This is a genomic window from Cellulomonas sp. PhB143 (assembly GCF_003752595.1).
GTDB lineage: Bacteria > Actinomycetota > Actinomycetes > Actinomycetales > Cellulomonadaceae > Paraoerskovia.
This window is the reverse complement of the sequence record NZ_RKIJ01000001.1, coordinates 57,672-115,342: the sequence shown is the minus strand read 5'-3', so window position 1 is coordinate 115,342 and position 57,671 is coordinate 57,672. Positions and strand designations below refer to the sequence as shown.

The window sequence follows — 57,671 nt, the reverse complement described above, 5'->3', positions numbered from 1 at the left end:
GCGAAGGTGGCCCCGGCGAAGAAGGAGAGCCCGTTCGTGCCGTTCGCCAGGTCCGCCTGGTGGATGCCGTCGACCATCCCGCCGAAACCGCCGACCTTCGTCAGGCCGATCACCGGGACCGCGACCAGCGCGGCGAGCATCAGCAGCCCCTGGGCGACGTCGGTCCACGTGGCGCCGAGGAACCCGCCGAACAGCGTGTAGGCCAACGTCACGCCGATCACCAGGAGCATCCCGACCCAGTAGCTGGAGCCGAAGGAGCTCTCGAAGAACTTGCCGCCCGCGACCATGCCGGACGAGACGTAGAACGTGAAGAAGACCAGCACGATGACGCCCGCCGCGACGCGCAGGGCGCGCGAGCCGTCCCGGAGCCGGTTCTCGAAGAAGCTCGGGATCGTGATCGAGTTCTTCGCGACCTCCGTGTAGGCGCGCAGGCGCGGCGCGACGAGCTTCCAGTTGAACCAGGCCCCGACCGTCAGGCCGATGGCGAGCCACGCCGAGGCCAGGCCCGTCGCGTACACCGCGCCGGGCAGCCCCAGCAGCAGCCACCCCGACATGTCGGAGGCCCCGGCGCTGAGCGCCGCCTGGGCGGGGCTCAGCCTGCGGCCGCCCAGCATGTAGTCGTCCATGTCGCTGGTGCTGCGATAGGCCGTCCAGCCGATCGCGAGCATCGCGAGCATGTAGGCGACGATCGCGATCGTCTGCCAGGTCTGGTCACTCATGCCGTCACCACTCCGTCTGCGGGTAGAGCACGCGCCGGGCGGCACGGCCAGAGCCGACGACACTGCCAGCACTCCCCCCGCCGGCGTCAACCTGGGCGCGCGGTGCGCATCACCCGAAAGAGCGCTGGACGGCCACGCGCGCCGTCCCGCCACGAGCGGGGCGGCGGCAATGATCCGGCGGCGCCCTCGGGGCGCGTCAGCCGCGGGATGCTGCGGCTGCGAGCGCCGCCCGGGGCGAGGACCCGCACGCGTCCGACGCACGCGCCGAGCCCCGCCGGGCCCGCGCGCGGACGGCCCGAGCGACGTCGGTGCCGCATCCGCGACGTGGACGCCACCGTCTCGCCTGCTGAGCCGTCGGGCGCGCGCCGCGGCTACCGCCCGGTGACGGACCAGCGGCCCTCGGCCAGGGCGAGCAGGCGCGGGAGGACGGTGGCGCCGTCGGCCCGGAGCCCGTCGTGCAGGTACTCGTTCGTCACCCAGACCTGGCTCGCGCCCACCGACCCCGCGGTGCCGAGCGCCAGGTCGACGTCGACGTACGGGTCGTCGTAGTACTGCACCGCCGCCAGCGGGACCTCGTTCGCCGCGAGACGGTCCTCGTCGTAGAGGTCGTCCCACCGCGTGCGCTCCGCGAGCTCATGCGCCACCGCGGCGAACGGCCGCAGGGCGCGGACCTGCTCGAACATCCACGGGTAGGTCGCCTCGCCGGTGAGCAGCAGCGGGCGGGCCGTCGTCGCGAGCTCCGGACGGCGCGCGTGCTCGGCCGCGGCCGCCCACCCGCCGGCGCGCTCCCCCCGGTGGTAGATGCACTCCTGCAGCACCATGTACAGGGGGTTGGCGGCGAACCCGGTGCGCTGCGACACCGCCGCGAGGAAGCCGTCGGACGGGGCGCCGTCGGACCCGAGGGCCGTGTCGAGGAGCCAGTGCAGGCCGGGCGCGCCGTCGCTCATCCCGAGGGGCTGGCCGAGCGCCTGCAGGCGCTCGACGGTGAGGAGGTCGCCGTCGGGCAGGCGGACCGTGCCCGACGCCGCGGCGTCGGCCAGGCGGTCGAGCGTGCCCTGGTCGCCGGGGAACGCGCGGACGAAGGCCTCGCCCCGGGCGAGCTGGCGCGGGTAGGTGCGCGCGTAGACCTCCTCCGCGCTCGCGTGCAGCGGCGGCAGGCCACCCGTGGTCAGGCACATCGTCAGCGCCTCGGGATGCAGCGACAGGTAGGTCAGGGTGATGAACCCGCCGTAGGACTGCCCCAGCGTCGCCCACCGCCGGCCCCCGTACACGGTGCGCCGCAGGTGCTCGGCGTCGCGCACGATCGCGTCCGCCCGGAAGCACGCCAGGTAGTCCGCCGCCGGCGCCGCCTCCTCGAAGGAGCCGACGACGGCCGCGTCCACGGGCGCGGACCGTCCCGTGCCGCGCTGGTCGAGCAGGATCACGCGGTGCGTCGCGAGCGCCGTCGTCCACCATCCCCCGCCCGGCATCGGGCGGGGGCCCATCCCGCCCGGGCCGCCCTGGAGGAAGAGCAGCAGCGGCAGGTCCTCACTGTCGCGGGCCGGGTCGACGATCTCGCGCGCGAAGACCTCGATCTGCCCGAACCGCTGCGGGTCGGACCAGTCGACCGGCACCGTCACCGTGTGCTCGCGGACGCGGAAGCCGGTCATCGGATAGGTGCTGGTGGGGGTGCTCACCGACCCACGGTAGCGGCCGGGACGAGGCAGAGAAGGAGGCAGGGCCCCGACCGGCACCTCACCGGTCGGGGCCCTGCCTCTTGCTCCGCCTCCCGCGGACGGGAACCGTCAGCGGCAGGTCACCGCGTCGTACGCGACGTCGCTCGTCGTGGTCACCTCCTCGCCGCCCACGGTGCCGGTCGCCTTCACCGTCACCGTGCCCGGCTCGAGGGTGCCGACCCGCGCGTTGAACGACTGCGACGCGCTCTTGCCCGGCGCGACCGCGTCGAACGACTTCGCGCCGAAGGGCGTCGTCAGCGTGATCGCCAGCGGGACGCCCTCGCCGTTCGTGGCGCGCACCGCGACGTAGGCGTTGGCGCCCACGCAGCGCGCCACCGCCGTGGTGTCGACGAGCAGCACCGGAGCCGCGTCGCCGACCGTCACGGTCAGCCGCGCCACCGAGCTCTCCCACCCGTCGTCGACCACGACCGACACCACGTACGTGCCCTTCGCGGCGTAGGTGTGCGAACCCGTCACCGTCGCGTCTCCCGAGTCGGCCGCCGTGACGGTCGCGGGCTCCTTGTCGGACCCGTCGCCCCAGGTGACGCTCGCCCGCAGCGGCGCGCCGGCCGTGGCACGCCCGCCCGTCACCGTCGCGAGGACCGCGTCGTCGAGGGGCTCGCCCACGGCCACGTCGAGGTCCTTGCCGGCGGTGGCGGCCAGCGGCGCGCGGTCGGGGACCGTCCCGTCGCTGGCGATCGCGAACACGTGGATCCGGCCGCTGCCCGGCGTCCCGGTCTGGGTCGGCAGCGTGATGCTCACCGGGTCCTTCCCCGCGGGGATCGCGAAGGGCTTCGCGGCGAAGACGCCGGCCGGCGTGCCGACCGTGCCCGTACCGCTCATCCGGCGCTCGGTGCCCGCCACGAGGACGTTGCCGTAGACGGGGGCGCTCACGGTCCCCGACCAGTCGCCGAAGCTCGTGTCGATCGGGGCGGTCGAACCGTCCGCGAACGTCACGGTGCCCTGCGCCTGCTGGCTCTTCTCGTTGGCGGTGCCGATCACGGAGATCTGCGTCGCGTCGTCGGGCAGGTCGAGCTCGATCGTCTGCCCGGCGCCCGTCGCGTTGTCCGGCTCGCCCGGCGCACGCGCCGGGAGGTCGAAGCTCAGCGCCGTGCCCGGCACCGCGACCCGCTCGCCCTGCACGAAGCCCTTGGCCGCGAGCTGGGCGCGGTCGAAGCCGTTGCCCAGGTAGTCGCAGTTCGCGGCCAGCGAGCCGACGTCGCCGATGCACGTGCTGTCGAAGGCCGCGACGAGCGCGTTCTCCCGCACCAGCGAGACCGTGACCTGAAGCGTCGCGGTGAGGGTCTGGTCGCCCTGCGTCACGGTGACGGTCACGGGATAGACCCCCGGCTCGTCGAACGTGTGCGGGGCGCTGACCGTGAAGGCGCCGAACTTCCCGGCGCCGAGCGAGCCCTCGACCGGGTCGGACCCGTCACCGAACGTCACGGACGCCGTGACGTCGTCGGCCGACCCGTCCAGGCCGGTCAGCGTCGCCAGCGGAGCGTCGAGCTCCTCGCCCGTGCGCGCCGCCATGTCGCCGGCCGCGGTGAGGGTCAGGTCGCCCGTCGCCGTGGCGGCCGGGTCGGCGAGCAGCTCGAGCTCGGAGAGCGTGAGCGCCCCGTCGCCCGCCGTGGCACCGACGGTGACCCGGTACTGCGCGTACGACGCGGGCTCGGCGACGACGAACGGGCGGGTCTGGGAGGCCCAGCGGAACGTCTCCCCCGAGCGATCGTCGAGCGTCGTCCAGGACTCGCCGTCGTTCGACCCCTCGAGGGTCCACGCCGACGGCGCTGCCCCCGAGCTGCCCGACGTGAGCGTGTACTGCGTGACGGTCGGGCGCACGCCCGAGCCCTTCCAGGTGATCGCGGGCGTCCCGGTCGCGAGCACGCCCTGCGTCGCGGACGTGTCGTCCGTCAGCGCCGTGACCTGCTTCGCGGCCGTGCCGTCCGAGACGGTGACCTTGCCGACGTCGGCCCCGGTGACGTCCTCGACCGGCTCGGGTGCCTCGTCGCCCTTCGTCAGCGACACCGGTGCGTCGTCCGCCCCGGTCCCCCACGACGAGGGCTCCGAGCCCATGTCGAACGTCAGCGTGTGGCCGCCGACCAGGTCCTCCTGGCTGATCGACGTCGAGGAGTGCTCCACGCCGTCGACCTTGAGGTCCTGCACGTAGACGTTGTCCACGCTGTTGTCCGGGGCGTCGACGACGAGGTCGCCGCCCGGGATGTGCACGGTCGCCTTCGTGAACTGCGGCGAGCCGATCGCGTAGTTCTCCGAGCCGACCTGCAGCGGGTAGATGCCGAGCGACGACAGCAGCCACCAGGACGACATCTCGCCGTTGTCCTCGTCGCCCGGGTAGCCCTGGCCGATGCTGCTGCCCACGAAGAGGCGCCGCAGCGTCTCGCGGACCTTCTCCTGGGCCTTGGCCGGGGCACCCGCGTAGTCGTACATGTACGGGATGTGGTGCGAGACCTGGTTGCTCATGCCCCACTGGCCCATGCGCACGTCGCGCGCCTCGAGCCGCTCGTGGATGCCGCCGTTCGGCGCCGTCTCCGGGGTCGAGAAGAACTCGTCGAGCTTGTCCTCGAGCCCCTGCTTGCCGCCGTAGAGGTTCGCGAGCCCCTGGCCGTCCTGGGGCGCGTGGAACGCGAAGTTCCAGCCGCTGGTCTCCGTGTAGGGCCCGCCCCAGTCCTTCGGGTCGTAGTCCTCGGGCGACGTCTGGAAGGTCCCGTCCGCGTTGCGCGCCTGGAAGAACCCGCCGATCGACGGGTCGAACAGGTTGACGTAGTGCGTCGACCGCTCGAGGAAGTACGTCGACTCCTCGCGCAGCTGCGCGCGGCGCTCCTCCGGCGTGGCCGGGTCCTCGGCGAGCTTCGCCGCCATGGTCCCGATGCCGTAGTCGTTGACGAGGCCCTCCAGCCCCCAGGAGACCGACTCGCCCGTCGACGACGGCGTGTAGCCGAGGAAGATCGACGAGTCGAGTCCCTTGCGGCCGACGGCGATGTTCGGCGCCTTCACCGTGGCGTTCTTCAGCGCCGCGTCGTACGCCTCGAGGGCGACGTCCGTGGGCAGGGCGCCCTTGGCGTAGGCGTCCGCGAACGCGACGTCGGAGCTGGTGCCGGTCATCAGGTCGGCGTAGCCCGGCGAGGACCAGCGGGCCACCCAGCCGCTGTCGCGGTACTGCTGGACGAACCCGCCCACCAGCTCCTCGGCCACGTCCGGGTAGAGCAGCGAGTACGCGGGCCACGCCGTGCGGTAGGTGTCCCAGAACCCGTTGTTCACGTAGATCTTGCCGTCGACGATCTTCGCGTTCGTCGTCGTGTCGGTCGCGGTGCCGCTCTTGGCGGCCACGGGGCTCGCGTACCGGTACGTCGGGCTGCCGGCCGAGCCGGTGTTCTCGAACTGCGAGTTCGGGTAGAGGTTGAGCCGGTAGAGGTTCGAGTACAGCGTGACGAGCTTGTCCTCGTTCGCGCCCTCGACGTCGATCACGCCGAGCCGGTCGTTCCACTGCTGCTGCGCCGCGGCGCGCACGTCGTGGAAGCTGCGGCCGGTCACCTCGAGGTCGAGGTTCTTGGTCGCCTGCGCCTGGCTGATGAAGGACGTCGCCACCCGCAGCTCGACGCTCTTCGTCGACGAGGTGTCGAACGTCGCGTACCGCGCCGCCGTCCGGTCGCCGGCCGCCGTCCCGACGGCGCTCGGCGCGCGGTCGAAGGTGCCCGAGACGAACATGCGGCTGCGCCCGGCGGACAGGCCGCTGCCGCCGTCGACCCAGCCGGACACCGTGCCGGCCGCGTCGACGGACAGCTTCGCGTCGCCCGCGACCTTGTCCATGAGCACCTGGCCCTGGGCGGTGTCGTAGGTGAAGCGCAGGACGGCGGCGTGGTCGGTCGGTGCGACCTCCGCCGAGATCCCGTTCGCGAACGTCACGCCGTAGTAGTCCGGCTGCGCCGTCTCGTCGTCGTGGGAGAACGGGAGCCCGCGCTTGGCGAGCGTCGCGTCCGGCACGCCGCCGCCCTCGGCCGGCAGGAACGCCAGCTGGTTGCGGTCGCCCATCCACGGGCTCGGCTCGTGGGAGGCGCCGATGCCCTGCATGACCGGGACGTTCTGGGCGTTGTTCTGCTGCTGGTAGGCGTAGAGCCAGCTCTGCGAGCCGGCGTCCGTCATCGGCGTCCAGAAGTTGAAGCCGTTCGGGACCGCCGAGGCGGGGATGTTGTTGCCGCGCGAGAAGCCGCCCGTGGCGAAGGTGCCCCGCCGGGTGTCGACGTAGTGCGTGCGGCTCGAGCCGTCGATCGCCTCCGGGTGGGCGGTGACCGCGACGTCGTCGACCCAGCCCTGGAAGCGGGTGTCGCCCTCGCCCCCCGGGTTGTCGTAGCCGAGGAGGACCTGGTCGATCGTCTTGCCGGCCGCCTTCGTCAGGTCGACCTGGACGTCGTTCCACTGGTTGGCGTAGAGGATCTTCCCCGCGCCCTCGCCCCGCGGGGAGAACGGGGTCTCGTTCTGGTCGCGGGCGCCGAGACCGGACAGGTAGGTGCCGTCGGTGAAGCGCACGTCGATCGCCGCGTACGTCGAGGGGTACTGCAGGTCGGAGAGCAGGTCCGGGAAGATCTCGTAGCTCAGCCGCGAGTCCTCGCCGACGACGACGTCGAGGCCGTCGTACAGCACGTTCGTCGCGTTCGCGTCGCCGTCGTCGAGGTGGGAGCCGCCGTAGCGCAGCGCCGCGAGGCCGGTGAAGCCGACGTTCGACTTGATGGTCGGCCCGCTGGCCGGGCCCTTGCTGAGCTCGGTCACCATCGGCGACTCGGTCGGCGGGGCGTCGAGGTCGGTCGAGACGTCCCAGTCGGCGAGCTGGACGATGCTGCCGCTGTTGTTCGCGGTCACGTCGAGCCGGTAGTAGGTGTACTCGCCCGGCGTCGCGGCCTCGAAGGTCTTGGTCTGCAGGCGGTCGGGGAAGTCCTGGCCGGACCGCTGGTCGACCGTCGTCCACGTCGTGCCGTCGTTCGAGCCCTGGACCGTCCAGGCCTTGGGGTCGCGCTCCTCGGCGTCCCCGGCCGACGTCAGCGTGTAGGCCGTGATCCGCACCGGGTCCGCGAAGCGATAGGTCGCCCAGCCCGTGCTGTGGAACGTGAGCCACTTGGTCGAGGGGCTGCCGTCCGTGAGGTTCGCGACGCCCTCGTTCGGGAGGTTCTGGTCGCTCGCCGTGACCTCGGCGACCTGGCCGACGACGCTGCCCGGGAGCGTGCTGACCGTCCCCGTGACGTTGGACTGCCAGGGCTTGCCGTCGCGCTGCGCCACCGTGGTCACGAGCGGGGCGGGATCGCCCTTCTCGAACGAGGTGGACCAGTCGCCCGGCTCGGCCGCCGCGGCGGGCAGTGCGGCGGGGGCTGCCGGGGCCGCCGTGGCGGCAGCGGCGCCGAGCGGCACCAGCGGCAACGCCATGCCGACCGCGACGAGGCTCGCGACCCAGGGGCGGGGACGCCCGGAGGTACGACGACGGCCCGACGGCGCGTGCGCCGTCGGGCCGTCGTGTGCAGAGGTAGGTGGTCTCATGTCTCGCGATCCCCTTCGATCGTTCCGGGCAGCGACGTCGCTGCACGCCATGGTCGAGCATGCCCCGGGGCGCGTCGTCGAGCACCAGGAGCGGAGCCCCGGGATCGCCCGGGGCCGTCAGGCCGTGCATGCCCATCCAACGCCCGCTTGACAGCGCTGTCAAGAGGAAGGGCAGGAAACGACGAACGGCCCCACTCTCTCGAGTGGAGCCGCTGGTCGATCGCGTGCGCCCGAAGGGATTCGAACCCCCAACCTTCTGATCCGTAGTCAGATGCTCTATCCGTTGAGCTACGGGCGCCCGGCCCACCATCGGCGAGCCGTCGAGAAGCCTACCCCGAGCCCGGCGGGTTCCCAAACCGGTCCGGGCCCGTGCCGGGGTGATCCGCGTCATGCCCGGCGCCGTACGACCGTGGTCGTACGGCGGGGCGGCGGCGACCCGACCGTCGTCCGACGCGGTGCTGCCCCGGCGCACCAAAGGATGGTGGCATGACCACGCCACCCGTCCCCGCCCGTCCGCCCTCGCTCGCGGCGCCCGCCGCACCGAGCGCCGGCGGCGCCCTCGTCGCGACCGGCCTCGTGCAGACCTACGGTGCCGGTGCCACCGCAACCACCGCCCTCGCGGGCGTCGACCTCACGGTCGCGCCGGGCGAGTCGCTCGCGATCATGGGCCCGTCCGGCAGCGGCAAGACCACGCTGCTGCACGTCCTGGCGGGCATCCTGCGACCGAGCGCCGGCAGCGTGACGTGGCGGGGGCGGGACATCACGCGGCTCGGCGACCGCGAGCGCACGCTGCTGCGGCGCGACGAGCTCGGCTTCATCTTCCAGTCCGGTCGGCTGCTGCCCGAGCTGCCCGCCGTGGAGAACGCCGCGCTCCCGCTCATGCTCGCGGGCACGCCGCGCGACGTCGCCGAGCGCACCGCCGCCGGGTGGCTCGCGCACCTGGGCCTGGCCGGGATGGAGCGCCGGCGTCCCGGCGAGCTGTCCGGCGGGCAGGCGCAGCGCGTCGCCGTCGCCCGCGCCCTCGTCGGCTCCCCCGGCGTCGTCTTCGCTGACGAGCCGACCGGCGCGCTCGACCAGGCGACCGGGGCGGAGGTGCTCGACGTCCTGACGCGCGCCGCGCGCACCGCGGGGGCGGCCCTGGTCGTCGTCACCCACGATCCCGGCGTCGCGCGCCACCTCTCGAGGACCGTCGCGATGCGGGACGGACGCATCGTCGACGAGTTCCGCGCCCCGCAGGCCGCGCCCGACGGGCGGTCGGGACGATGAGCACCGCGCGCCTCTGGTGGCTCCTGCGCCGCCGCACCGCCCAGCACCACGACGCCCAGCGCGTGACGACCGCGCTCGCCGTCGTCGCCTTCGGCACGGCCACCGCGCTGCTGCTCGTCGTTCTCGGTGGCGTCGCGGCCTTCTTCGCCCGGGCGGGGGTCACGCCGTGGCCGGGCGCGGGCGCGAGGGGCGACGTCGGCCCCGTCCCAGCCGCCGGCAGCTATACGGCCGTGTATCCCGTCCTCGCCGGGGTCGCCGCCCTCCTGCTCCTCGTCCCCCTCGTCACCCTCGGCGGCGCCGCGGCGCGGCTCGCCGTCGCCCGTCGGGACGCCCGGCTCGCGACCGTCCGGCTCGTCGGCGGCACGACGGCGCAGGTCACCGCGATCACCGCCCTGGACGCGGGCGCGCAGGCGCTCGCCGGCGGCCTGTGCGGCGTCGTCGGCTACGGCCTGCTGGTCCCGCTGGTCGCCCGGGTGCGGTTCGAGGGACGGCCGTTCGCGGTGGCGGAGCTGTGGGTCGGGGTGCCGGTGCTGGCCCTTGCCGTCCTCGGGGTCGTGGCCGTCGCGCTCGTCTCCGCGCTCCTGGGCCTGCGCCGGGTCGTCGTCACCCCGCTCGGGGTCGCTGCCCGCACGACGCCGCCGCGGCTGCGCTGGGCGCGGCTCGCACCGTTCGCCCTGGCCTTCGTCGGCCTGCTCGTCGCGATGCGCACGCCGTGGGCGTCCACGGCGGTGGTCGTGGCGGTCCTGTCCGGTCTGCTGCTCGCCGGGTTCTCCGCGCTGAACCTGCTCGGGCCGTTCGTCGTCGGGATCGCCGGGCGCCTCGTCGCCCGCCGGGCGCGCGCGGTGCCGACGCTGCTCGCGGGACGGCGCATCGTCGACGACCCGCGCACGGCCTGGCGCTCCGTCGGCGGCGTCGCGCTCGCCACCTTCATCGCCTGCCTCACCAGCGCCTTCGCGCTGGCCGGGCCGGGCACCGGGACGGACCCGGCCGAGGCGCAGTACCTGGTGGACCTGCGCACCGGCGGCTTCCTGACCCTCGCGATCGCGGCCCTGCTCGCCGCCGTCTCGACCGGGGTCATGCAGGCCGGCCGGGTCATCGACCAGCGCGACCAGTACCGCGCGCTCGTGCTCGCGGGGGCGGACGTGCGGACGCTGGACCGCGCGAGGTTCCGGGAGACGGCCCTCCCGCTGGCCACCGCCGTCGGTGCCGCCGTCGTCGCGTCGCTGCTGTTCATGGTCCCGGTGATCGGTGCCGGCGCCGTCACGGACGCCGCCGTGCTCGTCCAGCTCGTCCTCGCGGTCGCGGGCGCCGTCGCCCTCGTGCTGGCCGGCGCGTCCGCGTCGCGGCCCGTCGCCCGCGTGGTGGTCCGCTCGGCGGCGACGGGGTGAGGGTGTCCGCCGCGAGGCGTCTCCGGGCAACAGAAAAGGCCCCGACTTCTGCAGCCGAGACCTTCCTGGCGGAGACGGAGGGATTTGAACCCTCGAACGGGTTGCCCCGTTACCACCTTAGCAGGGTGGCGCACTAGACCGGACTATGCGACGTCTCCTCGCGCGGGACCGCACACCTGCGGACCGCGCGGCCTCAGGCTACCGTCCGGCAGCCGTGCGAGGCAAAACCGCGGCGGTGCCGTCGGTCGGCGGAGGGCGAGGGATTCGAACCCCCGGTTGCTTGCGCAACAACGGTTTTCAAGACCGTCACATTAGGCCGCTCTGTCAGCCCTCCTGGCGCACTCCCGTGCGCGGCGCACCAGTCTAGCGAGGCACCGAGGTGCGCCGTCGGACGCACGCCGACGGCGTCAGCCGGCGGCACCCGCCCGCAGCCGCCGCATCGCGAGCTGCACGAGCGAGACCAGCGTCTGCTTCGTCGCGGCGCGCGAGCGGGCGTCCGTGTAGAGCATCGGCACGTGCGCCGGGATCTGCAGCGCCTCGCGGACGTCCTCGAGCTTGTGCTTGGCGACGCCGTCGAAGCAGTTCACGCCGACGACGAACGGGATGTTGCGCGACTCGAAGTAGTCGATCGCCGGGAAGCACTGCTCCAGGCGCTCGGTGTCCACGAGCACGACCGCGCCGATCGCACCGCGCACCAGGTCGTCCCACATGAACAGGAACCGGTCCTGGCCGGGCGTGCCGAACAGGTACAGCCACAGCGACCCCGGCAGCTCGATGCGCCCGAAGTCCATGGCGACCGTGGTCGAGGTCTTGCGCTCGGTCCGACCGCCCGCGTCGTCGACCCCCACCGAGTGCTCCGTCATCGCGGCCTCGGTGTTGAGGGGCTCGATGTCCGAGATCGAGCCGATGAAGGTCGTCTTGCCGACGGCGAACCCGCCCGCCACGACGATCTTCACGACGGTCGGCGCGCGCCGGGCCTCGGCCTGCGCGGGAGCCTGTCCCTGCACCGGCGGCTGCGGGGCCGTCGTCGGCCCGGAGACCGTCACGGCCGGCGCGAAGCCCGGCGACGCGGGGGCGGGCTGGGCAGCCTGCGCCACCGCGACGGGCTGCTGGGCCTGCACGGGCTGCAGCGCCCACGCGGGGCGACCGCCGCCGAGGACGCTCTGGCGCGCGACTCCCGCGCCGTCCGAGCCCGCCGGCGCCGGCTGCGACCGGCCGTCAGAGGGTGGAAATGCCATTGAGAACACTCTCCAAGACGCTCAGGGACATGCCCGAGCCGTTGCCACCGTGGCCGGTGTGCACGTTGACGGGGGTCGAGGTGTGGACGGTGACGTAGCCGTCGTCCGACAGGTCCGCGACGAGGATCCGCACGACGCCGAGCGGGAGCCGCAGCAGCGCGGAGAGCTCGGCGACGGAGACGTACGTGTGGGCCGCGTGCTGCAGGATGGCGCGCTTCTCCGGCGGCAGCCCCTGGCTGTTGACCGCACCCGGCATCATCTCCACGAGCGCCTCGACCGGCAGGTCCGAGGTCGCGGAACGTACCCGCCCGCCGGTCACGGCGTACGGCCGGACCGTCGAGGACTCGTAGGTGTCGGAGCGGTGCGAGCCACCGCTGAACGCGTTCGTCATCCGTCGCACCTCATCCGATCGGCATGCGGGTCGCGCCGTCCACCGGCAGGTTGCCACGCATCTCCGAGATGAGCTGCGGGGTGAGCGTCGCCTCGGTCCGGGAGACCAGGAGGGCCATCTCGTAGCCGATCAGCCCGATGTCGCAGGTCGCCTCCGCGACCACGCCCAGGACCGACCCGTTCGAGATGTTCATCAGAAAGAGGAAGCCGTTGTCCATCTCGACGATCGCCTGGCGGACGTTGCCGCCGTCGATCTGCCGCGACGCACCCCGCGTGAGGCTCGAGAGCCCCGAGACGATCGCAGCGAGCTGGTCGCCGCTCGTCCGGTCGAGCTGGTCCGACATGGCCATCAGCAGGCCGTCGGCCGACACCACGAGCGTGTGCCGGCTCCCCGGCACGTTCCGCACGAAGTTGTCGAGAAGCCACCCGAAACTGCTGGCCTCGTTGCTGAGCGCGTTCACTCTTCCTCCTCGTAGAGTCCCGGCGGGACGGTCGATCTCATCGAGACGTCGCCGCTGAGTCGGGGACATCATTCCTGGTCATGGCGGAGTCTGTCGACCCCCCGGCCTCGCCGTCGGCCCGCCGGGTGGCGTCCCGGCCGCGCGCGGTGCCGGCCTGGAAGGCCGACAGGCGCGTGCGCAGCTGGGCCGGGTCACGCGTGATGCGTGCTCCGGCGTCCGGCGCCGGGGGTGCCTCCTCCTGCTGACCGCGGCGGCGCAGCGCGCTGCCGGACACGGTCGTCGTCGGCTGGTACCCGGTGCCCTCGGACACCGCGAACGCCGGCTCCTGGAAGTCGTTGCTGGAGCGCAGCAGGGACGTCATCTCCTCGTACAGGACGGCCGAGGCCAGCCACTCGGAGCGTGCCTCCACGCTGTCGTGGACGGCACCGTCGTCGTAGGGGCGCGCCGCCGGGAGGGCGTCGCCGCCCTGCGGCGCGACCGGGGCTCGGTAGGTGGGCTCGGTCTGCGGGCGGTACGCCGGCTCAGGCTCCTGGGCGGGCGGCGTCGAGGACTCCCACTGCTGCTGGGGCACCCACGGCTCCGCGGAGGGGTACGCGCCCGAGTCGGCGGCAGGCTCCGGCATGCGGACCTCGCCGTGCAGCGTCAGCGGCTGCTCGCCCGTGGCCGGCGGCCCGGACGCGGCCTCGGCCGGGAAGACGTCGGGCGCGCGGTAGGCCTCGTCCGCGGGCGCCCCGGGGGCCGGCGCCGCCTCGGCGGGCGTCACCGGACCGAACGGCGCCGCGGGGACCGCGGCGCTCTCGGGCCGCGGACGTCGCCCGAACAGGCCGCGCTTGCGGGCGTTCGCCTCGCGCATCGAGCGACGCGTCGGAAGGTCCGCCATCAGCTCGTCGAAGGCGGGCAGCGCGTCGAAGGAGAGCTCCGGCGGGACGTCGTCAGCGGCGGGCTCGTCGTCCCGATCCGGGTCCTGCGCGCCACCGGCGGCGGGCACGGTCGCGATCGCGCCCGTCCCCCACGTCGTGCGCGGAGCCTCGGTCCCGGCGCCGACGACGTGGGCCGGGGGCAGCGGGATCGAGTCGGTCAGGGGCTTCGCGGCCTCGTCGAACCGGCTCGAGAGGTCCTCCTGCCGCAGGACGACGGTGTCGCGCAGCTCGTCGCCGAGCGGACCGGCGCCCGCCGCGAGGGCGTGGAACTCCGACTCGGGGTGCCCGGGCACGTCGTCGGTGCCCTCGGGCCCGAGGTCGACGGGGATCGAGACGGTCGTGTCGAGCTGGTCGCGCGAGCGGAAGCTGGAGAACATCGCGCTGCGGACGAGGGCGTCGGAGTCGTCGCCGTCGCCGTGGTCGACGGCGCTCTCGAGGAACGGGTGCGTGTCGTCGTCGGGAACGGCCGAGGGCGGGGCCCACGGGGCGTCCGCCGCGGCGGCCTGCTCGGGCTCCGCGGGCGCGGCGGCCTCGGCGGCACGCCGGGACCGGCTCGGCAGGGCCGGCCCGGAGGGCGCGGCGCTCTGCGGCGGCGTCCATGCCTCGTCGGGCGCGGCGAACGTGTCGGGCAGCTGCGGCACCGGGAGGTCGCCGGGCTGCGGGGCGTCCGCAGCCTCCGCGGCGCCCAGCGACTCGCTCGGCGCCGCGGAGCCCGGACCGGTCGCGCGGGCCCGGCGACGCGGCATCCCCGTGGACGTGGTCCCGTCCGTCAGCGCGTCCAGGTCGACCTCGGCCACCAGCGGCGCCTCGGGCTCGGCCGAGGCCGCGACCGGTGCCGTGGACGGGCGCGCGGCCCCGCCGCGGACGGGCAGGCCGGCGCCGGACGTGGACGACGGCACGCCGGACCGGTCCGCGGGACCCGCCGTGATCTGGCCGGCGGCCGCCTGCGTGCCGGCGGCGAGCGGGTCGGTGGGGCTCGGCAGCGGGACGTTCCCGGACGCGACGAACAGCGCCGCGGGCAGGCGCACCGTGACGGACGTGCCCTTGTCCTCCGCGGCGGAGAACGTCACGTGCGCGCCGAGCTTGCCCGCCAGGCGGCCGACCACGTAGAGCCCGAGCCGCTGCGCACCGACGACGTCCGACGCCGCGCTGTGCGCGACGCGGCGCTCGGCCTCGACCAGCTCCTGGTCGGTCATGCCCAGACCGTGGTCGCGGATGGTGATCGCGACGGCCTCGGCGTCCTGGGCGACCGTGACCTCGACGGGCGTGTGCGGCTCGGAGAACATCGTCGCGTTCTCGAGCAGCTCGGCGAGCAGGTGCGCCGCGTTCAGCGCGTTGTGCCCGAGCATGTGCGGGTCGACGGCGAGGTTCAGCCGGACCCGGTCGTACATCTCGATCTCGGACGACGCCGTGCGGATCACGTCGGAGGCCGGCATCGGCTGGCGCACGCGGCGGCCCGAGTCGATCCCGGCGAGGACGAGGAGCGACTCCGCGTTGCGGCGCATCCGGGTCGCGAGGTGGTCGAGCCGGAAGAGGTTCGACAGCGTGCCCGCGTCCTCCTCCGCGCGCTCGAGGTCGTCGAGGAACGCGAGCTGGCGGTTCAGCAGCACCTGGTCACGACGCGCGACGTTGACGAACATCTCGGCGATCGAGCCGCGCAGCGCGGCCTGCTCGCGCGCGACCTGGACGGTCGTGGCGTTCACGTCGTTGAACGCGTCGGCGAGCTGGCCGACCTCGTCGCCGGACTCCACCGCGATGGGCTCGATGGCGATGCTCGGCCCCTGACCGGGGACGGCCACCTGCTCGACGAGCGTCGGCAGCTGGGTCCGCACGTCCTGGGCGGCGGCCGTCAGGCGGCGCAGCGGGCGCACGATGCGCTGGGCGATGAAGCCCGCGACGAGCACCGAGAGGGCGAACGCGACGATCGCGAGGCCGATGGTCACCCACGCGGTGAGGGTCGCGGACGACGCGGCGTCGCCGGAGAGCTCGACGGTGTCCTGGCGGACGCCGTCGCGCACGGGGCGCAGGTTCTCGATGTTCTCGGCGGACCTGTCCTGCCACCCGGCGAGCTGGTGGTCGCTCACGCCCTCGGGCGCCGAGCGGGCGAGGGCGGACCGCACGGCGCGATAGTCGGAGTTCTCGTTCGGCAGGCGCCACAGGTCGCTCGGCAGGGCATCGAGCGACTCCTGCGCGTCGGCGCGGATGCTGTCGCCGAGCGCGACCAGCTGCGCGATGCGGATCGTCTCCACGGGGGTGGCGAGGCCGGCCTGCGCGGCGGTCGCCAGGCGCAGGTCGAGGGGGGCCTCGAGGGTGTCGTGCGCCATGAGCCGGTCCAGCTGCGTGTACGCCTCGATGTACTGGGCGAGGTCGCGGTCCGGGATCGTCTGCGCGAGCTGCTCCTGCACGCCGATCGCGCGGTCGATGAAGCCGGTGTACAGCGCGGTGGTCGCGACCTCGGAGGTCGTGCCGTGGTCGACGTTCTGCCGCGCCTCGGCGAGCTGGGCGCGGTCCGCCAGGGTGTCGTCGACGGCGTCGCCCACCCGCGAGGACAGCGCGGAGGTGTCGAGGTCGTCGAACTCCCCGTCGCGCGTGTCGAGGGCGGCGTCCGTCGCGGCCCGCGCGTCGTCCAGGCTCCCGGCGCCCTTCGCGCCCTTCGATCCCGGGGTCAGCGCGACGACCGTCAGCGCACGTTCCTGCGCGAGCGCCTGGCCCGCGTCGTCCTGAGCCTTCAGCGCGGCGACCAGGTCACGGGTCTGCGTGGCGACGCGGGCGTCACCGATCGCTCCCACGGAGATCAGGGCCGCGGCGAGGAAGAGCACGAAGACGGGCACCGCGATGGCCGCGAGGATCTTCCCGCGGACGCTCAACCGGCGGAGCATGTGGTACCTCTCTCGTCATACCGAATACGACGGCGGACGTCGGCGACGAGGACCGCGAGCCCTGCCCCGGACTCCCTCGTTCTGGCCGATTCCTCCGCACTGCGCACCAACTATCGGTGGTCAAGGCCGGGATTCCTAATCCCGGGCGCATCCCGCCCGCGACGGCCTGCGGCTGGCGAGCGGCCGCCGCACCGTTACGGTCGACGTGTGCGCCACGTCTCCGTCTCCCCCGCCGGCAGCCCTGCGAACCTAGCGGTTGTCGATGCCCCTGACCAGCCCCCCGGCGAGGACGAGGTCGCCGTCGCCGTCGCCGCCGCGGGGATCAACCGCGCGGACCTCCTGCAGCGCGCGGGGCACTACCCGCCGCCCCCCGGCGCGAGCGACGTCCTCGGCCTCGAGGTCTCCGGGACGGTCGTCGACGTCGGCCCCGGCGTGTCCGGCTGGGCACCCGGCGACCAGGTCTGCGCGCTGCTCGACGGCGGCGGCTACGCGGACCGCGCCCTCGTCCCGGCGGCGCAGCTCCTCCCGGTGCCCGACGGCGTCCCGCTCGCCGACGCGGCGGCGCTCCCCGAGGCGGTGTGCACGGCCTGGAGCAACCTCGCGGGCGTCGCGCACCTCGCGGCGGGCGAGTGGCTGCTGGTGCACGGCGGCTCCGGCGGGGTCGGCACCGTCGCGGTGCAGATCGGGGCCGCGCTCGGCGCGCACGTCGTGGCGACGGCCGGCGGCCCGGACCGGGTCGAGCGGTGCCGGGCGCTCGGCGCGGAACTCGGGGTCGACCACCGCGAGCAGGACTTCGTCGAGGTCGTGCGCGAAGCGTCCGGCGGGCACGGCGCCGACGTCGTGCTGGACGTCGTCGGCGCCGCCTACCTGGCCGACAACGTCCGGGTCCTGGCGACCGGCGGGCGGCTCGTCGTCATCGGGATGCAGCAGGGGCGCCGCGGCGAGCTCGACCTCGGCGCGCTCGTCGCCCGCCGCGCGTCGGTGACCGGCACGACCCTGCGCTCGCGGCCCGCGGCGGAGAAGGCCGCCGTCGTCGCCGCGGTGCGGGAGCACGTGTGGCCGATGCTCGCGGACGGCCGGGTGCGTCCGGTCGTGCACGCCCGGCTCCCGCTCGCCGAGGCGGCCGCCGCGCACGAGCTGCTGGACTCCGGCGACGTGTTCGGCAAGGTGCTCCTGGTGCCCTGACGCCCGGTCACGCCGGCGGCGGGGTCTCCTCGTCGCGGTCGTCGCCCGCGCGGCGCCCGGTCAGGGCGATCGCCCCGGAGACCAGGGCCAGCCCCAGGAGCTCGAGCCCGTTCGGCACCTGGCCGAGCGCGACCGCGCCGACGACCGTCGCCGACGCGGGCAGCAGCGCCAGCAGCACGGAGAACGTCGCGGTGCTGACGCGGCGCAGGATCACCTGGTCGAGCCCGTACGGCACCACCGACGAGAGCACCCCCACGCCGACCACCGCGGCGAGCAGCCCGGGGTCGGTCACCACGACCGCCGAGCCGGGCGCGAGCAGCGGCGCGAAGACCACCGCCCCCGCGCTCATCGCGACCGCGAGCGACGTGACGCCGGAGCCGGCGACGGCGACCCTCCGGCCCAGGAGGATGTACCCGGCCCAGCACGCCGCGGCGGCGAGGATCGCGGCCAGGCCGACGACGACGTCGTCGTGCGCCAGGCCGGAGTCCAGCGTGACCCCCGCGAGGAGCACCACCCCGACCGCCGCGAGGGCGATGCCGCCGCGCTCGCGCCAGCCGCGGCCCGTGACCGCGGCGACCGAGACGGGGCCGAGGAACTCGATCGCGACGGCGGTGCCGAGCGGCAGGTGGTCGATGGCCACGTAGAACGTCACGTTCATCGCCGCCAGCGCGACGCCGAACACGCACACCCAGCCCAGGTCGCGGCGGGTCCACCGCGAGCGCCACGGGCGGCGCCACGCGACGAGCACCACCGCGGCCACGACGACGCGCAGCCATGCGACCTCCGGGGCGCCGACGACGGTGAACAGCCCGACCGCGATCGCGGCGCCGACGTACTGCGTCAGCCCGGAGACGACGAACAGCGCGGGGGCGGGGACGGCGTCGAGCGCGCGGGCGGGGCGGAACGGCACGCGGCGAGCCTACGACCCGCGCGCTACCCCTTGACCGAGCCCGCCAGGAGCCCGCGCACGAAGTACCGCTGCAGCGCGAGGAAGACGATCACCGGCACCACCATCGAGACGAACGCGCCCGCCGAGAGCAGGTACCAGGCGGTGCCGCGCGTGCCGGCCAGGTCGAACAGCGCCTTGGTCATCGGCGCCGTCGCCGCGCCGGGGCCGGCGAACGTCAGCGCCACGAGGAGGTCGTTCCACACCCACAGGAACTGGTAGATGCCGAACGCCGCCAGGGCGGGCTTGAGCATCGGGAGCATCATCCGGAAGAAGATCGTCACGTGCCCGGCGCCGTCGACGCGCGCCGCCTCGATGAGCTCGCCGGGGATCTCGCGCATGAAGTTGTGCAGCAGGAACACCGCGAGCGGCAGGCCGAACGCCGTGTGGGAGATCCAGATCGCCCAGAACGTGCCCGAGATGCCGAGGTCCACGTACAGGGTCAGCAGCGGCAGCAGGGTCACCTGGATGGGCACCACCTGGAGCGCGAAGACCGCGACGAACAGCACGTTCTTGCCGCGGAAGTCCGTCCACGCGAACGCGTACGCGGCCAGGCAGGCCAGGAGGATCGGGGCGACCACCGCGGGGATCGTGATGACGATCGAGTTGATGAAGAACGGCGTCAGCGACGTCGACGTGCCGGTCTGCAGGACGGTCTGGTAGTTGTCCAGCGTGAAGTCCGGGTTGGTGAGGACCGTCCACCACCCCGTGTCCTTGATGTCCGCCTCCGGGCGGAAGGACGTGACGAGCAGGCCGAGCGTCGGCGTCGTCCACACCACCGCGAGGATCACCGCGAACAGCGACGCCCAGGGCCGGGTCAGGCGCTTCTTCGCGCTCGCCGCGGCGCTCGGTGCCGGCCGGGTGCTCGTGGGGACGGCACCCTCGACGTCGACGTCGGCGGTCGTGCCCGCGGCGGCCCGGGGAAGAGGGGTCGTGCCGGTCATCAGCGGGCCTCCGATGCGCGCAGCTGGCGGACGTTGTAGACGATGATCGGCACCACGAGGATGAACAGGATCACGGCCAGCGCCGCGCCCAGGCCCTGGTTCGCGGCGCTGAAGGTCTGCGTGTAGAACTCGTTGGCGACCACGCTGGTCTTGAACTGCCCGCCCGTCATGGTCCGGACGATGTCGAAGACCTTGAGGCACGCGATGGCGATCGTCGTGAGGACCACGACCACCGCCGGGCGGATCGCGGGGAACGTCACGTAGCGGAACATCTCGAGCGCCGAGACCCCGTCGAGCCGGGCCGCCTCCACGATGTCCGCCGAGATCGCCTTGATGGACGCCGAGAGGATGGTCATCGCGAAGCCGGCCTGGATCCAGATCATCACGAGGATCAGCCAGAAGGTGTTGCCCGGGGAGTTGAGCAGGAAGTTGTGCGGCGACCCGCCCAGCCACGTGAAGATCTGGTTGAGCAGCCCGATCTGCTCGACGGGGTTCTTCGCGGTGCCCGCCGCGGGGTCACGGAAGTCGTAGACGAACTTCCAGATGATCGACGCGCCCACCAGCGAGATCGCCATCGGCAGGAACACGAGCCCCTTCGCCACGGACTCGCCCTTGGCTCCGTCCACGAGGATCGCGTAGATCAGGCCGATCCCCGTGGCGACGAACGGCGTCACCAGCGTCCACAGCACGGTGTTGCGCAGCACCACCAGCTGGTCGGGCGAGGTGAAGACCGTCGAGTAGTTGTCGAGGCCGACGAACGCCGCGCCCGAGGAGTCGAAGAACGAGACGTAGACCGTGCGCAGCGCCGGGTACACCAGCGCGACGGCGAGCAGCAGGAGCGTCGGCGCGATGAACCACCACGCGACCTTGCGCCCGCCGCGCCGCTCGTACAGCGACGCGAGGAAGAGGATGCCGCCCACGACGATCGCGAACGCGACCAGCGCGTAGACCATCGAGAGCAGCTTGTCGGTGATCTCCATCGAGGCTCCAGCCGTCAGGACGGGTCAGGGGTCGGCAGGTGTGCGCCGGACGCCGGGACGGGACCCCCGGCGTCCGGCGCACGCGGGCGGCTACGGCCAGGACGACTCGATCTTGTCGAGCGTGTCCTTGGTCGACTGGCCCGTGATCCACGACGTCGACTGCTTCCAGAAGGAGTTCGACCCGACCGCGGCCGGCATCTGGTCCGACCCGTCGAAGCGGAACACCGTGTTGGGGTCCTGCAGGATCCCGGCCGCCAGCTGGTCGATCGGGTTGACCAGGTTGGCGGTGTCGAGGCCGGTGTTGGCGGAGATCCACCCGCCGCCCGTCGCGTCCGAGCTCGCCTTGGCCTTGGTGTTGGCCCACAGGTCGGTCGACAGGTACGTCTGGAACGCCTGCACCTCCGGACGGTCGGCGAACGCGAGGTTGAACTCGCCGCCGCCGAGCACCGGGTGGTCGTCCGCCGTCTTGCCCGGGAGGTAGAACGCGAAGACGTCACCGTTCTCGGAGACGTCCGTCCCCTCGGGGAAGTTCGACGCGTAGAACGACGCCTGGCGGTGCAGGGAGCAGGTCCCGTCGAGGATCGGCAGGCCGCCGTCCTGGAACGTGGTCGTGGCGATCGAGCTGACGTCGCCGATCCCGCCGTTCACGTAGTCGGGGTTCTTCAGGTAGTCGCCGACGGCGTCGAGCGCCTGCGTCGGCACCTCGGAGTTGAACGCGATGTCGTGCGCGACCCACTGGTCGTAGACGTCCGGACCGCCGATCCGGAGCATCATGTCCTCCATCCAGTCGGTCACCGGCCACCCGGTGGCCTCGCCGGAGCCGATGCCCGCGCACCAGGGCTTGTGGTCGCCGTCGGCCACGATCTTGTCGCTGAGCGACTTCAGGTCGTCGAGCGTCGTCGGCACCTCGTAGCCCTTGTCCTTGAACTCCTTCGGGGAGTACCAGACCAGCGACTTCACGCTCGCGCCCGACGGCGCCGCGTAGAACGTCCCGTCGACCGTGCCGTACTTCTTCCAGTCCTCGCCCCACCACTTGTCGACGTTGTCGGCGACCGCCTTCGGAGGCTCGACGGCCTTGCCGGTCGCGACGAGCTGCTGCAGCAGGCCCGGCTGGGGAACGATCGCGATGTCGGGCGCGTTGCCGGCCTTGGCCTGCACGACGATCTGCTGCTCGAAGTTCTTGTCCGCGGTGTAGTTCACGGTCGCGCCCGTGCAGTCCTCGAAGGGCTTGTAGGAGTCCATGTACGGCTGGTCCTCCGGCGCGACGATCCCCGCGTACACCGTCACCGTCTTGCCGGACAGGTCGCCGTAGCTGTCGAACGCGCTGCAGTCCGCGGTGCTGCTCGCACCGCCGCCGCCGTCGCCGCCGCCGTCGTCGCTGCTGCAGCCGGTGAGCGCCAGCGCGAGCCCCGCGCCTGCCGCGGCCACAGCCGTGAGCCTCGTCCGCCTCGCGGACCTCGTCCTGATGGTCATCGAGCTTCCCTCCACGTCGCTGTGGCGCCCAGCGCGGGCGTCGTCGTCCGGACCGTGTCGAGCAGGTCACACCCGACGCCTGCCATGCAAGCGTTTACATCCCCGTCCCGCAACCGGTGGCGCGGCGTGGCGGCGTAACGATCGGGTCACGCCCGCCGAGGTGGCGGGACGGCGGTCGACCTGCGCACCAGGAGCTCGGTCGGGAACGTCACGACCCGCGGCGGGGAGCCGCCCGCGACGAGGTCCATGAGCAGGCTCGCGGCGTCGACGCCCTGCTGGTACGTGTCCTGCACCATGGTCGTCAGGCCGACCAGCTCGCCCAGGTCGTGCCCGTCCACCCCGATCACCGACACGTCGTCCGGGACCCGACGGCCCAGGTCCCCCAGACCCAGCACGGCGCCCATCGCCATCTCGTCGGACGCCGCGAACACCGCGCTCACGTCCGGGCGGCACGCCAGCAGCTCGCGCACGGACGCGCGTCCGCCGGCGACGTCGAACCCGCCGCGCACCACCAGCGAGTCGCTGACCTCCGCCCCGGCCGCCGCGAGGGCGCGGCGGTACCCCGCCTCCCGCGCGAGCGGCGGCGACCAGTCCAGGAACGCGTCCGGCACGCCGGTGATGTGGCCGACCACGCGATGACCGAGGCCCAGCAGGTGCTCGGTCGCGCGGCGACCCGTCGCGTCGTCGTCCAGCCGCACCGTGACCTGGCCGGCCGGCCCCGATCCGACGAACACGATCGGGGTGCCGAGCGCGAGGAGCGAGGCCACCTCGTCGTCGGCCAGCGGGAGACCGACCACGAGGATCCCGTCCACCCGGCGCCGCAGGACGCCCGGGTCCACGCGGCGGCGCGGGTGGCCGTCACGCACGTCGAACGTGTAGAGCAGCGCGTCGTAGCCGAGCGCGCGCAGCCCGCGCTCGGCCCCGTCGATGACGTTCGCGAAGAACCAGCGGTTCACCCACGGGGTGAGCAGGCCGATGGTCCGGGTGCGGCCGCTCGCCAGCGAGGAGGCCGACGGCGAGGCCACGTAGCCGAGGCGGGAGGCCTCGTCGAGCACCCGGGCGCGCGTGCCCGAGGAGACGTTCGGCAGACCGCGCAGCGCGCGCGAGACGGTCGCCGTCGACACCCCCGCGGCGCGCGCAACCTCGTCGATGCCCGTCACCCCCCGGATTGTGCTCCGTCTACCCTGGAGGTGCGAACCCGCCCCGCCCGCCGCGGGTCGTACCGACCGAGAGGACCTTCATGATCGAGCTGCGCACACCCCGGGAGATCGAGCAGATGCGGCCTGCCGGCGCGTTCGTCGCGCAGGTGCTCTCCGAGGTCCGCGCGACCACGCGGGTCGGCACCAACCTCCTCGAGATCGATGCGCTCGTGCACCGGATGATCCGTCAGCGCGGCGCCGAGTCCTGCTACATCGACTACCACCCGTCCTTCGGCGCGATGCCGTTCGGGAAGGTCATCTGCACGTCCGTGAACGACGCCGTCCTGCACGGCCTGCCCCACGACTACGCGCTGCGCGACGGCGACCTGCTCAGCATCGACCTCGCCTGCTCCGTCGACGGCTGGGTCTCGGACTCCGCGCTCTCCTTCGTCGTCGGCACGCCGCGCCCCGGCGCGGACGGCGAGTCCGACCGCAAGCTCATCGAGGTCAGCGAGCGGGCGCTCGAGGCCGGGATCGCGGCGGCGCTGCCCGGCGGCAAGCTCGGGGACGTCTCGGCGGCGATCGCCGACGTCGGCCACGCGGCCGGGTACACGATCAACACCGACTTCGGCGGGCACGGCGTCGGGCGCACGATGCACGGCGAGCCGCACGTGCCCAACGACGGGCGCCGCGGGCGCGGCTTCAAGCTGCGGCCCGGGCTCGTCATCGCGATCGAGCCCTGGTTCCTCGCCACGACCGACGAGATCTACGGCGACGCCGACGGCTGGACGCTGCGCAGCGTCGACGGCTCGCGCGGCGCGCACTCCGAGCACACGGTCGCGATCACCGAGGACGGGCCCCTGGTCCTCACGGCGCGCGGGGGCGGCGAGGCCTGAACGCCTCGGGCCTGCCCCGCCCGCGACCTGTCAGACCTGAGCCCCGCCAGGGGCGGGCGAGGGTCTGACAGGTCTAGAGGAGGCTGCGCAGCACCTGCGCCGCGCCGTCCTCCTCGACCGAGCCCGTGACCTCGTCGGCGCAGTCCTTCACCGCGTCCGCGGCGTGGCCCATCGCCACGCCGCGCGCCGCCCAGGTGAGCATCTCGACGTCGTTGTGCCCGTCGCCGAGCGCGACCGTGCGGTCCGGCTGCACGTGCAGGATGCGGCGCACCCGCTCCAGGGCGGTCGCCTTCGAGACGCCCAGCGGCGCGATGTCCATCCACGCCGTCCAGCCCACCGCGTACGTCACGTCGTCGAGCCCCAGGTGGGCGACCATCTCGTGGAACGCCGACCGCGTGTGCTCGGGGCTGCGCACGACGACGCGGGTGACCTCCCGCTCCCACAGCGCCTCGAACGGCACGACCTCGTGCGCGCCGCCGAGCTCGCCCTCGGGGAACGGCGTGTTGATCCGGAAGCCGACGCCGATCTCCTCGACCGCGAACCGCGCGTCGGGCAGCTGCTCGCCCAGGAGCCGCAGCGCGGGGCCCGGGTCGAACGTGACGACGTCGTCCACCGCGAACCCGCCCGGGTGGCCCGGGTCCACGCGCACCGTCACGGCGCCGTTGGAGGTGACGGCGTAGCCCGTCTCGAGCCCGAGCTCGCGGGCGATCGGCACCGTCGCGACCACCGAGCGGCCCGTCGAGAGCACGACGTGGTGGCCCGCGTCCCGCACGGCCGCCACCGCCTCGCGCACCTCGTCCGAGAGCTCCTCGTCGTAGGTGATGAGCGTCCCGTCGATGTCGAGCGCGACGAGCAGCGGGCCGCGCGTCATCGGGTGACCGGCTCCAGGACCTCGAGGCCGCCGAGGTAGGGCCGCAGCCCCTCGGGCACCCGCACGGACCCGTCGGCCTGCTGGTGGTTCTCCAGGATCGCGACGATCCAGCGCGTCGTACCGAGCGTGCCGTTGAGCGTCGCGACGGTGCGGGTCTCGGTCTTCTCGCCCACCGTGACCCGCTCGCGCACGTTGAGGCGGCGCGCCTGGAAGGTGGTGCAGCTCGAGGTCGAGGTGAGCTCGAGGTACCGCTCCTGCGTCGGCAGCCAGGCCTCGCAGTCGAACTTGCGCGCCGCGCTCGAGCCCAGGTCCCCCGCGGCCGTGTCGATGACCCGGTACGGCAGCTCGCACCGCGCGAGCATCTCCTCCTCCCAGGCGAGGAGCCGCTGGTGCTCGGCCGCCGCGTCCTCGGGGCGGCAGTAGCTGAACATCTCCACCTTGTGGAACTGGTGCACGCGGATGATGCCGCGGGTGTCCTTGCCGTACGAACCGGCCTCGCGGCGGTAGCACGCGCTCCAGCCGGCGTACCGCTGCGGGCCGTCCGCCAGGTCGAGGATCTCGCCCGAGCGGTAGCCCGCCAGCGCGACCTCGCTCGTGCCGACGAGGTAGAGGTCGTCGGCCTCGAGGCGGTAGACCTCCTCGGCGTGCGCGCCGAGGAAGCCGGTGCCCTGCATGATCTCCGGGCGCACGAGCGTCGGCGTGATGACGGGCGTGAAACCGGCCCGCGTCGCCTGGTCGACGGCAGCGTTGAGCAGCGCGAGCTCGAGGCGGGCGCCGACGCCGGTGAGGAAGTAGAAGCGGGCGCCGGAGACCTTCGCGCCGCGCTCGGTGTCGATCGCGGCGAGCGCCTCGCCGATCTCGAGGTGGTCGCGCGGGGCGAACCCCTCCGCGGCGAAGTCGCGGACGGTGCCCTCCTCGCGGAGCACGACGAAGTCGTCCTCGCCGCCGGGGGGCGCGCCCTCGATGACGTTGGGGATGCGGAGCATGAGGTCGGTGAGCTCCGCCTCGGCGGCCTCCGCGTCCGCCTGCCGGGCCTTGACCTCGCCCGCCAGCTCCCGCGTGCGGGCGAGCAGGGCCTGCTTCTCGTCACCGGACGCCCGCGCGACGTCCTTGCCCATCGCCTTCTGCTCGGCCCGCAGCTGCTCGAACTCCGTGAGCAGCGCCCGACGACGGGAGTCCGCCGCGAGCGCCGCGTCCACCAGGTCGGGGTCCTCGCCGCGGGCCACCTGGCTCGCGCGGACGACGTCGGGCTCGTCACGCATCCTCTTGAGGTCGATCACCACTGAAGGGTAACGAACGCCGTGGTGCATGCCGCTACCGACCGTGCCCGTGCGGGCCGTCCCCGCGCGACCACTACGGTGAGCCCATGCAATGGCAATCGGTGCTGGGGATCGTGGCCGTCGTCCTGGCCGCGGTGGCCCTGGTGGTGGCTCTCGTCGTGCTCGCGCACCAGCGCAGAGGAGCGGCCTCCCGGGACACCCCGCCGGAGCCCGAGCCGACCGTGCACCGCGAGCTCATCGCGTTCGTCGCCAACCCCTCCAAGCCCGGTGTCGCGGAGTTCGAGGCGGTCGCGCGCCGCGAGTGCGCGGAGGCCGCGCTCCCGGAGCCGCTGTGGATCGAGACGACGGTCGAGGACCCGGGCGTCGGGCAGGCGCGCCAGGCCCTCGAGAAGGGCGCCGACGTCGTCGTCGCGGTCGGCGGGGACGGGACGGTGCGGGCGGTCGCGGAGGCCCTGACCGGTACGGGCAAGGTCATGGGTCTCGTGCCCTCCGGCACCGGGAACCTGCTGGCCCGCAACCTCGACGTCCCGGTCTCCGACCACCTCGCGGCGCTGCGCGCGGTCGTCGCGGGCCAGGACCGCACGATCGACGTCGGCTGGACGCGGATCCTCGAGCTCGCCGGCCAGGACGGGGACGACGGGGACGGGGACGACGGGGACGGGGACGGGGAGGACCGGGACGGCGAGGACCGGGACGGCGAGGACCGGGCGGCGGGTGCGGGCGAGGACGGCGAGCCCTCGCCGCAGCGCCTGCGCGACTCCGCGAAGCCGCTGCGCCCGGTGGACCCCGAGCAGCACATCTTCCTGGTCATCGCCGGCCTCGGCTTCGACGCGGCGATGGTCGCCGACGCCGACGACCAGCTCAAGGCCCGCGTCGGCTGGATCGCGTACTTCGTCGCCGGCATCAAGCACCTGCACGGCAAGCGGATGCGCGCGAACGTCACCATCGACGACCGGGACCCCGTCGACGCGCGGCTGCGCACGGTCCTCATCGGCAACTGCGGGCGGCTGCCCGGCGGGATCAACCTCCTGCCCGACGCCGTGATCGACGACGGCATCCTCGACGTCGCCGCGATCGACACCCGCGGCGGGATGGCGGGCTGGGTCCAGCTCTTCGGCGAGGTCGTCATGCAGGGCTTCGGCGTGCGCAACGACCTGCCCGCGAAGATCGGCCGCATCGACCACACGCGCGCGCGGCGCATCCTCGTGCGCGTCGAGGGCGGCGAGCAGGCGCAGGTCGACGGCGACACCCTCGGGCTCGCCGTCGAGCTCGAGGCGTGGGTGGAGCCGGCGGCGCTGGTCGTCCGGACCTCCTGACCCGGGCCGGGCCCGGCGTTCCGTAGGCTGACCCGGTGATCCGTCCCGCCGCCGCGTCCCCCGCCCGCGCCCGCCGCCCGGGCCTCGCGCGCGGCGCGCGGGCCCTCGCCGTGGCGCTGGCGCTGCTGGTCGCGGCGCCGCTGGCGGGGCCGGCGACCGCCGCGGGCGCAGCGACCGCCTCGGGCGCGGCAGGCACAGCCGGCGCAGCGAGCACAGCCGGCGCAGCGAGCACAGCGCCGCTCGCCGCCGACGGGACCACGCCGACCGTGCTCGTCGGGCTGGGCGGCCTGCGCTGGGACGACGTCTCGTCGTCGACCACGCCGACGCTGTGGCGCATGGTGGGCACCGGCTCCGTGGCGTCGATCAACGTGCGGACCGCGAGCGCGCTCACCTGCCGCCTCGACGCCTGGCTGACTCTGTCGGCCGGACGCCGCACCTCGGCGCCCGTCCCGGCGCCCGACCCGGGCAGCGGCCACAGCGCGGGGACCGACGGCGCGGACGGCGACGGTTCCGAGAGCGGCGGCTCGGACGGCGCGGACGCACCGCAGGACGGGTCCGCCGACGACGCGGGCGACCCGGCGGCGTCGTGCCTGCCCATGCCCACCCCGGTGCCGGACGGCGGCTCGGACGGCGCCCTGACCGCCATGACGGTGCCCGGCTGGGACGAGCTCGCGGCGCCCGTCGAGGAACCCACCGAGCCGACGCCCCCGGCGCCCGGGGTGCTGGGTGACGGGTTCGCCGCGGGCTCGCTGTGCTCGACGGCCGTCGGTCCCGGCGCAGCCGTGATGCTCGCGGACTCCGACGGGTCCGTCGACCGGTACGCGTCCGACCTCTCGCAGGTCTCGGACGCCGACCTCACCTCGTGCCCGACGACGGTCGTCGACCTGGGCGAGCTCCCGAGCACCGGCCCCGAACGCACGGCGGCGCTCGGGGACCTCGACGACGCGCTCGCGCGCGTCGAGCGCGCCCTGCCGGACCGCTCGCGCGTGCTCGTCGCCGGGGTCACCGGCACGCCGCTCGCGCAGCCCGACCTCCAGGTCGTGGTGGACCACACCTCCGGGACCGAGGACGCCCGATGGCTCACCTCGCAGGGCACCCGGCGGCCCGGCTTCGTCCAGCTCGCGGACCTCACCGCGACGGTGGCGGACGACGCCGGCGCGAGCACCGCGCAGATCGACGGCCACCCGCTGGAGAAGGGCGAGCAACGGCGCACCGGGACGCGGGGCACCGTCGAGAACCGCCGGTACGTCGACGTCCTGACGACGACCATCCCGCACGTGATGCCGGTGCTCGTGGGGACGCTCGTGGTGGCGCTGCTGCTCGCCCTGGTGGGCGCCGTCGTCGGGCACCGCCGCCGGTCCGCGGCACGGGACGAGGACCCGAGCGGCACCGCCCCGACCGCGACGCGCCGCCGGCTGCTGGCCGCGACGTCCGCGCTCGTGGCGACCGCGCCCGTCGCGGCGTCGCTCGCGACCCTCACCCGGTGGTGGGTGCGGCCCGCCCCGACGTTCGTCCTGCTGACCGCCCTGTGCGCCACGGCGGCGGTCCTGACCGTCGCCGCGTGGTGGCTGGCGCGACGCCTGCCGCCGCACCCCTGGAACCTCGCCACGACGCTCGCGGGGGCGTCGTGGCTGGTGCTGACCGTCGACGGCCTCGCGGGCACGCCGCTGCAGCAGGGCTCCCTGCTCGGTCCGTCGCTGACGCTCGGCGCCCGCTTCTACGGGTTCAGCAACATGACCTTCGCCGTGTACGCGGTCGCCGGACTGGTCCTCGCCACCGGGATCGCGTCGACGATCCTCGCGGGCGGCCGGGGCACAGGTCGCCGCCGGGCCGCCGTCGGCGCCGTCGTCGCGGTCGGCGCGGTGACGACGCTCGTGGACGGCTGGCCCGCCTTCGGCGCGGACCTCGGCGGGATCCTGGCCCTCGTGCCGTCCTTCGCGGTGCTGGCGCTGCTCGTCGCCGGCGTCCGGGTGACGGTCCGGCGGATCCTCGTCGTCGCCGTCCTGACCGTCCTCGTGGTCGCGGTCGTCTCCGTGCTCGACTGGCTGCGCCCGGGCGAGCCGTCGCACCTCGGCGCGTTCGTGCAGCGGGTGGTCGACGGCGAGGCGCCCTCGATGATCGCCGGCAAGGCGCGGGCCATGTTCGCGACGTTCGCCAACCCCGCGGGGCTGGTCGCCGTCCTCGTGCTCGTCGGCGTCGGGTGGGTGGCGCTGCACCCCCGCCGCGCCCGCGTCCCCGAGATCGCAGACGCCTACGACCGCTGGCCGCAGCTGCGGGCGCTCGTGGTGGCGCTCATGACCGTCGCCGTCGTCGGCTCCGTGCTCAACGACTCGGGCGTCGTCGTGGCGCTCGTCGTGCTGCTCGTCGCCGTCGCCACGCTGCTGGCCACCTTCACCGTCCCCGGCCGGCAGGCGGGCCGGGCGGGCGGCGGGAACGACGAGCGGACCCCCGCCGTCCGGAGCATGCCCGCCACGGTCCTGACCCTCGCGGGCGGCCTGCTCGTGACGATGCTGCTCGCCACGGCCGTCGCCCCGCCCGACGGCGCGAGCGCGGCCGGGCGCCAGACCTCGCCGTCGGCGGAGGCGCAGGCCGTCTCCCCCGGCGACCAGGTCGTCGTCGTCGGCACCGCGGGCCTGCGCTGGGACGACGTCTCCGCCGGCCGGACGCCGACGCTGAGCGCGATGACCACGGAGGACGCCGCGACCGCGGGCGACTCGTTGCCCACGGGGAACGCCGCCCGCTGCTCCGCGGGCGGGTGGCTGGCGCTCTCCGCGGGCCAGCCCGCCGAGGTGACCGACACGCACACGGCCACCGGGGCGTGGGCCTGCCCGGCGCTCGCCGTGCACGACGGGAAGGTCGACGGCTGGGACGCGCTCTCCGCGCTCCAGGACCGGTCCGGCTTCGACGCGACGCTCGGCGTGCTGGGCGACGCCCTCGCCGCCCCGGGCGCCGCGCGCTGCGCGACCGCCGTCGGACCGGGCGCCGCCGTCGCGCTCGCCCGCCGCGACGGCAGCGTGCCCGGCTACCGCACCCTCGACGACGCGCTGGGCGGCGGGGGCGACGCCTTCACCTGCCCCGTGACCGTGGTGGACGCCGGCGACGCGACCGCACGGCCGCCGTCGGGCACCACCCACGCCCAGGCGGAGGCGGTGCGGGCCGCCCAGGTCGGCGCGATCGACACCACCGTCTCGCGGGTGCTGGACGTCGCGCCCGCCACCGCCACCGTGCTCGTGGTCGACGTGTCCAACGTGCCGGGCACCACCCCCTCGCTCGGCGTCACCGTGCTGCGGCCCGGGGCGCGCGACCCCGACGGCCCCCGCTACCTGACCAGCGCCGCGACCCGGACCGACGGCGTCGTCCGCCTGCTCGACGTCCCGCCGACGATCCTCGCGGCGGCCGGCACGGCCGTCCCCCCGCCCGTCGAGGACACCCCGCTGGTGCTCGGCTCGGCCCGTCCGACCGACGCCGCGGCGACCGCCGACGCGCTCGCCGACCTGACCTCGCTCGACCACGTGCGGCGCGGCGCCTACGGCTGGTTCGTCGACGTGCCCCTGTACGCGGGGCTCCTGCTCGCCCTGCTCGCGCTCGGCGCGAGCCGGCTCGTGCCGCGCTGGGCCGAGCGGCCCCGGCTGCGCTCGCGCCTGCGTCGGGCGGGCGAGGGTGCCGCGCTCGCGATCGCGTCGGTCTCCGCCGCGGCGTTCCTCGTCTCGCTCACCTCGTGGTGGCGGTTCACCTCCCCCGGCTGGGCGCTCGCCGTCGTGACGGTCGGGGCGACGGCGGTCGTCGCCGGCCTCGCCTCCCTCGCCCCCCGCCGGCCGGTCTGGGCCGCGCCCGCGATCGTCGCCGGGATCACGTTCGGCGTGCTCAGCCTCGACGCGTTCGTGGGCACGCCCCTCAACCGGGCGAGCCCCCTGGGCTCTGCCCCGAGCTACGGCGCCCGGTTCTACGGCTTCGGCAACCCGACCTTCTCCGTGTACGCGGTGGCGGGCGTGGTCCTGGCCGCCGCCGTCGCGCAGTGGCTCGTCGCGCGCGGACGGCGGCGCACCGCCGCCGTGGTCGTGGCCGCCCTCGGGGTGCTCGCGCTGCTCGTGGACGTCGGCCCGACCCTGGGCGCTGACCTGGGGGGCGGCCTCGTCCTCGCGCCGACGTTCGCCGTGCTGGTCCTCGCCGCCTCCGGCGCGCGCCTGACGTTCCGGAGGTTCGTGCTCGTGGGCGCGGTGGGCGTGCTCGCGGTCGCCGCGATCGGCGTGCTCGACTGGCTGCGCCCACCGGAGCAGCGCTCGCACCTCGGGCGCTTCGTCGGGCAGGTGGTCGACGGCGACGCGTGGGAGACGCTGCTGCGCAAGTCCGGGTACGCGATGCGCTCCGTCCTCGGCGGCGTGCCCGTGTGGCTCACCCTCGTGGTGCTCGTGCTCGCCGCGCTCCTGCTGTTCGCGCCGCACCGGTTCACGCCGCGCTGGTTCGCCCGCGCGGAGGAGGGCTGGCCGCTGCTGCGGCCGGCCGTGCTCGCGATGTGGGTCATGGGTGTCGCCGGGTCCCTGGTCAACGACTTCGGCGTGCGCATCGCGATGATCGCGCTGGTGCCGGCGATCCCGCTGATCACCGCCACCGGGATCCGGGCGGCCGCCGTTGCCGGGCTGCGCGGCACCGGCGGGATCGTGCCGGGCGGTGCCGTGCCGGAGACGGGCACGGACCTGATGTCGGAGCGCTGAGCGCTCAGCCCTTGCGGCGTCCCGCGCCGACGACCGCCTTGGCGCGGCGGGCGCCCGCCGCGACCTGGACGTCGCGGTACTGGGCCGCCCGGTGCATCTGGCCCTTGAGGTCGGTGCCCGAGGCACGGTGGCGCAGGTCGCACGGGACCTCGACGGCCACGTAGCCGGCGCGCAGCAGGTCGATCGTCATGCCGGTCTCGACGCCCCAGCCGCGCGCGAGCGGCGTCGCCGCCTCGAACGCCTCGCGGGTCATGCAGCGCATGCCGGACAGCGGCTGGGTCGGGGCCCACCCCGTGAGGCCGTGGATCGCGCGCCGCGCGGCGCCGACCACGAGGCCGCGGCCGCCCGCGCCCGGCTGCGGTGGCAGCAGCGCGATCGAGACGTCCGCGACGCCGTCGCGCACCGGGGCGACGAGCGGTGCCGTGTTGACCGCGGTCTCGGCCAGGTCGCCGTCGATGAAGAGGAGCAGGCGGGGCGCACGGTCCGGCGCGTCGCGCATCGCGACGACGGCGGCGCCCGTCTCCATCGCGGCGGCCTTGCCCCGGTTGTGGGAGTGGCGCACGACGACGGCTCCCGCCTCGCGGGCGACGTCCTGGGTGTTGTCGGTGCTGCCGTCGTCGACCACCAGGACCATGTCGACGTGCGGGATGGCGCGCGCCGCGCGGACGGTGGCGGCGATGCGGCGCGACTCGTCCTTCGCGGGGACCACCACGGCGACGCGCTGCTGCGAGGCGCGCCCGCGCACCGGGCGCGCCGGGCGCGGGGTCTTCGCGACGGGGTTCGGCACGCTCGAGGTGGTGTACGCGTTGCCGATGCCGCTGCGGGCGGCCTGGGGGTGACCGGGCGCCGGGTCCTTCGCGGCCGCACGGCCGCGCTCCGGGGCACGGTTCTCCGGGGCCTCGGACCGGTCGGGCGAGGCCGTTCCGTCGAGGGGCACCTGGTCCGCAGTCACAGGACCATCCTAGTGCAAAGGGCACGTCCGTGATTGCCACACCACGCCCCGCAGAGGCCGAGATTCCGGGCCTGGACCGCGCCTGGACCATGCCTGGGTCATGCCTGGCCCCCGGTCCCGTGCCCGGAGGGCGCCGGGAACCCCCGGGGAACGGTAGGGGCGCTCAGCGCAGCGTGACCTGGCGCGCGACGATGCCCGCGCGGGCCCGCCGCTCGTTCGCGTCGAGGGGCGCGTCGACCGCGAGCGCCTCGTCGAGCCGGGCGCGGAACGCGAGCGCGGGCTCCTCGAGCTCGTCGGCCTCCGTGCCGCGCGCGAGCTCCCACACCGGGACGAGGATCCCCGAGGACCGGAACGCGCCGACGAACCTGCCGTCGCCCAGCCCCGACTCCCGCCGGGCGTGCAGGCGCGCGACCGCGTCGATGAGCACGTCCTCGTCGTAGGGCAGGGCCCAGCGCAGGAACTCTCGGCTCATGCGGCACCAGTAGGCGGACTCGACGGAGGCCACCTTGGCGGTGGGGATGATCGTCTCCGCCGACTCCTCCAGCGCGGCCGACATCTCGGCGTCGACCTCGGTCGACGGGTCCAGCCAGAAGCCGAAGTCGTCGTGCACCTGCGCGACGAGCGGCTCGGAGAGGTCGAGGACGTCCTGCAGCCGGGGGCCGGCGCCCGGCAGCCCGTTGGCCTGCACCGAGGTGCCCGGATCGGTGTCGAGGGCCTCGAGCAGGACGTCGGCGAGGTCGCGGCTGGCGTCGCCGGACCCCGCGAGCGTCTGCAGCGCGACGAGCACGACGCCGTCGGTGCGGTGCAGCGCCGACCAGCCCTCGGGCAGGACGGTCACGAACAGCACGTCCCGCGAGCCGTGCTCGGCGGTCGTGCGGGCCTTCGCGGTCGCGGCGGGGACCACCTCGCGCATCGCGACGAGATCGGTCTCGCCGGGGATGCCCTCGAACGGGCGCAGCACGAAGTCGGGCGTGGAGTTCTTGGCCATGCGGGCGAGTCTATCCACGGGCGACGGGCGGTGCGGGCGCCGGGGTCGGGTGGCAGGATCGGGGCCATGGACCCCCGCGCCGGAACCCCCGCCCAGCCCCAGGACCTCATCGACGTCGACCGGGTGGTCGGCGCCTACTACGACCTCGTGCCCGACGTCGACGACCCGGCGCAGCAGGTCGTGTTCGGCACCTCGGGCCACCGCGGCTCCAGCCTCGACCACGCCTTCAACGAGGCGCACATCGTGGCGATCACGCAGGCGATCGTCGAGTACCGGCGCGCCCAGGGCACCGACGGGCCGCTGTACATCGGCCGAGACACGCACGCGCTGTCCCAGCCCGCGTGGCAGAGCGCCCTCGAGGTCCTCGCCGCCGCCGGCGTGGAGGTGATGGTCGACGCCCGGGACAGCTGGACGCCCACGCCGGCCGTGTCGCAGGCGATCCTGCTGCACAACGGCGCGACCACGGACGCCGGGGTGCGCACCCAGGGACCGGGCCTCGCCGACGGGATCGTCGTGACCCCGTCCCACAACCCGCCGCGCGACGGCGGCTTCAAGTACAACCCGCCGCACGGCGGCCCCGCCGGCTCGGAGGCGACCGGGTGGATCGCCGACCTGGCCAACGAGATCCTGCGCACCGGCGTCGGGCAGGTGCGGCGCGTGTCCCTCGACGAGGCGCTGGCGGCCGAGACCACCCGTCGCCACGACTTCATGAGCTCGTACGTCGACGACCTGGCGAACGTCGTCGACATGGACGCGATCCGGACCTCCGGCGTCCGGATCGGCGCGGACCCGCTCGGCGGCGCGTCGGTCGAGTACTGGGGCGCGATCGCCGAGCGGTACGACCTCGACCTGACCGTCGTCAACCCGCAGGTCGACCCCCGGTGGGCGTTCATGACGCTCGACTGGGACGGCAAGATCCGCATGGACTGCTCGTCGCCGTCCGCGATGGCCTCGCTCGTCGCGAAGATGACGGACCCGGCCACCTCCGGGACGTTCGACATCGCGACCGGCAACGACGCCGACTCCGACCGGCACGGCATCGTCACGCCCGACGCGGGGCTGATGAACCCGAACCACTTCCTCGCCGTCGCGATCCGGTACCTGTACTCCGGCGCCCGGCCGGGCTGGCCGGGCGAGGCCGCGATCGGCAAGACGCTCGTCTCGTCCTCCCTCATCGACCGGGTCGCCGCGTCCCTCGGCCGCCGGCTCGTCGAGGTCCCCGTCGGCTTCAAGTGGTTCGTTCCCGGGCTGCTCGACGGGTCCGTCGGGTTCGGCGGGGAGGAGTCGGCCGGGGCGTCGTTCCTGCGCACCGACGGACGCGTGTGGACCACCGACAAGGACGGGATCCTGCTCGCGCTGCTGGGCTCCGAGATCCTCGCGACGAGCGGCCGGACGCCGTCCCAGCACCACGCGGACCTCGTCGGCGAGTTCGGCGAGTCCTGGTACGCGCGCGTCGACGCCCCCGCCAGCCTCGAGGAGAAGGCGACGCTGTCGAAGCTGTCCCCCGAGCAGGTCGCGGCGACCACGCTCGCCGGGCAGGAGATCACCGCGAAGCTGACCCGGGCCCCGGGCAACGACGCGGCGGTCGGCGGCCTGAAGGTCACGACGGAGGACGCCTGGTTCGCGGCACGGCCGTCGGGCACCGAGAACGTCTACAAGATCTACGCCGAGTCGTTCGTCTCGGCCGAGCACCTGGAGACCGTGCAGTCGGAGGCCAAGGACGTGGTCTCGGCGGCGCTGGGCGGCTGACCCCCTGGCGCCCCTGCTCCGCCGAGAAGTCGATTTCGGCCCCTGGATCCGGAGGATCAGGGGCCGAAATCGACTTCTCGGCGAGAGGGGGCGGGCGGGGCCCGGGTGGTGGGCCTCAGTCCTCGGGCTGCAGCAGGTCCGCGTACTCGGGGTGCCGCTCGACGTAACCGGCGACGAACGGGCAGAGCGCGACCGCCTTGCCGCCGTTCGAGCGGATGGCGTCGAGCGCCCCGCGCACCAGCGTGGAGCCGGCCCCCTGGCCCTCGACCGCGTCGTCGACCTCGGTGTGCGTCAGCACCGTGACCGCGTCGTGGCGCGTGTAGGCGGCGGTGCCGACGAGGTCGCCGTCCGCCGTCCGGATCTCGAAGCGTGAACGCTCGGGCGCGTCCGTGACCGTCATGTCGTCGCTCATGGGACCAGTCTGCGCACGACGCCGCCGTCCTCGCCGCCCGACGCCCCCGCCGAGATGTCGAACTCGGCCCCTGTATTCGTCAGGTCTGGGGCCGAGTTCGACGTCTCGGCGGAAGGGGCGGGGAGGACGGGCGGAGGGTCACAGCCGCGCGACGAGGTCCTGATAGTCGGGGTGACGCTCGATCCAGCCGTCGAAGAACCAGCAGGTCGGGACCACGCCGAGGCCCTCGGCCCGCGCGTCGTCCAACGCCCGGCGGGCGAGCGCCGACGCGACGCCCCGGCCCTCGTGCTGGGGCGGGACGACCGTGTGCGGGAACTCGACGACGCCGTCGCGGCGCACGTAGTCGGCGGTCCCGATCACCGTCCCGTCCTCCACCCGCGCCTCGTAGCGCGACCGCTCGGGCACCTGGACGACGTCGTAGCTCGGCTCCTGAGTCATGTCAGGGTCAAGCGTCGCGCGCGCGAGAACCTTCCCGGCCGGGCATGGCGCGGGCCGCCCCGACCGCCGAGATGTCGAACTCTGCCCCTGGATTCGAAGAATCAGGGGCAGAGTTCGACATCTCGGCGGAGGGGGGCGGGCCACCGCAGGCGGAGAGGGGCGGTCGAGCGGCCGGGATGGAAGAATGGCACGGTGGTGCAGCAACCGTCCGAGGCCCAGGCGCCCGATCCCTCCCGCCGCACCAACCCGTACCTCGCGGTCCTGCGCATCCCCGGCGGCGCCCGCTTCTCCGCCGCCGCCCTGCTCGCGCGCATGCCGATGTCGATGCTCGGCATCGGCACCGTCCTGATGGTCGAGCGCGTCTACGGCTCGTACGCCCTCGCCGGCCGCGTCTCCGCGGTGCTCGTGCTCGCGCAGGCCGTCTGCTCACCGCCGCTGGCGCGCCTCGTGGACCGCGCCGGCCAGCGCCGCGTGATGCTCCCCCTGATCTTCCTCGCCGCCGTCGGCCTCGCGGGCCTCGTCCTCGTCGGGAACGCGCACGGACCCGAGGCTCTGCTGTACCTCTTCGCGGCGGTCTCGGGCGGCTCGTCCGGCTCGTTCGGGTCGATGGTCCGCGCCCGCTGGTCGCACGTGATCTCCGACCCGCGGACCCTGCACACCGCCTACTCGCTCGAGTCGGCCCTCGACGAGGTCGTCTTCGTCGTCGGCCCCGCGCTGGTGACGATCCTCGCGACGGGCGTGGCGCCGTCGGCCGGTCTGCTCGTCGCGCTCGTCGCCGCGTTCGTGGGCGGCCTGTGGTTCGTCTCCCAGCGCGCCACCGAGCCCCCGACCTCCGAGACGGCGCCCGACGACGGCGGGCGCCGCCGGCGCGGCCGGTCCGCCATGCGCACCCCCGGCATGCTGGTGCTGGTGCTCGTGTTCGTCGCGATGGGCATGATGTTCGGCTCGATCGACGTCTCGACCGTCGCGTTCGCCGACGAGCACGGCCGCCCCGGCGTCTCGGGGCTCCTGCTCGGTGTGTTCGCCTGCGGCTCGCTCATCTCCGGCCTCGTGTACGGGGCGCGGCACTGGGTCTCGCCCCTGTGGCGCCGGTTCGTCGTCGGCGTCGTGGCCCTCGCGGTCGGCGCGGCGCTGTTCACGGTGGCGACCTCGCTCCCGGTGCTCGCCGCGGTGATGTTCGTGACCGGCTTCGCGATCGCGCCGACGCTCATCAACGGCAACGCCCTCGTGCAGAACCTCGTCCGCCCGGACCAGCTCACGGAGGGTCTCGCGTGGGTCGGGACCTCGCTCGGCATCGGCGTCTCCGTCGGCTCCTCGATCGCCGGCGGGCGCATCGAGTCCGACGGCGCGGCCGGCGGCTTCCACGTGCTCATGGCGGCCGCGGGGATCGCGGTCGTCGTCACGCTCGTCTCCGTGCGCCGCATCCGCCGCGGCGGCCCGACGGAGTCGGTCACGACCTCCTGAGCGCACGCCTCCCCCTGCGGCCCGGCGCGCGGCGCAGCACGATGGACGACGACGCCCGCACCAGCCCAGGAGGCCAGCATGCCGTTCGGAATCGGCACCCCGCCGCAGCACCAGCGCGACCGCACCGTCGCCGACCTGCTCGTCGCCCAGCTCGTCGCCGCCGGCGTCAAGCACGTCTACGGGATCGTGGGCGACAGCCTCAACCCCGTCGTCGACGCGATCCGCCGGTCGAACGCGGACGGCACCGGGATCGAGTGGGTGCACGTGCGCCACGAGGAGTCGGCCGCGTTCGCCGCGGCGGCCGCCGCCGAGGTGACCGGCGAGCTCGCCGTCTGCGCGGGCTCGTGCGGGCCCGGCAACCTGCACCTGATCAACGGCCTGTACGACGCGAACCGGTCGCGCGTGCCGGTCCTGGCGATCGCCAGCCACATCCCGAGCGCGCAGATCGGCACCCAGTTCTTCCAGGAGACCCACCCGGACCGGTTGTTCGTCGAGTGCTCCGTGTACTCGGAGATGATCTCCTCGGCCGCGCAGGCGCCGCGGGTGATCAGCTCGGCGATCCACCACGCGCTCGCCGCGCCCGGGGTCGCCGTCCTCACCCTGCCGGGCGACGTCGCCGACCTCGACGCGCCCAAGGCCGTGCGGGACGTCGCCATCCCGCCGGCCCGCCCGCGCGTCGTGCCCGACGCCGCCGCCGTCCGCGAGCTCGCCGAGGCCATCGACGCCGCGAAGAAGGTGACGATCTTCGCCGGCGCGGGCGTCCGGCACGCGCGCGCCGAGGTGCTCGAGCTCGCCGGGAAGATCGCCGCGCCCGTGGGCCACTCCCTGCGCGGCAAGGAGTGGATCCAGTACGACAACCCGTACGACGTCGGCATGAGCGGCCTCCTCGGCTACGGCGCGTGCGACGACGCGGTCCACCAGGCCGACCTGCTGATCCTCCTCGGCACCGACTTCCCGTACGACCAGTTCCTGCCCGACGACGTCCGCACCGCCCAGGTGGACATCGAGCCCGCGAGGATGGGCCGCCGCACCCGGCTGGACGTCGCGGTCGCGGGCGACGTCGGCGAGACGCTGCGCCTGCTGATCCCCCAGGTCTCGGCGGCGCGGAGCACCAGGTTCCTCGACACGATGCGCAAGCAGCACCTGCGGGCGCTGCGCGGCGTCGTCGGCGCGTACACGCGCAAGGTGGACCGGGCGATCCCGATCCACCCGGAGTACGTCGCCGACCAGCTCGACCAGGTCGCGGGCGACGACACCGTGTTCACCGTGGACACAGGCATGTGCAACGTGTGGGCCGCGCGGTACCTCACGCCGAACGGGCGCCGGCGCGTCATCGGCTCGTTCCTGCACGGGTCCATGGCCAACGCCCTGCCGCACGCGATCGGCGCGGCGTTCGCCGCCCGCGAGACAGGGTCCGACCGCCGGGTGGTGGCGCTCGCCGGCGACGGCGGCCTGTCGATGCTCCTGGGCGAGCTCATCACCGCGCGCCAGTACGACCTGCCGGTCACGGTCGTCGTGTTCAACAACGCGACGCTCGGGATGGTCCGGCTCGAGATGCTCGTCGACGGCCTGCCGTCGTTCGGCACCGACTCACCCGACGTCGACTATGCCGCCGTGGGCGCGGCGATCGGGATCCCGTCGCGGCGCGTGACCGACCCCGCGCAGGTGCGCGCGGCTCTCGCCGACGCCGTCGCGCAGCCCGGCCCGGCGCTCGTGGACGTCGTCACCGACCCGCGCGCGCTGTCGATCCCGCCGAACATCACGGCCGGGCAGGTGCGCGGGTTCGCGGCGGCGCTCACCAAGGAGGTCCTCGGCGGCGGCATGGGTGAGGCGGTGTCGATGGCCCGCTCGAACCTGCGCAACGTGCCGCGGCCCTGACGCGGGCGCGGGCCGAGCACGGGGTCGCCGCCCCACGAGAACGGCCTTGCCGCCGGACCAGCGGTGCTGGTCGGGCGGCAAGGCCGTGGTCGGCGCGCGTGGCGCGCGGGACGGGAGCGGAGGAGGTCAGTCCGTGAGGCGGTCGTCCGGCAGCCCGGCCGTGCCCACCGTCGAGGCGACGAACTTGCCCCGCTTGACCCGGACGTCGTCGTGCATGTCCTCGAGCTCCATGCCCTTGGTCTCCGGGACCCGGAAGAACACGAAGACCAGCGAGAGCAGCGCCATCACCGTGTAGAAGCCGTAGGCGAACGTCAGGCCGATGTCCGCGAAGACGGGGAACGTCATCGTGATCGCGAAGTTCGCGATCCACTGGGCGGCGGCGGCGACCGCGAGCCCCGTGGCGCGGATGCGGTTCGGGAACATCTCGCCGAGCAGCACCCACACGACCGGGCCCCACGTCGCGCCGAAGAACACGACGAACGCGTTCGCGCCGACGATCGCCACCGTGTCCCACGAGCCGCTGAAGCTGACCGCGTCGCCCGAGCCGCTGGCGTGGGAGAAGGCGAGCGCCATCATCCCGAGGGACACGAACATGCCCGTCGACCCGATGAGCAGCAGCAGCCGCCGCCCGATCTTGTCGACGAGGAGGATGGCGATGACCGTCACGACGACGTTGGTCACCGAGGTGATCGTCGAGGTGAGGAAGGCCTGGTCGGAGTCGAAGCCGACGGACTTCCACAGCGTCGTCGAGTAGTAGAAGATCACGTTGATCCCGACGAACTGCTGGAACACGGAGAGCAGGATCGCCGTCCAGACGATCGGCTTGAGACCCCAGGCCGAGCCTCGCAGGTCGCCGAGCGACTGCTTCTCCTCGACGTCGATGGTCGACTTGATGTCGTCGATCTTGCTCTGCACGTCGGTCTCGCCGGAGAAGACGCGCAGCACCTCGGCGGCCTGCTCGTCGTCGCCCTTGTTGACGAGGTAGCGCGGGGACTCCGGCAGCTTGAGCGCAGCGAGGCCGTAGATCAGTGCCGGGACGGCGGCGACCAGGAACATCCAGCGCCAGGCCTCCTGGCCGAACCAGAGGTCCTGCTCGGCGCCGCCCGCGCTGTTCTGCAGGAGCTGGTCGCTGAGCAGCGCGGCGAAGATGCCGAGGACGATCGCCATCTGCTGCAGCGAGCCGAGGCGCCCGCGGTACTTGGACGGCGAGACCTCCGCGATGTACGCGGGGGCGATGACGCTGGCCGCGCCGATCGCCAGGCCGCCGATCACGCGCCACAGCATGAGGTCCCACACCCCGAAGGCGAACCCGGAGCCGAACGCCGAGACGAAGAAGAGGACCGCCGCGAGCACCATCACGCGGATGCGGCCGTAGCGGTTCGCGAGGGACCCGGCGAACCAGGCACCGACGGCGCAGCCGAGGAGGGCGATGGCGACGACGAAGCCGGCGAACGTGTCGTTGTCGAGGCCGAACTGGTCGCGGATCGAGTCGACCGCGCCGTTGATCACCGACGAGTCGAAGCCGAAGAGGAACCCGCCGAGCGCGGCTCCGATGCTGATGCCGACCACGCGTCGGTTGAGCCGCTTGTCGGCGACCGCCCCCGAACTTCCAGGTGTACTCACCGTCGAACTCCTCTACGTCGCGCGGGCTCCGTGCCGGGACCCGACCCATCTAGCACGGTAGCGTCGCGGACCTGCGATCGCCTGGTAGAGAAAGCGTGACGATCGCGACGCGTGATCTGCGCCTCAGGGGCCTCAGGGGCCTCAGGGGCCTCAGGCCTGGGGGTCGCGGGCGTCGTACGCCCAGAAGCCCGGCTGGCGCCGCACCACGAACCACAGCACGGCGACGCACAGCAGGCCGCCGACCACCGCGGCCCATCCCTCGCCCACGAGCGAGGCGTCGCCGCCGAGCACGAGGTCGCCGAGCCGCGGACCGCCCGCGACCACCACGATGAACACGCCCTGCAGCCGCCCGCGCATCGCGTCGGGCGTCGCGGTCTGCAGGATCGTCTGACGGAAGACGGCGCTCACCGCGTCCGAGGCGCCCGCACCCACGAGGGCGAGGAAAGCGACGACGAGGGCGACGACGAGCACCTGGTCCGGCGTCGTGCGCCCGGCGACGACGAGCGTCCCGCCGAACAGCGCCACGCACAGCCCCCACGCCGTGATCGCCCACGCGATCACCCGGCCCTGCCAGCGCACGCGCGTCAGGCCGCCGGAGAACAGCCCGGCGAGGATGCCGCCGGCGGCGATCCCCGCCGTGAGCACGCCGGTGGTCACCTCCCCGCCGCCCAGGTAGACGACGCCGACGGCGGGGAACAGGACGCGCGGCATCGCGAGCACCATCGCGGCCAGGTCGACGACGAACGTCGTGCGCACGTTGGGCTGCGTGGCCAGGTAGCGCAGGCCCTCGACGACCGAGCGCAGGCCGACCCCGCGGCGCCGGGACGGGGCGGGGTCGGACAGGTCGGCCCCGGCCCCGGCCCCGGCCTCGGCCGGGGCGGCCGGGGACGTCTCGGGCAGTATCGCGGGCAGCCGCCACACCGCCCACAGCGCGGCCGTGAACAGCGCCGCGTCGATCGTGTACGCCTGCGCGTACCCCCAGGCGGCGACGAGGCTCGCGCCGGCGAGCGGCCCGACGGTGAGCGCCACGTTCCACGCGAGCGTGCTCAGGGAGTTCGCCGCGGGGACCAGCCGGCGGTCCAGCAGCCGGGGGATGATCGCCGTCCGCGCGGGGTTGTGGACGGCCGACGCGGCGGACTGCAGCGCCACCAGCCCGTAGAGCACGCCGACGGAGTCGAGGCCGAGCCACGCCTGCGTCGCGAGCAGCCCCGTCACGCCCCACAGGACGAACGCCGAGACCAGCGCCACCCGCCGGCGGTCGTAGGCGTCCACGAGCGCGCCGCCGTACAGGCCGAGCGCCACGAGCGGCACGAGCGCGCAGATACCGAGCACCCCGACGGCCAGCGTCGAGCGGCTCAGCTCGTAGACCTGCAGCCCGACCGCGACGACCGTCAGCTGCGTCCCCAGGTTCGACACGCCCAGGCCCCACCACAGGCGCCGGTACGACGGGGAGACGCGCAAGGGGGTGGTGTCGACGAGGAGGCCGGTGGGGATGCGGGGCACGAGGGTCCAGGGTAGTTCGCGCGCCGTGCGGGCCGCCCGGGCGCCCGGGCGCGTCCTGCCGTCGACAGCCGGCCGCGCTCCGGGGACAGTGGGTCCGTGCGCCTCGCCTCGTTCAACGTCCAGCACGGCCGGCCCGCGGTGGTTCCCGGGCCCGGTCTTCCGCCGGGCCCCCGGGACCACGCGCTGCACCTCGCGCGCTACCGCGACGCCGTCGCCTCGCTGGGGGCCGACGTCGTCGCGCTCCAGGAGATCGAGCAGGGACGGCGCCGCTCGGGCCGGGCCGACCATCTGGCCCACGCCGCCGAGGCGGCCGACGCCGTCGACCACCGCTTCGTGGCGACGCGCCGCGGCTACGGGATCGGGATCGTCAGCCGGATCCCGGTGACCTCCTGGCACGAGCTGCACCTGCCCGCGCTGCGGCTGCCGCGGGTGCGGCGAACGCGACGGCCTCCGTTCTGGCGCGTGGTGCGCGACGAGCCGCGCGCCGCGCTCGCCGCCGTCCTGGCGACCGACGACGGCCCGCTCACCGTCGTCGCGACGCACCTGTCGGTGGTGCGGCCCCGGACCACCGACCAGCTGCACGTGCTGCGGGTGTGGGCCGAGCGACTGCCGCGTCCGCTCGTGCTGCTGGGCGACCTGAACCTGCGCCCGCCGGTGCCGGAGCAGATCACGGGCTGGCGCAGCCTCGCGGCCGCGCCGACGTACCCGGGGCACCGGCCGCGCGCGCAGATCGACCACGTGCTGGCCGACGGCGACGTGCGCGCCGCCGGTCCTGCCCGGGCGCTCGCCACGGGGGTCGGCGACCACCGGGCGCTGGTGGTCGACGTCGTCGTCGGCCGCCGAGGGTGACGCGCCCTCCGCCGACGGCGACCTGCCCTTCGCCGAGGGCGACGTTCCGCGCCCGCTGAGGGGCGGTTCCGGCCGTGGAACGTCGCCCTCGGCGCGAGAGGCGTCGCCCTCGGCGCGAGGGGCGTCGCCGTCGGCGGGTCAGCCGACCGTCGCGCCGAACACCAGGCCGAGGACGTAGGTGACCGCCGCCGCGCCGAGCCCGATCGCGAGCTGGCGCAGCGCGCGCGTCAGCGGCGCCGTCCCCGAGAGCAGGCCCACGGTGGCGCCCGTGGCGAGCAGCGCCAGCCCGACGAGGAGGACCGCGACGAGCACCGCCGTCGTCCCCGTGAGCCCGAGGAGGTAGGGGAGCACGGGGATCAGGGCGCCCGAGGCGAAGAAGAAGAAGCTCGACACGGCCGCGCCCCACGCCGTCCCGTGCGTCTCGGTGTCCTCCTCCGAGAGGGCGGGCGCGATCTGCGTCGTGGCCGAGAAGTTGGCGAGGACGTCGGCGGCGTGGACCTCCGCGTCGTCCGGGCTCATGCCGCGCGCCCGGTAGACGAGCGCGAGCTCGTTCTCGTCCACGTCGAGGTCCGGCAGCGACGCCGTGGCCGCAGCGCTGGGGCTGGACGCCTCGAGCAGCTCGCGCTGGGAGCGCACCGAGACGAACTCCCCCGCCGCCATGGACAGGGCCCCCGCCAGCAGCCCGGTGACGCCGGACAGCAGCACGGTGGCGCTGCTGACGCCGGAGGCGCCGATGCCGAGCACGAGCGCGAGGTTCGAGACGAGGCCGTCGTTGGCGCCGAAGACCGCGGCGCGGAACGTCCCGGAGAGCCGGTTGCGCCCGCGGGCCGCGAGGCCCCGCACGACCTCCTCGTGGATCCGCTCGTCGGCCACCATCGCGGCGGTCGCGTCGTCCTCGTCGTCGTACCCCGAGCGCGACTCCGCCCGCTGGGCCAGCGCCAGGACGAACACGCCGCCGAACCGGCGCGCGAGCCAGCCGAGCACCCGGGTGCGCGCGTCACCGCGGCGCGGGAACCCGACGTCGTCTCCGAGCAGCTCGAGCCAGTGGTCCTCGTGCCGCTTCTCCGCCGCCGCGAGGGCGAGGAGGATCTGGCGCTCCTCGCCCGTGCGCCGGCTCGCGAGGTCGCGGTACACGGCCGCCTCGGCGCGCTCGTCGGCCAGGTGCCCGCGCCACCGGCGCAGGTCCCGCGCGCTCGGGGGCGCCGGACGGTGGGGCGGCCCGGGGCGGGGCGGCCCGGGGCGCGGGTCGTCGGGGGTCGTCATGCCGCCATTCTCCCGACCCGCCGCACGGACCGACTTCGGCTCGCCCAACTCGCGCCTGTTTGCCGCGAGCGCCCCGGGCAGGGTTGGATCGGCTCATGACCGACCTGACGAAGCCCGAGATCGACGCCCCCGAGGGCCCCGCCCCCACCGACCTGGAGATCGTCGACCTCGTCGTCGGCGAGGGCGAGGAGGCGCAGCCGGGCGCGACCGTGACCATCCACTACCTCGGGGTCGAGCACGACTCCGGCGAGGAGTTCGACTCCTCGTGGAGCCGCGGCGAGCCCATCGAGTTCCCGCTGCAGCGCCTGATCCCGGGCTGGCAGCGCGGCGTGCCCGGCATGAAGGTCGGCGGACGGCGCCGGCTCGTCGTGCCGCCGTCGCTCGCCTACGGACCGGCGGGCGCGGGGCACCGGCTCTCCGGCAAGACGCTCATCTTCGTGATCGACCTGCTCGGCACGCGCTGACGCCGACGCCGAAGCCCGACGCCGGTGCCGCCCTGTCACCGGCGTCGGGCACAATGCAGGGCGTGATCACAGTCAGCACGGACGGCTCCTGCCTGCGCAACCCCGGCGGCGCGACCGGATGGGCGTGGATCAACCACGACGGCACCTTCGACTCCGGCGGGTATGCGAGCGGCACCAACCAGGTCGCCGAGCTCACGGCCCTGCTGGAGGCGGTGCGCGCCCACCCGGGCCCGGAGCCGCTGATGATCGAGTCCGACTCCCAGTACGCCATCAAGTGCGCGTCGGAGTGGCTGGAGGGCTGGCGCCGCAAGAAGTGGCGCACCGCGAGCGGCAGCCCGGTGAAGAACCTCGAGCTGGTCCAGGCGATCGACACCGCGATCAGCGGCCGCGAGGGGCCCGTGCGCTTCCGCTGGGTCCGCGGCCACGTGGGCAACCCGTTCAACGAGCGCGCCGACAAGCTGGCCGGGCTCGCCGCCCAGGACTGGCTCGCGGGCCGGGGCGACGTCGAGGCGGTGCTCGGCGCGCCGTCGCCCACTGTCGAGGGCGCCACGTCCCGGCGGCCGCGGGCGCACCGCCAGCGCGCGTCGGAGCACGCCGCCGCCTCTCCTGCCCGGCACGCCGCCGAGCCCGCGTGGTCCACCGGCACCCTCTGGGACTAGCGACCGTGCCGGGCGAGGCGGGTACGGCGGGCGCGCAGGGCACGCCGGACGACGGGGCCGCGGACGGCCTCCGGGTCGAGCACGTCTCGGCCCGCCCCCTCGAGCTGCACGGCACGCTGCACCCGCTCGCCCGGGGCGCCTACGACCCGGTCCAGCGCCGCACGCCCGACGGCGCCCTGTGGCGCACCGCCCTCCTGCCCACCGGTCCCGCGACCTACCGCCTGCTGCAGGCGGACGCGCGCACCGTCGTCGGGCAGGTGTGGGGCCCGGGAGCGCGGGAGGCCGCGGCCGCCCTGCCGGGGCTGCTCGGGGAGGACGACGACGCGGCCGGTTTCGTGCCGCCGCCGCAGCTCGCCGAGACCCACCGTCGCCACCCGGGGCTGCGCGTGCCGCGCACGGGCCGCGTGCTGGAGTCGCTCGTGCCCGCCGTGCTCGAGCAGCGGGTGGTCGGCACCGAGGCGTTCTCCGCGTGGCGGCGCCTCCTCGAGCGGTTCGGGGCGCAGGCGCCCGGGCCGGCTCCCGCCGGGATGCGCGTGACGCCCGATGCGGCGACGTGGGCGGCGATCCCCGGCTGGGACTGGCACCGGGCCGGCGTCGACCCGGGGCGCGCCCGCACGGCGGTCGAGTGCGCACGGCGGGCGGCGCGGCTGGAGGAGTGCGTGCGGCTGCCCCTGCCCGCCGCGCACGCCCGGCTGCAGGCGGTCCGCGGCGTCGGACCGTGGACGGCCGCCGAGGTCGCGCAGCGCGCGCTCGGGGACGCCGACGCGGTCTCGGTGGGCGACTATCACCTGGCCAAGGCGGTGATCTGGTCGTTCGACGGCGACCGCGGGGCGCCGCGCGGCCCGGGCCCCGGCGCGGTCCCCGCCGACGACGCCCGCATGCTCGAGCTCCTGGCGCCCTACGCGCCGCACCGCTATCGCGTGGTCCTGCTGCTGCGCGCGGCCCGCCAGGCCCGGCCGCCGCGTCGAGGGCCCCGGATGCCGCTGCAGGACCACCGGCGCAACTGACGCCACGAGCCCCCGGGAGACGCATTCCCGATATCGCTGACCGCGAACCCGGGCCCGAGAGTTCGCGTCGGAGCGCCGGAGGTGCCACGTTGGAACTACCGCACGAACGACTCAGGAGGTCGCGCATGTCCGCAGAGTCCGCAGTCCCCCGCATCACCCTCAACAACGGCGTCCAGATCCCGCAGCTCGGCTTCGGCGTCTTCCAGATCCCGCCGGAGGACACCAGGGCAGCGACGCTCACGGCCCTCGAGACGGGGTACCGCCACATCGACACCGCCGAGATGTACGGCAACGAGGAGGGCGTCGGGCAGGCGATCAAGGCCTCCGGCCTCGACCGCTCCGACGTGTTCGTCACCAGCAAGCTCAACAACGGCTTCCACGAGCCCGAGGCGGCCGCGACGGCCTTCGACGCGACCCTCGAGGCGCTCGACAGCGACTACGTGGACCTGTTCCTCATCCACTGGCCGCTGCCCGACGTCGGCGACTTCACCGAGACGTGGGGCGCGATGGAGGAGATCTACCGCTCCGGGCGCGCCAAGGCGATCGGCGTCTCGAACTTCCAGCCGCACCACCTGCGCAAGATCCACGCGAGCGGCACCATCGTGCCCGCGGTGAACCAGATCGAGGTGCACCCGTACTTCCAGCAGGACGAGGTGCGCTCCTTCAACGCCCAGCACGAGATCATCACCGAGGCGTGGTCGCCGATCGCGCAGGGCGCGGTGCTCGACGACCCGGTGATCGGCCGGATCGCCGACTCGCACGGCAAGAGCCCCGCGCAGGTCGTGCTGCGCTGGCACACCGAGCGCGGCGACGTCGTGTTCCCGAAGTCCGTGACGCCCGAGCGCGTCCGCGAGAACTTCGCGCTGTTCGACTTCGAGCTGACCGAGGACGACATGGCCGCGATGGCCGGCCTCGAGCGCGGCGCGCGACAGGGCGGCGATCCCGACACGTTCAACTACGTGCCGAGCTGATCCCGCCGGTCGGCAGCCGCGCCCGGGCGCAGGGCGCCCGGGCGCGGCGAGGCCCGGACCACCCACCGGTGGTCCGGGCCTCGCCGCACGTCGGGACCCGTGTCCCGGGACGGTCGGCTCAGACGTCGCAGACGCCGTCGGTGCAGACGGGCGCGTCGCCGCCGACCATGACGAACGCGGGCAGGGTCTGCGCGGGCGCGGCCGGCGCAGCCGCCCCACCACCGCCGAACGCGTCATCCGTCGGCCGATCCGGCGTCTTCGACCCACCGATGACGCGTTCGGCGGTGGTGGCTCCGGCGGTGGAGACCTCAGCCGTGGGGGTTCCGGTGGTGGTGTTCTCGGCCGGGTCCGCGGTCACGACGCCACCTCGGCACGCTCGGCGAGGACCTGGTCGAAGACCTGCGCGAACGTCTCGGGAGTCTGCGCGCCGGAGATCCCGTACTTCTGGTCGACGACGAAGAACGGCACCCCCTGGATCCCCAGCCGGCGCGCCTGCTCGATGTCGGCGACGACGTCCTGCAGCAGCGCGTCCGACTCGAGCGCCTCGCGGACCTGAGCCGGGTCGAGCCCCGCCTCGGCGCCGACCTCGGCGAGCACGTCCATGTCGGCGACGTCCCGGCCCTGCTCGAAGTACGCCTGCAGCAGGCGCTCCTTGACCTCGGCCTGCCGCCCGCGCGCCTTGGCGAACGCGACGAGCTGGTGCGCCTTGAGCGTCCGGCGGTGCTTGACGGCGTCGAAGTCGTAGGCGAGCCCCTCGTCGGCGGCGAGCCGCGTGACGTGCGCGAGCATCTCCTCGACCGTGTCGGCCGGCATGCCCTTGCGCTGCGAGAGGTACTCGGTGGTGCTGCCCGCGTAGTCCTCGGGGGTGTCGGGGCTCAGCTCGAAGGCGTGGTACTCGACGCTCACCTCCCCGTCGAACGCCGCGATCGCGGTCTCGAGCCGGCGCTTGCCGATGTAGCACCACGGGCAGGCGACGTCGGACCAGACGTCGACCCGCACGGGCGGTCCGGGGTGCCGGTCGAAGGGCTGCTGCGCGGCGCCGTCGGCCGCGGCGGGGGTCGGGGAGATCGGGGAGGTCACACCGGTCGAACCCGGCCCGGGCCGCGGCTATTCCTCGGTCGGCCGCCGCCCCCGGGCCCGCCGCCCCGAGTTGTCAGACTCTCGCTCGCCTCTGGCGGAGCGAGAGTCTGACAACTCGGGGGGCGGCGCGCTCAGCCGTGCGCCGCCGTCGCGCCCACGGCGGCCGCCGCCAGCCCGCGCAGCTCGTCCGCCAGGGTCACGTCCCCGGCGGCGTCGGCCGCGAGCAGCCGCTCCCCGAGCCCGGCCCGCACCGCGGCGTCCCGCGCCCCGAACCAGTCCGCGATCGTCACCCCGTGGGCCGGGCGGTGGACGACGACGATCGCGTCCCCCGCGCCCACGTCGCCCCTCGAGACCACCCGCAGGTACGCGCCGGTGCGGTTCGCCTCGGTGAACCGGCGCACCCAGCGTTCCTCGCCCATCCGGCGCTGGAAGGTCGCGCACGGCACGCGCGGCACGGTCACCTCGAGCTCGGCGGACCCGATCCGCCACCGCTCGCCGACCACCGCCCGCGAGACCGGCAGGCCCCGCACCCGCAGGTTCTCCCCGAACAGGCCGGCCGGGACCTCGCGTCCGGTCTCGGCGGCCCAGAAGTCCGCGTCCTCCTGCGCGTACGCATAGACCGCCTGGTCCGGGCCGCCGTGGTTCGCCCGGTCCGCCTGGACGTCCGCATAGAGCCCGAAGGTCCCCACGCGCACGCGGCCGTCGACAGGTCGCTTGTCGATCGCGGTGATCCCGACGGTCCCGGGATCGGGCAGCAGCGCGGCGACGCGGCAGACGGCGAGGAGCTCGCCGGCGGGGCAGGGGACGTCGTCGGGCACGGAGAAGGAGGCGACCATGGCGAGCATCCTGCCACCCGTTCGGGCTGCCGTCCGGGCCGGTTGGTGGCACGCTGCCGACAGGCCCCTTGCTGGGCTCCGCGAACCCGACACGCCGAGGGAGCCGCATGAGCACGCAGGCAACAGAGCCCACCACCCAGCTGCCGCAGCGGCGCATCCTCGCCATCTTCGCGGGCCTCATGCTCGCGATGCTGCTCGCGGCGCTCGACCAGACCGTGGTCGCCACCGCGCTGCCGACGATCGTCTCCGACCTCGGCGGCGCCGAGCACCTGTCCTGGGTGGTCACCGCCTACATGCTGGCGTCGACGGCGACGACGGTGCTGTGGGGCAAGCTGGGCGACCTCTACGGGCGCAAGGTGCTGTTCATCATCTGCATCCTGATCTTCCTTGTCGGCTCGATCCTCTCCGGCACGTCGCAGACGATGGGCCAGCTCATCGCCTGGCGCGCCGTCCAGGGCATCGGCGGCGGCGGGCTGATGGTGCTCTCGCAGGCGATCATCGGCGACGTCGTCTCGCCCCGGGAGCGCGGCAAGTACCAGGGCTTCTTCGGCGCCGTGTTCGGCGTCTCCTCGGTCGCGGGACCGCTGCTCGGCGGATTCTTCGTGGACAACCTGTCGTGGCGCTGGGTCTTCTACATCAACGTCCCCATCGGCATCGTCGCGCTGATCGTGGTCGCCGCCGTCCTGCCGAAGATCACCTCGACGTACAAGCCGAAGATCGACTACGCCGGGATCATCCTCCTGGCGGTCATGGCCACGTCGATCGTCCTCGTCACGAGCCTCGGCGGGACCACGTGGGGCTGGAGCTCCGTGCAGGTCTACGGCCTGAGCCTGCTGTTCGTCGTCTCGCTCGTCGCGTTCGTGCTCGTGGAGCAGCGCGCGCCGGAGCCCGTGCTGCCCCTGCGGCTCTTCCGCAGCCGCGTGTTCACCATGGCGGCGATCATCGGGTTCGTCGTCGGTTTCGCGATGTTCGGGGCGATCACCTACCTGCCGCTGTACCTGCAGCAGGTCAAGGGCTCCAGCCCGACGGAGTCCGGACTCGAGATGACCCCGATGATGCTCGGGCTGCTGATCACGTCGATCGGCTCCGGGCAGATCATCTCCCGCACGGGCAGGTACAAGATCTTCCCGATCCTCGGCACGGCGATCACCACGGTCGGGCTCTACCTGCTCTCCCTGATGGACCGGGACACGACGACGTTCGAGTCGGGCGTGAGCATGTTCGTCCTCGGTGCCGGCCTCGGGATGGTCACCCAGGTGCTGGTCCTGGCGGTACAGAACGCGGTCGAGTACCGCGACCTCGGCACGGCCACCTCGGGCACCACGTTCTTCCGGACCATCGGCTCGTCCGTGGGCGTCGCGGTGTTCGGCACGGTGTTCGCCAACCAGCTCGCGTCCAACGTGGCGAGCGGCATCCCGAGCGACGCGGCCGGTCCGTGCGGGCCGGGTGCGCTGGCCCAGTCCACCGCGGGCCTGGCCCAGTGCCCGCCGGACGTGCAGGACTGGTTCCTCGACGGGTACGCCGACGCCCTGCACATCGTCTTCCTGTGGGCGGTGCCGGTGGCGGCGATCGCGTTCCTGCTCAGCTGGCTGCTCCCCGAGGTCACGCTGCGCACGGCGGCGAAGGACACGGACGAGCACGAGTCGGTCGCCACGGCCGCGGGAGTCGCTGCCGGCGACACGTTCGCGCTGCCGTCCGGGCGCACGTCGGCCGAGGAGCTGCGGCTGCTGCTCTGGCAGCGCGTCGGGCGCCAGGACCCGCTGCGCACCTACGCCATCCTCGCCGCGGACTCGGGGCTGACGCCCGAGGAGTGCTGGATGGTCACGCGCGCGTCCCTCAAGGGTCCGCGCTCGGTCGAGACCATGTCGGAGCGCTCGGGCGCCTCGACCGGGGTGGTGACCGGCGTGGCCGCGGCGCTCGAGGAGCGTGGCCTGGTGACCGTCGACGGCGACACGGTCACCGCGACCGATGCGGGGCACGCAGCCGCCGAGGCGCTGCGCGAGAACGAGCGGGTCCGGCTGCGTGCGCTGATCGAGGGCTGGCCGGGCGAGAAGGAGCCGGAGATCGACGAGATCGTCTCCGAGCTCACCGACCGGCTGCACGCGGAGGACCCGCCGCGGTCGGCGTACGCGTCGGCCTGAGCCCGGCGAAGGAGCGTGGCGTGACCGACTTTCCCGACCCGGCCCCCCGCCGGCACACTCGGCCCGGACGACGTCGGTTCGAGGAGCTCGACTGGCAGGAGACGGCGATCGGCGCGATCAGCCTCCGGCGTCGGATCGATCCCGTGACCGGGCAGGAGATCCACGAGGTCAAGATCGACGACGACTTCCTCATGTCCAGCCTGTTCGTCGAGGCGGAGGTCGCCCTGGCCGACGTCGCCCTCGAGCGCCTGGCGGGCCGACGTGGCCTCGAGGTGGTCGTCGGCGGTCTGGGCCTGGGCTACACCGCGCGCGCCGTCCTCGACCATCCCGACGTCGCCGCGCTCGCGGTGGTCGACGCCCTGCAGCCGGTGATCGACTGGCACCGCCGGGGCCTGGTGCCGCTCGGTGCGGGACTCGCCCGCGACCCCCGCTGCCGCCTCGTGCAGGGCGACTTCTTCGCGCTGGCCGCCGCGGGCGAGGGCTTCTGGCCGGACACGGACGACCGGTGGTGCGATGCCGTGCTCGTCGACATCGACCACTCGCCGCGGCACGTCCTCGCACCGCAGAACGAGGCGTTCTACACCGCCGAGGGCCTGGCGCAGGTCCGCGACGTGCTCCGGCCGGGCGGCGTCTTCGCGCTCTGGTCCAACGACCCGCCGGACGACGAGTTCCTCGCCACGATGGCTCGGGTCTTCACCGACAGCGCCGCCCGGGTGGTGACCTTCGAGAACCCGCTGCAGGGCCGACCCGCGACCAACACGGTCTATCTCGGCAGCGCGGGCACCAGGGCCGGCGTCCGGGCCTGAGCCGGCGCCGCCCCACGCCGACGCCCGGCCTCCCGCGGGAGACCGGGCGTCAGCTCAGCACCTCACCTTGGCGTAGGGCAGCGTGTAGGTCTCGTGGTGCCCGACGCCGTCCCAGTAGTACGCGGACACGGTCGCCGTGCCCTTCGCGACCTTCGGCTCCCCGGACTGCGTGAAGACGTACGCGGCCTTGCCCGGCGCGAGCGAGGTGACCTTCTTCTCGCCGTACGGCGTGGTCATCCGCACGTCCACCGGCACCTGCTCACCGTTGACCGCGTAGACCGCGACGGAGGCGACGCCGTTCGCGTCGCACTGCGAGCGGGCCGAGAGGTTCACCAGCCGCGGCGAGCCGTCGCTGAGCATCAGCCACTGGCGCGAGGTGTAGGTCTGCTGGCCCGCCGTGTCCATGGCGATCGCAGCGACGCAGTAGGTGCCGTCCGGCGCGGACCCGGACGCGAACGTCGTCGTCCACTCCCCGTCCACGACCGGGGTGGTCGTGTACGCGGCCGCCGGGCCGCACCCGCCCGCGGTGGTGCGCGGCTGCAGGTAGACGTAGACCTGGTCGCCGTCCAGCCCGTGGTCGTCGCTCGCCCGGCCGGTCACGGTGACGGCGCCGACGACGGTCGTCGTCGTGCGCGGGGACGTGATCGTGATCTTGGGGGGCTTGCCGGGCTTCGCGTCGGCGGTCGTGTCGGCGGTCGCGTCGGCGGTGGCCGTGTCGACGGTGGCGGCGCTCACGGCGGCCGGGGAGACGGCGACCGCGCCGGGGACGGCGACGAGGGAGCCGGCGAGCGCCAGGCAGGCGGCGGCGACGGCGGGGACGACGGAACGGGCTCTCATGGGCACTCCTCGGTCAGCGCCGGCGGCGGTGGTGCCGGCGTCCACGCGCCGAAACTACGGCGTCGGCGCGCGGCGCGACACCGCCCGCGCGGGACTTCACCCACGCGGACGGCGTCAGCCGATCAGCGACTGCGTCGCCGCCCAGCCGACCCACACGGCGCCGACGGTGCCGAGCACCCCGAAGACGACGCCGATCACCGACAGCGAGATCGACTTCGCCAGTCCCACGAGAGAGACGATCAGCGCGATCGCCGCGACGACGATCGTCACCGCGTCCGGCACCGACGTCTGGTGGACGATGAGGGCGATCACCGCCAGCACGAACCCCGTGACGGCCGGCGCCACCCCCGCGGACTGCCGCTCGGCGCGGGCCCGCTCGGCCTCGTCCGCGGTCTGCTGGCGCAGCTGCTCGGCACGCGCCCGGTCGACCTCGGACTCGGCGTAGACGGGCTGCGCCGGCTGGACCGGGACCTGCTGGACCGGCTGCGGGGCGAACTGCTGGGGGGCGAGCTGCTGTGGCGGGACCTGCACGGGCGGGACCTGCACGGGCGGGACCTGCGCCGGGCGCGGGGGCTGCTCGCCGGGCTGGGACGGGTACTGGGGGGTGCTCACGGGCGTTCCTCCTGAGATGGGTGTGCTGAGCCGGAACCTACGCCCCGGCGCGGTCCGCGGCACGCGCATCGCGGTGGTTGGCGCGCGCGGAGCCGAGCCACGCGGTCACGATGAACGCGAGCCCCGCGACGCCGATGACGACGTCGGGGATGTCGAGCCGCAGCGTGAGCAGGAGCAGGACCGCGAGGGTGCCGATCGCCCAGTGCGCGCCGTGCTCCAGGTACCGGTACTCCGACAGGGTCCCGCGGCGCACGAGGTAGATGGTCATCGACCGCACGAAGAGCGCGCCGACCCCGAGGCCGAGCGCGATGATCAGCGGGTCGGGCGTGATCGCGAAGGCGCCGATGACGCCGTCGAACGAGAAGGTCGCGTCGAGGACCTCGAGGAAGACGAACATCGAGAAGGCTGCCCGCCCGGCGAGCTGGACGACGCCCGTCCCGGAGCCCGCCGCGCTGCGTGCGGCCTCGTCCGCCTCGGCCGCGCGCTGCTCCTCCTTGGCCTCCATGACGGTCGCCAGCCCGTTGACCGCCAGGTAGACGACGAGGCCCGCGAGCCCGGCGAACAGCACCCGGCCGCGGTCCTGCGGCTCCGCCAGCACCTGCGCCGAGACGAGCAGCACGATCCCCGCGACGATCACCGGGAGCGAGCCGAGGCGCGAGACCTTCTGCAGCGGACGCTCGACCCAGCTCAGCCAGGTGACCTCGCGCTCGGCGTCGAACACGAAGTCGAGGAAGAGCATGAGCAGGAAGATCCCGCCGAACGCGGCGATCGTGGGGTGCGCCTCGTTGAGGATGTAGCCGTACGTTCCCGGCTCGGTCGGGTCGCCCTTCTCGAGCGCGAGCGTGAACGCCTCGCCCGGGCTGATGTGCCCGGAGACGCTGACGATGACGAACGGGAAGACCAGCCGCATCCCGAAGACCGCGATGAGGATGCCCACCGTGAGGAACATCCGCTGCCAGAACGGGTTCAGGCGGGCCAGGTACTTGGCGTTGACCGCCGCGTTGTCGAAGGAGAAGACCACCTCGACGACGATGAGGATGATCGCGAGCGTGACCGCCGTCCACCCCTCGTAGAGGTAGGCGACGACGAGCGCGAGGACCAGGACGAGCGCGTCCCAGCGGAAGAATCGGAAGGTCCCCACCGTCTCAGCCGTCGACGGAGCGTCGAGCGCGATCCACGTAGGGCCTCGCCTGGGCGAGCTGCTGCTCGAGCTCGCCGATCGTCACGGCCATCGCGTCGTTGGCCTGGACCTTGAAGGTGTCGATGGCGTCCATCGTGGCGTAGACGTTCTCGAACGCCGCCTGGAGCCGGCCGACCTCGACGGTGCTGCTCGCCGCCTGCTCCTGGATCTGGGCACCCTGCTGGCGCAGCTGCTGGGAGGTCGACTCGATGAGGCTGCTCGTCGTGGAGTTCAGGGCCGAGACCTGGTCGAGCACGAGCTTCTGCTGGCCGAGGGCCTGCGAGACGATCACGGCGGTCCGCAGCGCGGAGACCGTCGTCGTCTGCGCGCGCTCCACGCCACGGACCAGCTCGAGGTTGTTCTTGCGCACGAGGTCCATCGCCAGGTAGCCCTGGACGGCCACGGCCAGCTGCGTCATGAGGTCCTGGTGACGCTGGCGGACGGCGAAGAGGACGTCGGCCTCGAGCGCCTGGGCGGACTCGGCGTCCCCGGCGGCGCGGAGCCCGGCGATCTTCGCGGAGACCGCGACGTCCAGCGCCTCGACCTCGACCTTCAGCTCGCCGAGGCGGTTCATCGCCTCCCACATCCGGTTGCGCTCGAGCTCGATCGCGGCGTTGTCCTTGAGGAGCTCGCCCTGGCCCGACGCGAGGGCGCGGATGATCGCGTCGAGCTGGGACTGCGCCGACTGGTACTTCGCGAAGTACCGGTCGACGGCGTCGCCGCCGGGCAGGAACTTCAGCAGCTTCTTCACGCCCGTGAGGTCGGCCCGGTTCGGGTCGAGCTCCGTGACGGTCTGGCGCAGCTCGACGAGCGTCGCGCTGACCTTGGACTGCGCGCTCGACTCGCGCGACTGGGCGGCCGGGCGGTCGAGCATGCGGTTGGAGACCTCCGCGGACGCCCGGATCTCCTCGTCGCCCAGCGCCGAGACGGTCTTGATCTTCTCCGCGAACTCCGGCGACCGCGGGTCGATCGCCGAGAGCTCGGCGACGAGCACCTGGGCCTTCGCCTCGGCGGCGCGGTGCTGCTGCGCCGCGGCGCCGTCCGGCTGCTGCGCCGCCACGGTCGCGGCCGCCTGCTCGCGCGAGACGCGCGGCGCGGCGGCGGGGGCCTCGAGGACCAGCGGCTCCGCGGGGGCGGGCTGGGCTGCGGCGGGTCCGCTGCTCGTCGACATCGGGGGGCCTCTCGGTCCGGGGGCGGGACGCGCCGCGCGAACCGGCTCGCGCGGCGACGTCCCGAGCATAGTTGCGCACCCCGGGCTCAGCGCAGCGGGATCCTCACCACCTTCGCCGACGGCGGCGTCCCCGGCGGGGAGAAGAGCGCACCGAGCGCGTCCGTCGTCGCGTACAGGCCCAGCGGCGTCCACTCCACGGCTCCCGGCTGGCTGACGCCGAGCAGCTCCTGCGGGGTCGAGGACCCCCGCGGGACCACGGAGATGCGGTCGCCGAAGAGCTCGGCCACGTAGACGTCGCCGCGCAGCGAGACGGCGAGGTCCGTCGCCGCGGTGAACCCGCCGGCGACCTTGACCGCCCTCCCGGTCGACGGGCTCACCCGGTAGACGGCGCCGTGGGCGCCGGTGTCCTCGGGGCCCCCGGGCAGCAGCGAGACGTACAGCCAGCCGTCCGGGCCGAGCTCGACGTCGGTCGGCACGGGCTGGGCGGTGTAGGTCTGGCCGGCACAGGCGGGCACGCCGTACGTCT

At 74.1% G+C, this 57,671-nt stretch carries 45 protein-coding genes and 3 tRNA genes (2 of these 48 cut by a window edge); 16 read left to right on the top strand and 32 right to left on the bottom strand.

Features of this window, described 5'->3' with window-relative positions; translation table 11 throughout:
• From putP to EDF32_RS00455, 4 genes are all read right to left on the bottom strand, one after another.
• Positions 1 to 719, bottom strand: partial view of a sodium/proline symporter PutP gene (putP, locus tag EDF32_RS00470; protein WP_123306572.1) — the 5' portion only. 814 nt of this gene lie to the left of the window's left edge; the window shows 719 of its 1,533 coding nt (coding positions 1-719); it begins with the start codon at positions 717 to 719; the stop codon falls past the left edge of the window.
• Between the two features lie 371 nt (positions 720 to 1,090).
• Positions 1,091 to 2,395 carry an alpha/beta fold hydrolase gene (locus EDF32_RS00465; protein ID WP_233565588.1) on the bottom strand — a complete coding sequence of 435 codons (1,305 nt, stop codon included), beginning with the start codon at positions 2,393 to 2,395 and terminating at the stop codon, positions 1,091 to 1,093.
• 108 nt (positions 2,396 to 2,503) lie between these two features.
• On the bottom strand, positions 2,504 to 7,867 hold the full coding sequence (locus tag EDF32_RS00460) for a GH92 family glycosyl hydrolase (RefSeq protein WP_123306570.1): 5,364 nt from the start codon (positions 7,865 to 7,867) through the stop codon (positions 2,504 to 2,506).
• A gap of 336 nt (positions 7,868 to 8,203) precedes the next feature.
• A tRNA-Arg gene (locus tag EDF32_RS00455) sits at positions 8,204 to 8,276 on the bottom strand.
• Between the two features lie 188 nt (positions 8,277 to 8,464).
• Here EDF32_RS00455 and EDF32_RS00450 point away from each other — a divergent pair.
• Positions 8,465 to 9,244 carry an ABC transporter ATP-binding protein gene (locus tag EDF32_RS00450; RefSeq protein ID WP_123306569.1) on the top strand — a complete coding sequence of 260 codons (780 nt, stop codon included), beginning with the start codon at positions 8,465 to 8,467 and terminating at the stop codon, positions 9,242 to 9,244.
• Positions 9,241 to 10,632 (top strand): hypothetical protein, encoded by a 1,392-nt coding sequence (locus tag EDF32_RS00445; RefSeq protein ID WP_123306568.1) that lies wholly within the window; start codon positions 9,241 to 9,243, stop codon positions 10,630 to 10,632. Before EDF32_RS00450 ends, EDF32_RS00445 begins: the two co-directional genes overlap by 4 nt.
• Before the next feature lie 66 nt (positions 10,633 to 10,698).
• Here EDF32_RS00445 and EDF32_RS00440 read toward each other — a convergent pair.
• The 6 genes from EDF32_RS00440 to EDF32_RS00415 all read right to left on the bottom strand — a co-directional run bounded on the left by EDF32_RS00440 (position 10,699) and on the right by EDF32_RS00415 (position 16,508).
• Positions 10,699 to 10,790 (bottom strand) — tRNA-Ser (locus EDF32_RS00440).
• Positions 10,791 to 10,881: 91 nt separating this feature from the next.
• Positions 10,882 to 10,966: transfer RNA gene (locus EDF32_RS00435), tRNA-Ser, on the bottom strand.
• 73 nt (positions 10,967 to 11,039) lie between these two features.
• The gene (locus tag EDF32_RS00430) at positions 11,040 to 11,639 is read right to left on the bottom strand and encodes an ATP/GTP-binding protein (protein ID WP_123306585.1); all 600 of its coding nucleotides are present in this window, start codon (positions 11,637 to 11,639) and stop codon (positions 11,040 to 11,042) included.
• A gap of 211 nt (positions 11,640 to 11,850) precedes the next feature.
• Positions 11,851 to 12,261, bottom strand: coding sequence for a DUF742 domain-containing protein (locus EDF32_RS00425; protein ID WP_123306567.1), 411 nt, complete (start codon positions 12,259 to 12,261; stop codon positions 11,851 to 11,853).
• A gap of 10 nt (positions 12,262 to 12,271) precedes the next feature.
• Complete coding sequence (locus tag EDF32_RS00420) at positions 12,272 to 12,721, bottom strand: roadblock/LC7 domain-containing protein (RefSeq protein ID WP_123306566.1); 450 nt, start codon at positions 12,719 to 12,721, stop codon at positions 12,272 to 12,274.
• Positions 12,722 to 12,758: 37 nt separating this feature from the next.
• The gene (locus EDF32_RS00415; RefSeq protein ID WP_158614030.1) at positions 12,759 to 16,508 is read right to left on the bottom strand and encodes a sensor histidine kinase; all 3,750 of its coding nucleotides are present in this window, start codon (positions 16,506 to 16,508) and stop codon (positions 12,759 to 12,761) included.
• A gap of 219 nt (positions 16,509 to 16,727) precedes the next feature.
• On the opposite strand from EDF32_RS00415, the gene EDF32_RS00410 reads away from it, so the two are divergent.
• On the top strand, positions 16,728 to 17,705 hold the full coding sequence (locus EDF32_RS00410; protein ID WP_123306564.1) for an NAD(P)H-quinone oxidoreductase: 978 nt from the start codon (positions 16,728 to 16,730) through the stop codon (positions 17,703 to 17,705).
• Positions 17,706 to 17,712: 7 nt separating this feature from the next.
• On the opposite strand, the gene EDF32_RS00405 is transcribed toward EDF32_RS00410, so the two are convergent.
• The 5 genes from EDF32_RS00405 to EDF32_RS00385 form a co-directional block, all read right to left on the bottom strand.
• Positions 17,713 to 18,615 carry a DMT family transporter gene (locus EDF32_RS00405; RefSeq protein WP_123306563.1) on the bottom strand — a complete coding sequence of 301 codons (903 nt, stop codon included), beginning with the start codon at positions 18,613 to 18,615 and terminating at the stop codon, positions 17,713 to 17,715.
• Positions 18,616 to 18,638: 23 nt separating this feature from the next.
• On the bottom strand, positions 18,639 to 19,595 hold the full coding sequence (locus tag EDF32_RS00400) for a carbohydrate ABC transporter permease (RefSeq protein ID WP_123306562.1): 957 nt from the start codon (positions 19,593 to 19,595) through the stop codon (positions 18,639 to 18,641).
• Entirely contained in the window at positions 19,595 to 20,575 is a 981-nt protein-coding gene (locus tag EDF32_RS00395; RefSeq protein ID WP_123306561.1) for a carbohydrate ABC transporter permease, read from the bottom strand. The genes EDF32_RS00400 and EDF32_RS00395 overlap by 1 nt, the downstream gene beginning before the upstream one ends.
• Positions 20,576 to 20,665: 90 nt before the next feature.
• Positions 20,666 to 22,003: an ABC transporter substrate-binding protein gene (locus EDF32_RS00390; RefSeq protein ID WP_370449868.1), complete on the bottom strand. Its 1,338-nt coding sequence runs from the start codon at positions 22,001 to 22,003 to the stop codon at positions 20,666 to 20,668.
• Between the two features lie 191 nt (positions 22,004 to 22,194).
• Entirely contained in the window at positions 22,195 to 23,208 is a 1,014-nt protein-coding gene (locus EDF32_RS00385; protein ID WP_123306559.1) for a LacI family DNA-binding transcriptional regulator, read from the bottom strand.
• 80 nt (positions 23,209 to 23,288) lie between these two features.
• On the opposite strand from EDF32_RS00385, the gene map reads away from it, so the two are divergent.
• Positions 23,289 to 24,083, top strand: a complete 795-nt coding sequence (gene map, locus EDF32_RS00380) for a type I methionyl aminopeptidase (protein WP_123306558.1) — start codon at positions 23,289 to 23,291, stop codon at positions 24,081 to 24,083.
• Positions 24,084 to 24,156: 73 nt separating this feature from the next.
• Here the strand turns inward: map and EDF32_RS00375 are convergent, their stop codons facing one another.
• Complete coding sequence (locus EDF32_RS00375; RefSeq protein ID WP_123306557.1) at positions 24,157 to 24,954, bottom strand: HAD family hydrolase; 798 nt, start codon at positions 24,952 to 24,954, stop codon at positions 24,157 to 24,159.
• Positions 24,951 to 26,234 carry a serine--tRNA ligase gene (serS, locus tag EDF32_RS00370; protein WP_123306584.1) on the bottom strand — a complete coding sequence of 428 codons (1,284 nt, stop codon included), beginning with the start codon at positions 26,232 to 26,234 and terminating at the stop codon, positions 24,951 to 24,953. Before serS ends, EDF32_RS00375 begins: the two co-directional genes overlap by 4 nt.
• An 86-nt stretch (positions 26,235 to 26,320) precedes the next feature.
• Here serS and EDF32_RS00365 point away from each other — a divergent pair, with 86 nt between their 5' ends.
• Together EDF32_RS00365 and EDF32_RS14505 are read left to right on the top strand one after the other, a co-directional pair.
• Positions 26,321 to 27,550, top strand: a complete 1,230-nt coding sequence (locus tag EDF32_RS00365) for a diacylglycerol kinase family protein (RefSeq protein WP_123306556.1) — start codon at positions 26,321 to 26,323, stop codon at positions 27,548 to 27,550.
• A 35-nt stretch (positions 27,551 to 27,585) separates the two neighbouring features.
• Positions 27,586 to 32,262: a hypothetical protein gene (locus EDF32_RS14505; protein WP_158614029.1), complete on the top strand. Its 4,677-nt coding sequence runs from the start codon at positions 27,586 to 27,588 to the stop codon at positions 32,260 to 32,262.
• Positions 32,263 to 32,266: 4 nt separating this feature from the next.
• Here the strand turns inward: EDF32_RS14505 and EDF32_RS00355 are convergent, their stop codons facing one another.
• Both EDF32_RS00355 and EDF32_RS00350 read right to left on the bottom strand, forming a co-directional pair.
• Positions 32,267 to 33,049, bottom strand: coding sequence for a glycosyltransferase family 2 protein (locus EDF32_RS00355; protein ID WP_370449869.1), 783 nt, complete (start codon positions 33,047 to 33,049; stop codon positions 32,267 to 32,269).
• 328 nt (positions 33,050 to 33,377) lie between these two features.
• Positions 33,378 to 34,202: a DUF5926 family protein gene (locus EDF32_RS00350; RefSeq protein ID WP_123306554.1), complete on the bottom strand. Its 825-nt coding sequence runs from the start codon at positions 34,200 to 34,202 to the stop codon at positions 33,378 to 33,380.
• A 66-nt stretch (positions 34,203 to 34,268) separates the two neighbouring features.
• Between EDF32_RS00350 and pgm the strand changes: the two genes are divergently transcribed.
• Positions 34,269 to 35,951 carry a phosphoglucomutase (alpha-D-glucose-1,6-bisphosphate-dependent) gene (gene pgm / locus EDF32_RS00345; protein WP_123306553.1) on the top strand — a complete coding sequence of 561 codons (1,683 nt, stop codon included), beginning with the start codon at positions 34,269 to 34,271 and terminating at the stop codon, positions 35,949 to 35,951.
• Positions 35,952 to 36,066: 115 nt separating this feature from the next.
• Here pgm and EDF32_RS00340 read toward each other — a convergent pair whose 3' ends face one another.
• Together EDF32_RS00340 and EDF32_RS00335 are read right to left on the bottom strand one after the other, a co-directional pair.
• Complete coding sequence (locus tag EDF32_RS00340) at positions 36,067 to 36,363, bottom strand: GNAT family N-acetyltransferase (protein ID WP_123306552.1); 297 nt, start codon at positions 36,361 to 36,363, stop codon at positions 36,067 to 36,069.
• Between the two features lie 138 nt (positions 36,364 to 36,501).
• Entirely contained in the window at positions 36,502 to 36,801 is a 300-nt protein-coding gene (locus EDF32_RS00335; RefSeq protein WP_123306551.1) for a GNAT family N-acetyltransferase, read from the bottom strand.
• A gap of 192 nt (positions 36,802 to 36,993) precedes the next feature.
• Here EDF32_RS00335 and EDF32_RS00330 point away from each other — a divergent pair, with 192 nt between their 5' ends.
• On the top strand, positions 36,994 to 38,265 hold the full coding sequence (locus tag EDF32_RS00330; protein WP_123306550.1) for an MFS transporter: 1,272 nt from the start codon (positions 36,994 to 36,996) through the stop codon (positions 38,263 to 38,265).
• 78 nt (positions 38,266 to 38,343) lie between these two features.
• Positions 38,344 to 40,143: a pyruvate dehydrogenase gene (locus EDF32_RS00325; protein WP_123306549.1), complete on the top strand. Its 1,800-nt coding sequence runs from the start codon at positions 38,344 to 38,346 to the stop codon at positions 40,141 to 40,143.
• A gap of 126 nt (positions 40,144 to 40,269) precedes the next feature.
• Here the strand turns inward: EDF32_RS00325 and EDF32_RS00320 are convergent, their stop codons facing one another.
• Both EDF32_RS00320 and EDF32_RS00315 read right to left on the bottom strand, forming a co-directional pair.
• A complete protein-coding gene (locus EDF32_RS00320) occupies positions 40,270 to 41,766 on the bottom strand; it encodes a sugar porter family MFS transporter (RefSeq protein WP_233565587.1) in 1,497 nt (498 codons plus the stop codon).
• Positions 41,767 to 41,916: 150 nt separating this feature from the next.
• Complete coding sequence (locus EDF32_RS00315; RefSeq protein WP_370449867.1) at positions 41,917 to 43,269, bottom strand: MFS transporter; 1,353 nt, start codon at positions 43,267 to 43,269, stop codon at positions 41,917 to 41,919.
• Positions 43,270 to 43,365: 96 nt separating this feature from the next.
• Here EDF32_RS00315 and EDF32_RS00310 point away from each other — a divergent pair, with 96 nt between their 5' ends.
• Entirely contained in the window at positions 43,366 to 44,118 is a 753-nt protein-coding gene (locus tag EDF32_RS00310; RefSeq protein ID WP_123306547.1) for an endonuclease/exonuclease/phosphatase family protein, read from the top strand.
• Positions 44,119 to 44,256: 138 nt separating this feature from the next.
• Here the strand turns inward: EDF32_RS00310 and EDF32_RS00305 are convergent, their stop codons facing one another.
• Entirely contained in the window at positions 44,257 to 45,381 is a 1,125-nt protein-coding gene (locus EDF32_RS00305; RefSeq protein WP_123306546.1) for a VIT1/CCC1 family protein, read from the bottom strand.
• Positions 45,382 to 45,476: 95 nt separating this feature from the next.
• Here EDF32_RS00305 and EDF32_RS00300 point away from each other — a divergent pair, with 95 nt between their 5' ends.
• The 4 genes from EDF32_RS00300 to EDF32_RS00285 all read left to right on the top strand — a co-directional run bounded on the left by EDF32_RS00300 (position 45,477) and on the right by EDF32_RS00285 (position 48,482).
• Entirely contained in the window at positions 45,477 to 45,845 is a 369-nt protein-coding gene (locus EDF32_RS00300; protein ID WP_123306545.1) for an FKBP-type peptidyl-prolyl cis-trans isomerase, read from the top strand.
• A 62-nt stretch (positions 45,846 to 45,907) separates the two neighbouring features.
• A complete protein-coding gene (locus EDF32_RS00295) occupies positions 45,908 to 46,504 on the top strand; it encodes a ribonuclease H (RefSeq protein WP_123306580.1) in 597 nt (198 codons plus the stop codon).
• Positions 46,505 to 46,509: 5 nt separating this feature from the next.
• Positions 46,510 to 47,511 carry a DNA-3-methyladenine glycosylase gene (locus EDF32_RS00290; RefSeq protein WP_233565584.1) on the top strand — a complete coding sequence of 334 codons (1,002 nt, stop codon included), beginning with the start codon at positions 46,510 to 46,512 and terminating at the stop codon, positions 47,509 to 47,511.
• A gap of 125 nt (positions 47,512 to 47,636) precedes the next feature.
• Positions 47,637 to 48,482, top strand: a complete 846-nt coding sequence (locus EDF32_RS00285) for an aldo/keto reductase (RefSeq protein WP_123306544.1) — start codon at positions 47,637 to 47,639, stop codon at positions 48,480 to 48,482.
• Between the two features lie 118 nt (positions 48,483 to 48,600).
• Here EDF32_RS00285 and EDF32_RS00280 read toward each other — a convergent pair whose 3' ends face one another.
• The 3 genes from EDF32_RS00280 to EDF32_RS00270 form a co-directional block, all read right to left on the bottom strand.
• Complete coding sequence (locus EDF32_RS00280) at positions 48,601 to 48,840, bottom strand: hypothetical protein (RefSeq protein WP_123306543.1); 240 nt, start codon at positions 48,838 to 48,840, stop codon at positions 48,601 to 48,603.
• A complete protein-coding gene (locus EDF32_RS00275; protein ID WP_233565583.1) occupies positions 48,837 to 49,562 on the bottom strand; it encodes a DsbA family protein in 726 nt (241 codons plus the stop codon). The genes EDF32_RS00280 and EDF32_RS00275 overlap by 4 nt, the downstream gene beginning before the upstream one ends.
• 131 nt (positions 49,563 to 49,693) lie before the next feature.
• The gene (locus EDF32_RS00270) at positions 49,694 to 50,398 is read right to left on the bottom strand and encodes an MOSC domain-containing protein (RefSeq protein ID WP_123306542.1); all 705 of its coding nucleotides are present in this window, start codon (positions 50,396 to 50,398) and stop codon (positions 49,694 to 49,696) included.
• 107 nt (positions 50,399 to 50,505) lie between these two features.
• Here EDF32_RS00270 and EDF32_RS00265 point away from each other — a divergent pair, with 107 nt between their 5' ends.
• Together EDF32_RS00265 and EDF32_RS00260 are read left to right on the top strand one after the other, a co-directional pair.
• On the top strand, positions 50,506 to 52,539 hold the full coding sequence (locus EDF32_RS00265; RefSeq protein ID WP_123306541.1) for an MFS transporter: 2,034 nt from the start codon (positions 50,506 to 50,508) through the stop codon (positions 52,537 to 52,539).
• A gap of 20 nt (positions 52,540 to 52,559) precedes the next feature.
• Positions 52,560 to 53,345, top strand: coding sequence for a spermidine synthase (locus EDF32_RS00260; RefSeq protein ID WP_123306540.1), 786 nt, complete (start codon positions 52,560 to 52,562; stop codon positions 53,343 to 53,345).
• 54 nt (positions 53,346 to 53,399) lie between these two features.
• Here the strand turns inward: EDF32_RS00260 and EDF32_RS00255 are convergent, their stop codons facing one another.
• From EDF32_RS00255 to EDF32_RS00235, 5 genes are all read right to left on the bottom strand, one after another.
• Positions 53,400 to 54,182 carry an Ig-like domain-containing protein gene (locus tag EDF32_RS00255; protein ID WP_123306539.1) on the bottom strand — a complete coding sequence of 261 codons (783 nt, stop codon included), beginning with the start codon at positions 54,180 to 54,182 and terminating at the stop codon, positions 53,400 to 53,402.
• Positions 54,183 to 54,296: 114 nt separating this feature from the next.
• Positions 54,297 to 54,794, bottom strand: coding sequence for a hypothetical protein (locus tag EDF32_RS00250; RefSeq protein WP_123306538.1), 498 nt, complete (start codon positions 54,792 to 54,794; stop codon positions 54,297 to 54,299).
• A gap of 37 nt (positions 54,795 to 54,831) precedes the next feature.
• Positions 54,832 to 55,935: a DUF475 domain-containing protein gene (locus tag EDF32_RS00245; protein ID WP_123306537.1), complete on the bottom strand. Its 1,104-nt coding sequence runs from the start codon at positions 55,933 to 55,935 to the stop codon at positions 54,832 to 54,834.
• A gap of 4 nt (positions 55,936 to 55,939) precedes the next feature.
• Positions 55,940 to 57,145 (bottom strand): toxic anion resistance protein, encoded by a 1,206-nt coding sequence (locus tag EDF32_RS00240; protein WP_123306536.1) that lies wholly within the window; start codon positions 57,143 to 57,145, stop codon positions 55,940 to 55,942.
• Between the two features lie 86 nt (positions 57,146 to 57,231).
• Positions 57,232 to 57,671: the final stretch of a ScyD/ScyE family protein gene (locus EDF32_RS00235; protein WP_123306535.1), read on the bottom strand. It continues 907 nt past the right edge of the window; 440 of the gene's 1,347 nt are visible here — the last part of the coding sequence; its start codon lies off the right edge, out of view; it ends in the stop codon at positions 57,232 to 57,234.

Bases quoted from the DNA above. Each gene is read 5' to 3' on its own strand.
- EDF32_RS00400 (WP_123306562.1), bottom strand. From the start codon at position 19,595: ATGACCGGCACGACCCCTCTTCCCCGGGCCGCCGCGGGCACGACCGCC.
- EDF32_RS00265 (WP_123306541.1), top strand. From the start codon at position 50,506: ATGAGCACGCAGGCAACAGAGCCCACCACCCAGCTGCCGCAGCGGCGC.
- EDF32_RS00270 (WP_123306542.1), bottom strand. From the start codon at position 50,398: ATGGTCGCCTCCTTCTCCGTGCCCGACGACGTCCCCTGCCCCGCCGGC.
- EDF32_RS00450 (WP_123306569.1), top strand. From the start codon at position 8,465: ATGACCACGCCACCCGTCCCCGCCCGTCCGCCCTCGCTCGCGGCGCCC.
- EDF32_RS00305 (WP_123306546.1), bottom strand. From the start codon at position 45,381: ATGACGACCCCCGACGACCCGCGCCCCGGGCCGCCCCGCCCCGGGCCG.
- pgm (WP_123306553.1), top strand. From the start codon at position 34,269: ATGGACCCCCGCGCCGGAACCCCCGCCCAGCCCCAGGACCTCATCGAC.
- EDF32_RS00395 (WP_123306561.1), bottom strand. From the start codon at position 20,575: ATGGAGATCACCGACAAGCTGCTCTCGATGGTCTACGCGCTGGTCGCG.
- EDF32_RS00240 (WP_123306536.1), bottom strand. From the start codon at position 57,145: ATGTCGACGAGCAGCGGACCCGCCGCAGCCCAGCCCGCCCCCGCGGAG.
- EDF32_RS00340 (WP_123306552.1), bottom strand. From the start codon at position 36,363: ATGAGCGACGACATGACGGTCACGGACGCGCCCGAGCGTTCACGCTTC.
- EDF32_RS00425 (WP_123306567.1), bottom strand. From the start codon at position 12,261: ATGACGAACGCGTTCAGCGGTGGCTCGCACCGCTCCGACACCTACGAG.
- EDF32_RS00375 (WP_123306557.1), bottom strand. From the start codon at position 24,954: ATGACGCGCGGCCCGCTGCTCGTCGCGCTCGACATCGACGGGACGCTC.
- EDF32_RS00325 (WP_123306549.1), top strand. From the start codon at position 38,344: ATGCCGTTCGGAATCGGCACCCCGCCGCAGCACCAGCGCGACCGCACC.
- EDF32_RS00335 (WP_123306551.1), bottom strand. From the start codon at position 36,801: ATGACTCAGGAGCCGAGCTACGACGTCGTCCAGGTGCCCGAGCGGTCG.
- EDF32_RS00445 (WP_123306568.1), top strand. From the start codon at position 9,241: ATGAGCACCGCGCGCCTCTGGTGGCTCCTGCGCCGCCGCACCGCCCAG.
- EDF32_RS00285 (WP_123306544.1), top strand. From the start codon at position 47,637: ATGTCCGCAGAGTCCGCAGTCCCCCGCATCACCCTCAACAACGGCGTC.
- EDF32_RS00300 (WP_123306545.1), top strand. From the start codon at position 45,477: ATGACCGACCTGACGAAGCCCGAGATCGACGCCCCCGAGGGCCCCGCC.
- EDF32_RS00365 (WP_123306556.1), top strand. From the start codon at position 26,321: ATGCAATGGCAATCGGTGCTGGGGATCGTGGCCGTCGTCCTGGCCGCG.
- EDF32_RS00255 (WP_123306539.1), bottom strand. From the start codon at position 54,182: ATGAGAGCCCGTTCCGTCGTCCCCGCCGTCGCCGCCGCCTGCCTGGCG.
- map (WP_123306558.1), top strand. From the start codon at position 23,289: ATGATCGAGCTGCGCACACCCCGGGAGATCGAGCAGATGCGGCCTGCC.
- EDF32_RS00460 (WP_123306570.1), bottom strand. From the start codon at position 7,867: ATGGCGTTGCCGCTGGTGCCGCTCGGCGCCGCTGCCGCCACGGCGGCC.
- EDF32_RS00350 (WP_123306554.1), bottom strand. From the start codon at position 34,202: ATGGCCAAGAACTCCACGCCCGACTTCGTGCTGCGCCCGTTCGAGGGC.